This window comes from Amycolatopsis jejuensis (assembly GCF_000717335.1).
Taxonomy (GTDB): Bacteria; Actinomycetota; Actinomycetes; order Mycobacteriales; family Pseudonocardiaceae; genus Amycolatopsis; species Amycolatopsis jejuensis.
In genome coordinates this window covers 1-57,671 of the sequence record NZ_JNYZ01000002.1, presented here as the reverse complement: position 1 = coordinate 57,671, position 57,671 = coordinate 1, and the positions used below count along the sequence as shown (strand labels likewise).

Annotated in this window: 50 protein-coding genes and 1 tRNA gene (1 of these 51 running past the window's edge); 13 read left to right on the top strand and 38 right to left on the bottom strand. The window is 69.9% G+C overall.

The genetic code is table 11. The features are described from left to right. Together OO71_RS01810 and OO71_RS01805 are read right to left on the bottom strand one after the other, a co-directional pair. Window positions 1-881: the 5' end (the start) of a non-ribosomal peptide synthase/polyketide synthase gene (locus OO71_RS01810; RefSeq protein ID WP_033287826.1), read on the bottom strand. The gene continues 21,145 nt to the left of window position 1, outside the view; only the first 881 of its 22,026 coding nucleotides appear in the window; it begins with the start codon at window positions 879-881; the stop codon falls past the left edge of the window. 28 nt (window positions 882-909) lie between these two features. Beyond that, window positions 910-2,244, bottom strand: a complete 1,335-nt coding sequence (locus OO71_RS01805; protein ID WP_033287825.1) for a lysine N(6)-hydroxylase/L-ornithine N(5)-oxygenase family protein — start codon at window positions 2,242-2,244, stop codon at window positions 910-912. Window positions 2,245-2,380: 136 nt separating this feature from the next. On the opposite strand from OO71_RS01805, the gene OO71_RS01800 reads away from it, so the two are divergent. Next, on the top strand, window positions 2,381-3,328 hold the full coding sequence (locus OO71_RS01800) for a methionyl-tRNA formyltransferase (protein ID WP_033288022.1): 948 nt from the start codon (window positions 2,381-2,383) through the stop codon (window positions 3,326-3,328). A gap of 6 nt (window positions 3,329-3,334) precedes the next feature. On the opposite strand, the gene OO71_RS01795 is transcribed toward OO71_RS01800, so the two are convergent. Next, the gene (locus OO71_RS01795; protein ID WP_033287824.1) at window positions 3,335-4,972 is read right to left on the bottom strand and encodes an ABC-F family ATP-binding cassette domain-containing protein; all 1,638 of its coding nucleotides are present in this window, start codon (window positions 4,970-4,972) and stop codon (window positions 3,335-3,337) included. A gap of 109 nt (window positions 4,973-5,081) precedes the next feature. Between OO71_RS01795 and OO71_RS01790 the strand changes: the two genes are divergently transcribed. Both OO71_RS01790 and OO71_RS01785 read left to right on the top strand, forming a co-directional pair. Then, window positions 5,082-5,984, top strand: coding sequence for a PaaX family transcriptional regulator (locus OO71_RS01790; RefSeq protein ID WP_084144660.1), 903 nt, complete (start codon window positions 5,082-5,084; stop codon window positions 5,982-5,984). Next, window positions 5,981-6,751 (top strand): enoyl-CoA hydratase/isomerase family protein, encoded by a 771-nt coding sequence (locus tag OO71_RS01785; RefSeq protein ID WP_033287823.1) that lies wholly within the window; start codon window positions 5,981-5,983, stop codon window positions 6,749-6,751. The genes OO71_RS01790 and OO71_RS01785 overlap by 4 nt, the downstream gene beginning before the upstream one ends. Window positions 6,752-6,754: 3 nt before the next feature. Here OO71_RS01785 and OO71_RS01780 read toward each other — a convergent pair whose 3' ends face one another. Next, window positions 6,755-7,708: a CU044_5270 family protein gene (locus OO71_RS01780; protein ID WP_051790919.1), complete on the bottom strand. Its 954-nt coding sequence runs from the start codon at window positions 7,706-7,708 to the stop codon at window positions 6,755-6,757. Then, window positions 7,701-8,264, bottom strand: a complete 564-nt coding sequence (locus OO71_RS01775; protein ID WP_033287822.1) for an RNA polymerase sigma factor — start codon at window positions 8,262-8,264, stop codon at window positions 7,701-7,703. The genes OO71_RS01780 and OO71_RS01775 overlap by 8 nt, the downstream gene beginning before the upstream one ends. A 188-nt stretch (window positions 8,265-8,452) precedes the next feature. Between OO71_RS01775 and OO71_RS01770 the strand changes: the two genes are divergently transcribed. Further along, window positions 8,453-8,526 (top strand) — tRNA-Pro (locus tag OO71_RS01770). A 438-nt stretch (window positions 8,527-8,964) separates the two neighbouring features. Here the strand turns inward: OO71_RS01770 and OO71_RS01765 are convergent. From OO71_RS01765 to OO71_RS01750, 4 genes are read right to left on the bottom strand one after another with little or no spacing between them, the layout of a single operon-like run. Beyond that, the gene (locus OO71_RS01765) at window positions 8,965-10,431 is read right to left on the bottom strand and encodes an APC family permease (protein ID WP_084144649.1); all 1,467 of its coding nucleotides are present in this window, start codon (window positions 10,429-10,431) and stop codon (window positions 8,965-8,967) included. Window positions 10,432-10,476: 45 nt separating this feature from the next. Beyond that, window positions 10,477-11,109, bottom strand: coding sequence for a 3-oxo-tetronate 4-phosphate decarboxylase (gene otnC, locus OO71_RS01760; protein ID WP_033287821.1), 633 nt, complete (start codon window positions 11,107-11,109; stop codon window positions 10,477-10,479). Then, entirely contained in the window at window positions 11,106-12,293 is a 1,188-nt protein-coding gene (otnK, locus tag OO71_RS01755) for a 3-oxo-tetronate kinase (protein WP_033287820.1), read from the bottom strand. The genes otnC and otnK overlap by 4 nt, the downstream gene beginning before the upstream one ends. Before the next feature lie 40 nt (window positions 12,294-12,333). Beyond that, a complete protein-coding gene (locus OO71_RS01750) occupies window positions 12,334-13,098 on the bottom strand; it encodes an SDR family NAD(P)-dependent oxidoreductase (protein WP_033287819.1) in 765 nt (254 codons plus the stop codon). Window positions 13,099-13,304: 206 nt separating this feature from the next. Here OO71_RS01750 and OO71_RS01745 point away from each other — a divergent pair, with 206 nt between their 5' ends. Both OO71_RS01745 and OO71_RS01740 read left to right on the top strand, forming a co-directional pair. Beyond that, on the top strand, window positions 13,305-14,429 hold the full coding sequence (locus OO71_RS01745; protein ID WP_033287818.1) for an LLM class flavin-dependent oxidoreductase: 1,125 nt from the start codon (window positions 13,305-13,307) through the stop codon (window positions 14,427-14,429). Next, the gene (locus OO71_RS01740) at window positions 14,426-14,785 is read left to right on the top strand and encodes a cupin domain-containing protein (protein WP_033287817.1); all 360 of its coding nucleotides are present in this window, start codon (window positions 14,426-14,428) and stop codon (window positions 14,783-14,785) included. The genes OO71_RS01745 and OO71_RS01740 overlap by 4 nt, the downstream gene beginning before the upstream one ends. Before the next feature lie 57 nt (window positions 14,786-14,842). On the opposite strand, the gene OO71_RS01735 is transcribed toward OO71_RS01740, so the two are convergent. The 10 genes from OO71_RS01735 to OO71_RS01690 form a co-directional block, all read right to left on the bottom strand. Then, window positions 14,843-15,205: a nuclear transport factor 2 family protein gene (locus OO71_RS01735; RefSeq protein WP_033287816.1), complete on the bottom strand. Its 363-nt coding sequence runs from the start codon at window positions 15,203-15,205 to the stop codon at window positions 14,843-14,845. 41 nt (window positions 15,206-15,246) lie between these two features. Next, the gene (locus OO71_RS01730; RefSeq protein WP_033287815.1) at window positions 15,247-16,566 is read right to left on the bottom strand and encodes a flavin monoamine oxidase family protein; all 1,320 of its coding nucleotides are present in this window, start codon (window positions 16,564-16,566) and stop codon (window positions 15,247-15,249) included. A 12-nt stretch (window positions 16,567-16,578) separates the two neighbouring features. Next, complete coding sequence (locus OO71_RS01725; protein WP_033287814.1) at window positions 16,579-17,421, bottom strand: SMP-30/gluconolactonase/LRE family protein; 843 nt, start codon at window positions 17,419-17,421, stop codon at window positions 16,579-16,581. Then, entirely contained in the window at window positions 17,418-18,008 is a 591-nt protein-coding gene (locus tag OO71_RS01720; RefSeq protein WP_033287813.1) for an NADPH-dependent FMN reductase, read from the bottom strand. The genes OO71_RS01725 and OO71_RS01720 overlap by 4 nt, the downstream gene beginning before the upstream one ends. A 58-nt stretch (window positions 18,009-18,066) precedes the next feature. Continuing rightward, window positions 18,067-18,702, bottom strand: coding sequence for an aspartate/glutamate racemase family protein (locus OO71_RS01715; protein ID WP_033287812.1), 636 nt, complete (start codon window positions 18,700-18,702; stop codon window positions 18,067-18,069). 24 nt (window positions 18,703-18,726) lie between these two features. After that, window positions 18,727-19,710 (bottom strand): aldose epimerase family protein, encoded by a 984-nt coding sequence (locus OO71_RS01710; RefSeq protein WP_033287811.1) that lies wholly within the window; start codon window positions 19,708-19,710, stop codon window positions 18,727-18,729. Continuing rightward, complete coding sequence (locus tag OO71_RS01705; RefSeq protein ID WP_033287810.1) at window positions 19,710-20,477, bottom strand: SDR family NAD(P)-dependent oxidoreductase; 768 nt, start codon at window positions 20,475-20,477, stop codon at window positions 19,710-19,712. The genes OO71_RS01710 and OO71_RS01705 overlap by 1 nt, the downstream gene beginning before the upstream one ends. An 85-nt stretch (window positions 20,478-20,562) precedes the next feature. Further along, a complete protein-coding gene (locus tag OO71_RS52845) occupies window positions 20,563-22,107 on the bottom strand; it encodes a PucR family transcriptional regulator (protein WP_033287809.1) in 1,545 nt (514 codons plus the stop codon). Between the two features lie 60 nt (window positions 22,108-22,167). After that, on the bottom strand, window positions 22,168-24,279 hold the full coding sequence (locus tag OO71_RS01695; protein WP_033287808.1) for a N,N-dimethylformamidase beta subunit family domain-containing protein: 2,112 nt from the start codon (window positions 24,277-24,279) through the stop codon (window positions 22,168-22,170). A gap of 59 nt (window positions 24,280-24,338) precedes the next feature. Beyond that, window positions 24,339-25,004, bottom strand: a complete 666-nt coding sequence (locus tag OO71_RS01690) for a TetR/AcrR family transcriptional regulator (protein ID WP_063739992.1) — start codon at window positions 25,002-25,004, stop codon at window positions 24,339-24,341. 74 nt (window positions 25,005-25,078) lie between these two features. Here OO71_RS01690 and OO71_RS01685 point away from each other — a divergent pair, with 74 nt between their 5' ends. Continuing rightward, window positions 25,079-25,519, top strand: coding sequence for an ester cyclase (locus OO71_RS01685; protein WP_033287807.1), 441 nt, complete (start codon window positions 25,079-25,081; stop codon window positions 25,517-25,519). A gap of 4 nt (window positions 25,520-25,523) precedes the next feature. On the opposite strand, the gene OO71_RS46940 is transcribed toward OO71_RS01685, so the two are convergent. The 5 genes from OO71_RS46940 to OO71_RS01660 form a co-directional block, all read right to left on the bottom strand. After that, entirely contained in the window at window positions 25,524-26,432 is a 909-nt protein-coding gene (locus tag OO71_RS46940; RefSeq protein ID WP_051790917.1) for a dihydrodipicolinate synthase family protein, read from the bottom strand. Between the two features lie 90 nt (window positions 26,433-26,522). Then, window positions 26,523-27,953 (bottom strand): ATP-binding cassette domain-containing protein, encoded by a 1,431-nt coding sequence (locus OO71_RS46935; RefSeq protein ID WP_051790916.1) that lies wholly within the window; start codon window positions 27,951-27,953, stop codon window positions 26,523-26,525. A gap of 62 nt (window positions 27,954-28,015) precedes the next feature. Next, on the bottom strand, window positions 28,016-29,392 hold the full coding sequence (locus OO71_RS01670) for an amidase (RefSeq protein ID WP_033287806.1): 1,377 nt from the start codon (window positions 29,390-29,392) through the stop codon (window positions 28,016-28,018). Further along, the gene (locus OO71_RS01665) at window positions 29,376-30,452 is read right to left on the bottom strand and encodes an LLM class flavin-dependent oxidoreductase (protein WP_033287805.1); all 1,077 of its coding nucleotides are present in this window, start codon (window positions 30,450-30,452) and stop codon (window positions 29,376-29,378) included. Before OO71_RS01665 ends, OO71_RS01670 begins: the two co-directional genes overlap by 17 nt. Window positions 30,453-30,693: 241 nt before the next feature. Next, window positions 30,694-32,610 (bottom strand): MFS transporter, encoded by a 1,917-nt coding sequence (locus tag OO71_RS01660; protein WP_033287804.1) that lies wholly within the window; start codon window positions 32,608-32,610, stop codon window positions 30,694-30,696. Between the two features lie 58 nt (window positions 32,611-32,668). Here OO71_RS01660 and OO71_RS01655 point away from each other — a divergent pair, with 58 nt between their 5' ends. Beyond that, window positions 32,669-33,166 (top strand): MarR family winged helix-turn-helix transcriptional regulator, encoded by a 498-nt coding sequence (locus OO71_RS01655; protein WP_033287803.1) that lies wholly within the window; start codon window positions 32,669-32,671, stop codon window positions 33,164-33,166. 68 nt (window positions 33,167-33,234) lie between these two features. Here the strand turns inward: OO71_RS01655 and OO71_RS01650 are convergent, their stop codons facing one another. Beyond that, window positions 33,235-33,813 (bottom strand): VOC family protein, encoded by a 579-nt coding sequence (locus OO71_RS01650; protein ID WP_033287802.1) that lies wholly within the window; start codon window positions 33,811-33,813, stop codon window positions 33,235-33,237. A gap of 190 nt (window positions 33,814-34,003) precedes the next feature. After that, on the bottom strand, window positions 34,004-34,528 hold the full coding sequence (locus tag OO71_RS01645; RefSeq protein ID WP_033287801.1) for a pyridoxamine 5'-phosphate oxidase family protein: 525 nt from the start codon (window positions 34,526-34,528) through the stop codon (window positions 34,004-34,006). Between the two features lie 601 nt (window positions 34,529-35,129). On the opposite strand from OO71_RS01645, the gene OO71_RS01635 reads away from it, so the two are divergent. From OO71_RS01635 to OO71_RS01620, 4 genes are all read left to right on the top strand, one after another. Beyond that, the gene (locus OO71_RS01635; RefSeq protein WP_211260419.1) at window positions 35,130-36,608 is read left to right on the top strand and encodes an MFS transporter; all 1,479 of its coding nucleotides are present in this window, start codon (window positions 35,130-35,132) and stop codon (window positions 36,606-36,608) included. 21 nt (window positions 36,609-36,629) lie between these two features. Further along, window positions 36,630-37,529, top strand: a complete 900-nt coding sequence (locus OO71_RS01630) for an ABC transporter substrate-binding protein (RefSeq protein WP_051790915.1) — start codon at window positions 36,630-36,632, stop codon at window positions 37,527-37,529. Between the two features lie 79 nt (window positions 37,530-37,608). After that, a complete protein-coding gene (locus tag OO71_RS01625) occupies window positions 37,609-38,361 on the top strand; it encodes an aspartate/glutamate racemase family protein (protein WP_051790914.1) in 753 nt (250 codons plus the stop codon). Then, a complete protein-coding gene (locus OO71_RS01620) occupies window positions 38,358-39,602 on the top strand; it encodes an MFS transporter (RefSeq protein ID WP_033287799.1) in 1,245 nt (414 codons plus the stop codon). The genes OO71_RS01625 and OO71_RS01620 overlap by 4 nt, the downstream gene beginning before the upstream one ends. On the opposite strand, the gene OO71_RS01615 is transcribed toward OO71_RS01620, so the two are convergent. Next, the gene (locus tag OO71_RS01615) at window positions 39,511-40,503 is read right to left on the bottom strand and encodes a carbamate kinase (protein ID WP_033287798.1); all 993 of its coding nucleotides are present in this window, start codon (window positions 40,501-40,503) and stop codon (window positions 39,511-39,513) included. The two genes, OO71_RS01620 and OO71_RS01615, sit on opposite strands and share 92 nt — an antisense overlap. 105 nt (window positions 40,504-40,608) lie before the next feature. On the opposite strand from OO71_RS01615, the gene OO71_RS01610 reads away from it, so the two are divergent. Beyond that, entirely contained in the window at window positions 40,609-42,159 is a 1,551-nt protein-coding gene (locus OO71_RS01610; protein WP_051790913.1) for a PucR family transcriptional regulator, read from the top strand. Window positions 42,160-42,170: 11 nt separating this feature from the next. Here OO71_RS01610 and ggt read toward each other — a convergent pair whose 3' ends face one another. The 11 genes from ggt to OO71_RS01555 all read right to left on the bottom strand — a co-directional run bounded on the left by ggt (window position 42,171) and on the right by OO71_RS01555 (window position 56,817). Then, complete coding sequence (gene ggt, locus OO71_RS01605) at window positions 42,171-43,763, bottom strand: gamma-glutamyltransferase (RefSeq protein WP_051790912.1); 1,593 nt, start codon at window positions 43,761-43,763, stop codon at window positions 42,171-42,173. Next, on the bottom strand, window positions 43,763-44,521 hold the full coding sequence (locus tag OO71_RS01600) for an oxamate carbamoyltransferase subunit AllH family protein (protein ID WP_051790911.1): 759 nt from the start codon (window positions 44,519-44,521) through the stop codon (window positions 43,763-43,765). The genes ggt and OO71_RS01600 overlap by 1 nt, the downstream gene beginning before the upstream one ends. A 1-nt stretch (window position 44,522) precedes the next feature. Next, window positions 44,523-45,932: a YlbE family protein gene (locus OO71_RS01595; protein ID WP_051790910.1), complete on the bottom strand. Its 1,410-nt coding sequence runs from the start codon at window positions 45,930-45,932 to the stop codon at window positions 44,523-44,525. Further along, complete coding sequence (fdrA, locus tag OO71_RS01590; RefSeq protein ID WP_033287797.1) at window positions 45,929-47,407, bottom strand: acyl-CoA synthetase FdrA; 1,479 nt, start codon at window positions 47,405-47,407, stop codon at window positions 45,929-45,931. The genes OO71_RS01595 and fdrA overlap by 4 nt, the downstream gene beginning before the upstream one ends. A gap of 98 nt (window positions 47,408-47,505) precedes the next feature. Continuing rightward, on the bottom strand, window positions 47,506-48,765 hold the full coding sequence (locus OO71_RS01585; RefSeq protein WP_051790909.1) for a M20 family metallo-hydrolase: 1,260 nt from the start codon (window positions 48,763-48,765) through the stop codon (window positions 47,506-47,508). Window positions 48,766-48,801: 36 nt separating this feature from the next. Beyond that, window positions 48,802-50,184, bottom strand: coding sequence for a dihydropyrimidinase (gene hydA, locus OO71_RS01580; protein ID WP_033287796.1), 1,383 nt, complete (start codon window positions 50,182-50,184; stop codon window positions 48,802-48,804). Beyond that, a complete protein-coding gene (locus tag OO71_RS01575) occupies window positions 50,181-51,044 on the bottom strand; it encodes an amidohydrolase family protein (RefSeq protein ID WP_051790908.1) in 864 nt (287 codons plus the stop codon). The genes hydA and OO71_RS01575 overlap by 4 nt, the downstream gene beginning before the upstream one ends. Further along, window positions 51,044-52,429 carry a hypothetical protein gene (locus OO71_RS01570; protein ID WP_156096118.1) on the bottom strand — a complete coding sequence of 462 codons (1,386 nt, stop codon included), beginning with the start codon at window positions 52,427-52,429 and terminating at the stop codon, window positions 51,044-51,046. Before OO71_RS01570 ends, OO71_RS01575 begins: the two co-directional genes overlap by 1 nt. Window positions 52,430-52,468: 39 nt before the next feature. Then, window positions 52,469-53,920, bottom strand: coding sequence for an MFS transporter (locus OO71_RS01565; protein ID WP_084144658.1), 1,452 nt, complete (start codon window positions 53,918-53,920; stop codon window positions 52,469-52,471). A 165-nt stretch (window positions 53,921-54,085) separates the two neighbouring features. Next, a complete protein-coding gene (locus OO71_RS01560) occupies window positions 54,086-55,513 on the bottom strand; it encodes an amidase (protein ID WP_051790907.1) in 1,428 nt (475 codons plus the stop codon). Continuing rightward, a complete protein-coding gene (locus OO71_RS01555; protein ID WP_033287794.1) occupies window positions 55,510-56,817 on the bottom strand; it encodes a cytosine permease in 1,308 nt (435 codons plus the stop codon). The genes OO71_RS01560 and OO71_RS01555 overlap by 4 nt, the downstream gene beginning before the upstream one ends. Between the last annotated feature and the right edge of the window lie 854 nt (window positions 56,818-57,671).

Sequence of the window (57,671 nt, the reverse complement as noted above, 5' to 3'; positions counted from 1 at the left end):
GCCACCGTCATCCCCGGCCGCACGGAAACCCGTAATGGCAGCAGATTCGACTGCATCCCAGGAAGATCCCGAACCTCCGGCGATGAGCGCACGGCAACCGGCAAGCCCAGCACCACATCCTCGACGCCGGTCACCCGATGCGCATACGCGGCCAGCGCGGCGAGGACCACCCGCGAGAGACGGGTACCGTGATCGCCGGAAAGTTTGCGCAGAGCCGCGACATCGTAAGGGTGGCTATCCCGGCCGGAACCGGAATAGCCACTCGCGAGACGCACCGGATCCGGCCGCCCCGCCATTTTCTCCCGCCAGTACGCCCGGTCGCGTTCCTGCTCAGCCGACCCGGCATAAACCTGGTCCGCCGCCCGTAGCGGCGCCAAGCCCCAGTCCACTGTGGATTCGGTACCGGCATAACGGGCCGCCGCCCGGCGCGTGATGGCCGCCTGCCCGTGCGCGTCGATGACCAGGTGGTGGTAGATCTGCGCCCACCACACTCGCCCGGTACCGAGGATCAGCAACGCATGCGTGGTCAACGGCCCGCGCGCCAGGTCGACCGGTTCCGTGCGCACGACCTCGATCCACGCCAGCGCCGCCGCCTCCGGATCGGGGTCCCCGGCGAGGTCCAGCACCGGCACGTCGACGACCGGCGGAGCCGGATACTGCCGCGGCACGCCGTCAGCGCCGACCGCAGCGGTGACATGCAGGCTTTCCGCCTCCCGCACCGTCTCCCGCACGGCGGACACCAGCCGGGGCAGCTCCACGTCGCCGCGCACGTCCGCGTACCAGGCAATGCGGTACGCCGGGTCGCCGGGGGCGAGCGAATGCGCGAAGAAGACCCCGGCCTGCGCCGCGGTCAGCGGGAAACCGGGCTCGGCGCCGGTCATCTGCGATCCTCCAAAGCTGGTGGTGGACTCAGCGGGTGCCGGAGACGGCGTACTCCGGCCGGTCGGCAGCCGCGGCCTTCCGGTCCACAATGGACTGCAGAATTTCCCCTACCCGCACCGCGGTGTTGGAAAGCAGCGAGGACGTGATGCCGTGGGTGTGCTCGGTGCCGCCTTGCAGGTACAGACCACCGCGCACCGCCGGGTCGGTGGTGATCCGGTAGTCCCGCTCGACGCGCAGCCGGCCCTCATCGTCGCGGTGACAGCGGGCGGCCAGGTCCCCGAGCAGCGGCGTCGGGTCCGCCGGCAGGTACCCGGTCGCGTAGATCACCGCGTCGGCGTCCAGCACCGCCCGCTCCCCGGTCGCCAGCGATTCGACGGTGGTGCGCACGTGCGTGCCAAGGTCGGCGATCTCGACCGGCCGCGAGACGTTGAACAGCCGCAACCGCTCCTCGCCGAGCACCTTCTCCCGGTAGCGCCTGCGGTACAGCTCGTCGATGAGGTCGAGGTCGACGGCGGAGTAGTTGGTCGCGCCGTGGTACCGCATCAGCCGGTCCTTCACCGGCTCGCTCGCCGCATAGAACGAATCGACCGCTTCCGGGTCGAAAATGCGGTTGGCGAACGCGCTGTCGTCGGCCGGGCTGTAGCCGTAGCGCGCGAAAACGGCGCAGACCTCGGCGCGCGGGAACTCGTCGTGCAGCAAGGCGGCGACCTCGGCCGCGCTCTGCCCCGCGCCGACCACCACGAACCGCCGCGCGTCCGAATCCCGCAGCCCCTCGACCCGGTGCAGCAGCTCGCTGTTGTGCCAGATCCGCTCGCCCGGCACGACACCGTCCGGCAGTTTCGCGCGCAATCCGGTGCCCAGCACGAGATTCCGCGCCCGCAGCTCGGTGAGCTCGCCGCCGAGCTCCGCGCGCACGTCGAAGTACGCCACCTCGTCCCCGTCGAGCACCGGCTCCACCGAGACGACCTCGCTGCCGTAGGACACCAGGTCGTCGACCTTCGCCGCGGCCCACTCGAAGTAGTCGTGGAACTCCACGCGCAGCGGGAACAGGTTCTTGTGGTTGATGAAATCGACCAGCCTGCCCTGTTCGTGCAGGTAGCTGAGGAAGCTGAACCCGCTCGCCGGGTTCCGCATGGTCACCAGGTCCTTCAGGAACGACACCTGCATGGTCGCGGTGTCGATCAGCATCCCGCGGTGCCAGCCGAACCGCGGCTGGCGCTCCAGGAAGTGCGCGGTGACGGGCGCCGCCCTGCCGGTGTTGTGCTCGGCGAGGGCGATCGCGAGTGCGAGGTTGGACGGCCCGAACCCGACCCCGACCACGTCGTACACCGGTACTCGGTTCCCGGCCCCTGCTCGTGACATGAAAGTCCCCTAGCGCGGCACTGCCGCATCGCGATTACCGACCGCTTGCACTCAGGAAACCCTAACCTAACTTAGGCCAGGCTCAACTAGTACCGTGTGGGTGATGTTCGTCCCGACCACGAAAGGTGCACTTCCGATGCGCGTGGCCCTGTTCGGCTACCAGACCTGGGGTCACCGCACCCTGAAGGCCCTCATCGACGCGGGACACGACGTCCGGCTGGTCGTGACGCACCCGCCGAGCGACCACGCGTACGAGCGGATCTGGGGCGATTCGGTCGCCGATCTGGCCCGTGACCACGGCATTCGTGCGCTCCTGCGTACTCGCCCGGACGACGCCGAACTGCTCGCCGAGCTGAAGGCGGCCGAGCTGGACCTGATCGTCGCGAACAACTGGCGCACCTGGCTGCCGCCGGAGATTTTCGCCCTCCCCCGGCACGGCACGCTCAATGTGCACGATTCGTTGTTACCCGCGTATGCCGGTTTTTCTCCCATCATCTGGGCACTGATCAACGGCGAGCCCGAGGTCGGCGTCACCGCGCACCTGATGAACGCCGAACTCGACGCCGGGGACATCGTCGCCCAGCGCGCGGTCCCGGTCGGCCCGAAGGACACCGCGACCGACCTGTTCCACCGCACCGTCGACCTCATCGCACCGCTCACCACCGAGGCCATCCGGCTGATCGAAACGGGCAACGTCGTCCCGATCCCCCAGGACCGGACGAAGGCGAGCTTCTTCCACAAACGTGCGCCGCGCGACAGTCTCATCGACTGGACCTGGCCGGCCGAGGACATCGAGCGCCTGGTCCGCGCGCAGTCCGACCCGTACCCGAACGCGTTCGCCTACCACCGGGGTGCGCAGCTGCGGATCGTGCGCGCGTCGGTGTCGGCCGGGCACTACGGCGGCACGCCGGGCCGGATCTTCATCCGCGAAGGCGACGGCGTGGTGATCGTGGCCGGACCTGCGGCGCGCCGGGGCCAGTCGCCGGGCCTGCTGGTGGAGCGGGTCCGGACCGCGGACGGCACGGAACTCGCGGCGGCGGACTACTTCACGACGATGGGCGGCTATCTCACCGACCGGCGCTGACCCGGGTCAGTGCTCGGTGACCTTGCCGCCGTCCACCTCGAGGTGGCGGGTCACCGAGACCGCGTCCAGCATCCGGCGGTCGTGGGTGACCAGCAGCAACGTGCCCGGGTAACTGTCCAAAGCGGACTCCAGCTGCTCGATGGCGGCCAGGTCGAGGTGGTTGGTCGGCTCGTCGAGCACGAGCAGGTTCACCCCGCGGGCCTGCAGCAACGCCAGCGCCGCGCGGGTGCGTTCGCCGGGCGACAGCGTCTCGGCCGGGCGCAGCACGTGCGCTGCCTTCAGGCCGAACTTCGCCAGCAGCGTACGGACCTCCGCGTCCTGCAGCGACGGGACCTCGCGGGCGAACGCGTCGGCGAGCGGCGCGTCGCCGAGGAACAGCCGTCGAGCCTGGTCGACCTCACCGACGACGACTCCCGGACCCAGCGCCGCGTTGCCCTCGTCGAGCGGCAACCGGCCGAGCAGCGCGGCCAGCAGCGTGGACTTGCCCGCGCCGTTGGCGCCGGTGATCGCCACCTTGTCCGCCCAGTCGACCTGCAGATCCACCGGTCCGAGCGTGAACTCGCCGCGGCGCACGACCGCTCCCCGCAACGTCGCGACCACCGCACCCGCGCGCGGAGCGGCGGCGATCTCCATCCGCAGCTCCCACTCCTTGCGCGGTTCCTCGACCACGTCCAGCCGCTCGATCAACCGCTCGGTCTGGCGAGCCTTCGCGGCCTGTTTTTCGGTCGACTCACTGCGGAACTTGCGTCCCGCCTTGTCGTTGTCGGTGGCTTTGCGGCGCGCGTTCTTGACGCCCTTTTCCATCCACGCGCGCTGCATCCCCGCGCGGGCTTCCAGCGACGAGCGGGTGTTCGCGTATTCCTCGTACTCCTCCCGTGCGTGCCGCCGCGCGACTGCTCGTTCGTCCAAATAGGACTCGTACCCGCCGCCGTAGGTTCGGACCTGGCCCTGGGCCAGATCCAGCTCCACCACGCGGTCGACGGTGCGGGCGAGGAACTCGCGATCGTGGCTCACCAGCACGGTTCCCGCGCGCAGGCCGGTGACGAACCGCTCGAGCCGGGCGAGCCCGTCGAGGTCGAGGTCGTTGGTGGGCTCGTCGAGCAGGAAGATGTCGTACCGGCTCAGCAGCAGCGACGCCAGCCCGGCGCGCGCGGCCTGCCCGCCGGAGAGCGAGGCCATCGGCTGGTCGAGGTCGACGGCAAGGCCGAGGTCCGCGGCGACCTCGCCGGAGCGGTCGTCGAGGTCGGCGCCGCCGAGCGCGAGCCAGCGGTCGAGGGCGGTGGCGTAAGCATCGTCGGCGCCATCGGCACCTGCGGACAGGGCTTCGGTGGCGGCGTCGAGCACGGTCTGGGCAGTCGCGACGCCGGTGCGCCGAGCGAGGAACGCGCGGACCGACTCACCCGGACGGCGCTCGGGCTCCTGCGGGAGGTGCCCGACCGTGGCCGTGGGCGGGTTCAGCCGGACCTCGCCGGACTCCGGGCGGGTGAGCCCGGCCAGCGTGCGCAGCAGGGTGGACTTGCCGGCGCCGTTGACGCCGACCAGGCCGAGCACCTCGCCAGGTGCGACGACGAGATCGAGACCGGAGAAGAGGACGCGGTCACCGTGGCCTGCGGCCAGGTCCTTCGCGACGAGTGTGGCGCTCATGTCGGGCCCGAGTGTACGGGGCGCGCTTTTGCCCGCGTGCCGTGTGTCGTGACGGTCACGGGGAGTGGGTACCCTGGGCGGGTTGCCGGGTCCAATGGAGGTGAAAGCAATGGCGGAACCCGCCCCGGTCGCCCTCGGCCACCGGGCGAAACCGCGGGAGCCCCGCGCGCCCCGGCCCACCGTCAGCAGGCGCCGGGAGGTCAGCCACGCGAGCGCGCGGTCGCTGCTCATGACCGTGCTGGGCGAGTACGTCCTGCCCCGCGACCATCCGGTGTGGACGTCCCTGCTCGTCGAATCGCTCGGCATGCTCGAGATCGAGGAGAAGTCGGCCCGGCAGGCGCTGGCGCGGTCGTCGGCGGAGGGCTGGCTGGTGTCCGAACGCGTCGGCCGCCGGGTCCGCTGGTCGCTCACCCCACCGGGGCGGCGGCTGCTCACCGAAGGTGCCGAGCGGATCTACGCGTTCGGCCGCGACGCACGCGGGTGGGAAGGCCGCTGGCTGATGCTGATCGTGTCGGTCCCGGAAGCGAAGCGCGACCTGCGGCACCGGCTGCGCACGCGGCTCACCTGGGCCGGGTTCGGTTCGCCGGTCGCCGGCGTGTGGGTGAGCCCGGACCCGAGCCGCGAGCTGGAAGCCCAGCAGATCGTCGCCGAGCTCGGCCTCGACGCACAAGCGATGTCGTTCACCTCGGCGTACGGCGAAATCGGTGACCAGGAGGGCATGGTCGAGCGGTCGTGGGACCTGTCCGAGCTCACCGACCGGTACGAGGACTTCATCGACCGGTTCACCGGTCTGGCGCCTTCAGGCGGGCAGGCGGTGCTGCGCGCGCAGACCGAACTGGTGCACGAATGGCGGCGGTTCCCGTTCCTCGACCCGCAGCTGCCCGGCGAGCTGCTGCCCGCCGGATGGAGCGGCGCGAAGGCGGCGGAACTGTTCCACCGCAAACATGTCGAGTGGCGACCGGCTGCGCAGGCGTACTGGGACGAGCTCACTGCCGCGGAGGACCGCGCGTGACGCGGTTGGAACGCGACGGCGGCCTCGCCGTGCTCACCATCGACGAGCCGCCGCTGAACCTGTACACCTTGGCCCTGCAGGAAACCCTGCTCGACGCTCTCGGCTCGCTCGAAGCGGAACCCGCGCGGGCGTTGCTGATCCGCGCCTCGGGGCGGGTGATGAGCGGCGGGGTGGATGTCGCGTTGTTCGAAGCGCAGGATTCGGCGGCCGAGGCCCGGGTGCTGTTCGATTCGATGCTCGCGGTGTCGGAACGCCTTGCCGCGCTGCCGTTTCCGACCGTTTTCGCCGCGCACGGCCTGTGCCTCACGTGGGCGTTCGAGCTGGCCCTGGCCTGCGATCTCCTGCTGGCCGCGTCGGCGGCGAAGTTCGGCTTGGTGGAGAAGGTGGTCGGGCTGACGCCGACCATGGGCGGTACGCAGCGGTTGGCCGCACGGGCGGGCGTTGCGCGCGCCAAGGAGTTCGTGTTTTCCGGCGCCCTGTACGACGCTGCCGCGCTCGAGCGGTGGAACGTCGTCAACCACGTCCTCCCGGACGACGGTTTCGCCGCCGCCGCCCGGGAATTCGCCGCCGACCTCGCCTCCGGGCCGACCCGGGCCCACGCCGCGACGAAGCAGGTACTGGCGCATTTCTCCCGCGGTGGGGTCGCGGCGGCGGACGCTGCCGTCACCGGCATCGCAGCTCGGTTGTACGAGACGGAGGATCTGCGTCGCGGGGTTCGGTCCTTCTTGGCTGACGGGCCTGGGAAGGCTGCGTTCACCGGCCGCTGACGTTCATGCGGGGAGTTGACCGGGCCGGTCGACGATCCCGTAACCGACCACGGCTGCTTCGTTTGTGCCGAGGTAGGCGTGGGACATCGGGTCGAATACCAGCGTCGCCCCTTCCCAGCGCACGCCGACCCCTGGCCGCCCTGCCGCGTCCGTCGTGTTCTCGACGGCCTGCAACCCCGGTACCCTGGCCACCGCGTCGAAGACCGCCGCCCTGGTCTGCGGCCGGACGTAGGTTTCCCCGACGATCCGGTCGACGTCCGCCATCGCTCCGGCGCCCAGGTACTCGTACATGGCGCCGGTGGTGTCGGGGAGGTCGGTCCGGTATGCGGGCGATTTCCGGCAGGGCTTGGTTTCGGGCAGTTTCTCGCCGGCGCGGTGGTACTTCCCATCGACGCATCCGGGCACCGGCATCCCCTTGCCGTCCTGCCGGACGTACCCGTCGTGCTCCCCGTCCGCCGACCGCCACTCCTCCTTTGTGCCGTCCGGGGTTTGCGTTTTGACGTAGAGGAACTGATCCGGCCTCGGCGGGTGGTCCGGCCCACGGAGAGCCGCAGCGGCCGCGTCGTGCAGCACCCGGACGGGGTCGGCGGCGGCGGGTTGGGGGCCGCCGAGGGGGGCGATCGTGACAGCCGCGGCGACGGCGGCGGCGATCCCTGCTGTGGCGGCGATCCGCGCCTTTGTGCTTCGCTTCGCCGTGTTGGGTCCTGTTTGGTTTGCTGTCGTTTGGGTTGCTGTCGTTTGGGCTGCTGTCGTTTGGGCTGCTGTCGTTTGGGCTGCTGTCGTTTGGGCTGCTGTCGTTCGTGTTGCTTCGGCTCGGGTTGCGGTGGTGGTCCGGGCGGCCATCCCCTGTTCCTCCCGCGCCGCGACCAGCAGCTTCTCCCGCACCGGCGCCAGGTCGTCGAGCGACGGAAGCGGCACGTGCGCAGTCCGCGCGCGGAGCATCTGCAACTCATCCATGAACGGAAACCTCCTCGGAATCAGAGCCGAGCGCAGCCCGCAACTTGCGGCGGGCGCGATTCAGCCGGGAACGGACAGTGCCGACCGGAATGTCCAGCGCCTCGGCGACTTCCTCGTACGACAGCCCTTCGGTGGCAGTCAGCAGCACGACGTCCCGATCCCCCTCGGCAAGCGCCGCGAGCGCCGCCCCGAGCTCCGGCCCGCGAGCCTGAGCCGAAACCCGCGCGGCGACGTGCTCGTCGTGCGCCTCCGCCGCCGCCTGCGGCCCGACCGCCCGCAACAGCCGGTACTCACGAACCTCCCCCCGCCGACACCCGGCGACGACGTTGGTCGCGATGCCGTAGAGCCACGGCCGGGCGTCCGGGCGGGCCAGGTCGTACCGATCCCGCCTTCGAAAGGCCGCGAGAAACGTCTCGGCCAGCGCGTCATCGGCAAGATCCCGCCCGAGCCGCCGGGCAAGGTAGCGGTGCAGGAGACGCGCATGCCGGTCGAAGATCACCGCGAACACCTCCGGCTCCCCCACCGACCGCCCGATCACGCCGGCGTCGTCCTCCATCGGCCCCCCTGGTCTTTTCCGGTGTGCCCCTGTCCACCCTGTTCTCCGCACTCTGCCGGGTTTGAGTTCACGGCGCAGGGTTTACCCAGGTCAGGAGGTAAGGGGCCCCTCGTTGCGGGGCGGATCGGGGGACCCGCTAGAGTACTGACATCGCACTCCACGGGGGCTTCCCCGGGGAGTGCCGGGTCCGGGCTGTGGCGCAGTTTGGTAGCGCACTTGACTGGGGGTCAAGGGGTCGCAGGTTCAAATCCTGTCAGCCCGACCGGATCGGCCACGTCCACGCAGGTGGACGTGGCTTTTTGGCGCCCGCTGGGGCGGCACGTTGCCGGGCCGGGCACGTCCGGCCACCATGTACCTGGCCCAGCGGCTACCCCGAAAGCCACCGGACAGAGAGCGTCTCGCCGGGCGGGCAGGGCTCGGAGAAGATCAGAAGAGGGCGTCACGTCCGTGAGTGGTCTGCCGCCATCCGCTTACCGCGGGAGCAAGAAAAACGGGAGTGGCGTACACGCCACTCCCGTGAAGCCTGGCCGGGACTCGAACTGAACTGCTCACACATCCTGTTCACCCGGCTGAACAGCGGGATCGGTTCCGCCGGAAAGTGAACTCGTGTTGCCCGGTGGCGGGGGCGCTGCACAAGCCACCGATCCCTCGGCAAATACTACCGGTGGAACCCGTCAAGCAACGAGCTCCACAGCACCAGTCATCCCTCCGAGGGGACAAGATCATCCCGGCCGATCCGGGCGTACACCTCCGGCCGCTTTCGCCGGTAGATCGACGCCATCACCATTCCGGTGGCGACGATCCCGTAGATCAGCAGCAGCAGAATCACCGAAAGAATCCCGGTCGCGCCCGTGATCACTTCGAAGTTCGCTGTCGCCAGGTACAACGCGACACACAGGATCACGAAAACCACGCCGCAAGCCACGACCGGCTTGGCGATTGCTCCGGGGGCGTTTCGGTTCCGGACCAGATACACGAGGATCGCCAGCGCTACCAAGGCGAGCAGCAACAGCATGGTGTACGTGTAAATGCCCGACAGGCGGCCGTAAACAATGCTGTCCGGGACCTGGGCCAGTACCACCAGCACCAGGCCGACCAGGGTAGCACCGCTCATGGCCAGCGAGGCGCGGTGCGGGGAGAGATGTGTGTTGTGCACCCGGCTGAGGGAGTGGTGCAGGATCTTGTCGGCGCTGAGGTTGAAAGCGTAGCGCGTGGCAATGGAATGCGCGGCCAGCGTCGAGGCGAATGCGCTCGTCAGCAGGAGAACTGTGGACGCGGTGTAGGCGAATTGGCCGGTGTATTGCTGTATGCTGCTGGCGGCTGCGGCAGTCGGATCCGCGGTTACTGCAGTCATGACCGCGACTGGGCCGTAAGAGTTGATGAACAGCCACGCAGTTGTGGCGTACATGAGAGCCAGCAATGCTACGACGGTGTACGTCGCGCGGGGAATGGTTCGGGTGGGGTTGCGGACCTCGTCCCGGAAGATGACTGTTGCTTCGAAGCCGCCGTATAGGCCGACGCCGAACATGAAGGCGATGGCTACCGAGCCCGACAAGATATTCGAGGGGTGGAAGGAATCCAAGGAAAGGCCGTCGGCGCCGCCGCGGACAAGCACGGAAACGTCGTACGCGATCATCAGCAGGAGTTCCAGGCCCAAGAACACCGTGAGTACCCGGGCGGAGAAATCGATCTTCAGGTAGCCCAGCACGGCGACGATCGCCCACAGGGCGACGGCGAACACCCACCACGGGATTGAAGGGCCGTGGAAGATGCCGGTGATGATCGACCTCGCGGCGATACCACCCAATGCGTACGTGCTGATGCAGGCGACGTAATAGATGATGATTGCGGCGAAACCGGCGCCAAGGCCGACGATTTTACCCAGGCCGGCGCTGATGAAGGCGTAGAAGCCGCCCGGGTTCGGGAGCCGGCGGGCCATGGTGGTGAGACCGACGGCCACGAGGGCCACCACGATCCCGCCGGTGAGGAAGGCGACCGGGGTGCCGACGCCGTTGCCCAGCGCGACAGCGACAGGGATGAAGCCCAGGAAAGCGACGGCCGGCGCGCTGAAGGCCATCACGGTGAAGACCAGGCTGATCACGCCCATCCTGCCGCCCAGCCGAGGTTCGCTTTGCGTGGCTCTGGTGGAAAGATCGGGAGAGGACATCGTTGTACTCCAACTTCTCGACGGGCGAACAGCACTACAGCAGGGTCAGGGAAAGCGGCGGCGCACCTCCGCCACGGCCTCCTCCCCCAGGTACCCGGGCGAGCGGCCATCCAAGAGCAAGTACAGCCGCGCGGTCTCCTCGATCTCCTCCACCGCATCGACCGCACTCTCGAGCGACGGCGCGGTGGCGAGCGAGCCGTGGTTGCGCATCAGCACTGAGCGCGACCGTTCTGCCGCCCGCGAGACCTCCTCCGACAGTTCGGCGCTGCCCGGCGGCGCGTACTCGACCAGGGGTAGCCGGCCGACGCGCATGACGTAGTACGGCGTGATCGGCGGCAGCGCGTCATCGGAACTGAGGCCCGGCAGGCACGACACGGCAACTGCGGAGGTCGAATGCACGTGTGCCACTGCGGTGCAGGTGGGGTGGCGGCGGTAAAGCGCTTGGTGCAGCACGAGTTCCTTCGACGGCGGATCACCCCCGACATGATTGCCGTCCACAGTGGTCACGGCCAGCCGGTCCGGGTCCAGGCGGCCGAGGCAGGTGTTCGTCGGCGTGATCATGATTTCGTCCTCCGTCCGGACACTGAGGTTCCCCGTCCGGCCCGGGGTCAAGCCGCGGTCGTACAGCGCGGCGCCGAGCTGGACCAGCTGCGCCCGGACGGCATCGCCGAAACTCATCCCGCCACCTCCAGCGCATCACGGAAGAACGACGGCCCACCGAAGTTGCCCGACTTGAAGGCAAGCGCCAGGTCACCGTCGTCGGCGACGATCCACGGGACCCCGACGCTGATGTCCGGGCCGATCCGCGCCGACCGCAGGGCAAGGGCGTCGGCCACCGCGCCGGACGTTTCGCCCCCGGCGACGATCAGCCGCCGGACACCGAGCTCGCGGAGCCCGGACCCGATGCGGCCCATGGTCCTCTCGATCCGGTGCGAAACCTCCGCCGAAGTCGAAGCAGCGCCGGTGGCGATCAGCACCGGGTCCGACGACAGCCGACCAGCGAATTCGAGCGAGCGGTGTACGGCAGTGTCCCCGTCCAGGAGGTCGTCGACCTCCAGGGTCAGCGTCGGTCCGTCGAACGCGCGGACCTGCTCACGAGTCGCGCGCGAAAGGCTTCCGGCGAGAATGGCGGCCGGTCCGGGCGGGGGCAACGGGCGCTGGGCCGGTGGTCGAGGCCCAGGCTGGGCGGCCGCGGCGAAAGCAGCACCGTAAGCCGCACTGCCCGCGGCCAGCCGATCGCCCGCCGTGGCCTTCGCCAGCGCCTCGAGGTCCGAGTCCCGGACGGCGTCCGCGATCACGTGATGGACACCCGCAACTCCCCCGCTGATCTCCTCGATGCGCGCCGCACCCACCGGGCGCGGCGTCTGCTCGGCGAGCACGCGCGGCAGCCGGGAATCGCGCATCGGATTGAGGGGGTGGTCCCGCATCGGGGACTCGCTGAGCAGCACGTCGCCGACGAACAGGTGACCAAAGTAGACAGTCCGGCCGTTCGCCGGGTACGCCGGGCAATGCACGACACGGGGAGCGCCCGTGACGTCAGCGAGCGCGTCGGCGATCGGCCCGATGTTGCCGTCGGGCGTCGAGTCGAAGGTGCTGCAGTACTTGGAGAAAAACTGCTCGACGCCGACGGCGAGCAATGCCTCGGCCGCCTCGCCTACCGCCGCGCGCGCCTCGGCCGCGGGCACGCTGCGGACCTTGAGGGCGACGACAATCGCATCCCCGCCGTCGTCCGGCACCGCGGCGCTGCCGAACGCGAGCCGGGTGTCGAGCCCGCGAGCCGACAGCGCGCTCGCCAGGTCCGTGGCACCGGTGATGTCGTCGGCGATGAAACCGACCGGCCTCCGTGGGCAACCGGCAGACATGCGCACCACTCCATCGTCGTTCGCCGCGCCGGGCGTGGGTTCAGGTCAGGTTGATGCCGCCGTCGACGAGCAGGTCGACGCCGGTCGTGTACGACGACTCGTCCGACGCGAGGAACGCGACGGTCTTGGCGATCTCCGCGGGCCGCGCCATGCGGCGCATCGGGATCTTCGCCACATCACGGGCCACCCGGTCGGGCTCGGTCTTCTCCGCGTACTCGACCTGGGGCGTCCGCACGTAACCCGGCGACACCGAGTTCACGCGGATCCCGTGCCGGCCGAGGTTCATCGCGGCGTTCCGGGTGATGCCCAGTACCGCGGCCTTCGTCGAAACGTAGGCGATGAACCCGTTTTCCGTCCCGCCCCGATGGGCCCAGGACGAGGCGACGTTGATGATGGACCCGGTCCGCTGGGCCGTCATCCCCGGCAGGACGGCCTGGATGCCGAGCAGAATCCCGGTCTGGTTGATCGCGACGACCCGGTTCCACTCGTCGATCCCCACGTCGCCGACAGCCGCCGGGGAGCTGACCCCCGCGTTGTTGACCAGCACGGTGATCGGTCCCCATGCCGGGTCGACGCCCGCGACGACCTCGGCCCAGTCCTTTTCGGACGCGACGTCGAGGTGCCGGTAGACGACTTGCAGCCCCTCGGCGTCGAGCTGCTCGGCCAGCGCCTCCCCCTGCTCGTCGAGTACGTCCGTCGCGATCACGCGGGCGCCTTGCCGAGCGAGCAGATCCGCGTGAGCCGCTCCCTGTCCCTGTGCGGCGCCGGTGACCAGCGCGACCTTGCCTTCCAGCCTGCTAACCATGGCGGAGAGCATTCCGGCCCGCCCGGCGGCACGCCACTGTATGCCGATTTGAACCGGGGACGGCGGCTTGAGCCGGAATCCAGGCGCTTGTGTCCATCGACAACCCGAGGCCGGTTGTTTGAGCCCGGCGGCAATTGCCGGGAGACGCGCTCTGCCCGACCTTGGGGGAGGAATCGCCGGATCATTCAAAGGAATCGAACGAAGCCATGGATCTCGGACTCTTCAGCCCACCGTATGCCCAGGAATACGTCGCCGGACGGCGCTCGCTGCAGGAGGTGATCGAGTGGGACCTCCAGGTCGCGCGATGGGCCGACGAATACGGCCTCGACGAGCTCTTCTTCGCCGAGCACCACACGATCGGGCACGAACCGAGCCCCGCTCCCGACCTGATGATCGCCGCGGCCTCCCGCGAGACCCGGCGGATCCGGCTCGGCGCCGCGGCCCACCTGCTGCCCTACCACCACCCGGTCGCCCTCGCCGACCGGCTGATGTACCTCGACCACATGACGGGCGGGCGTTACATCGCGGGCTTCGCCCCCGGCTCGTTCCCGACCGACGGCCAGCTCTTCGGCACCGGGCAGGACAACGCGAAGATGATGGACGAGGCCATCGACATCATCGAGGCCGTCTGGACCCGGCCGGGACCGTTCCGCATCGAGGGCGAGTTCTGGACCGTGGACATGCCCGCGCACTCCGACCAGTGGAACGGGCCGCACCTCAAGCCGTTCCAGCGGCCCCGGCCCGAGGTCGTGATGACCGGTGTCCAGCCCACCTCGCCCACGTTCGCCGACGCCGCCCGGCGCGGTTTCTCGCCGATGAGCCAGCAGGTCGCCGTGGCGGCGCTGCGTCAGCAGTGGGAGACCTACTCCGAGGCTGCGGTCGGGGCCGGCCACACCCCCGACCGGGCGAACTGGCGCGTCATGCGTGACGTCTTCGTCGCCGACACCGACGAGGAGGCCCGCCGGTTGTTCCTCGAGGGCCCGGCCGGGCGGACCTGGGACGAGCTCGTGCTGCCGACGTTCCGCGTCGTCCGCGACCGCGGCGGCAAGCCGTACGCGCTCGGCGAGCTGCTCCTGGAGCCCGGCATGACCATCGACGAGCTGACGCTGGAGTGGATGGTCGATCACTTCTTCCTCGTCGGTTCGCCCGACACGGTCGTCGAGAAGATCGCGCAGTTCGACGAGGATCTCGGTGGCATCGGCGCGATCCTGTCGTTCACCTTCGACTTCAGCCGCGACCCCGAGCCCTACCGGCGGCACCTCGAGCTCCTCGGCCGCGAGGTCGGCCCGCGGATCGCCAAGCTGGGCGCCCGCGCGGTGGCCACCGCATGACCGAGATCGTCTCCGACGCCCACCCCGAGACTCTGGAGCTGACCGTCCTCGGCCCGCGGACCCCGGCACTCGCCGGGGCCCCGGTCGAGGCGTTTCGCGTGCTGCACAAGGATTCCGGCGGGCGCAGCGGCGTATGGGAGTGCACTCCGGGGAGATTCGCCTCCGCCCGCAACGGCGATACGGAGCTGATGTACTTCCTCGCCGGGGCAGGCACGATCACCACCGACGACGGCCAGGTCCACGACATCGGCCCGGGCGTCGTACTGGTCGCCCCGGACGGCTGGCGCGGGACCTGGGACATCCGCGAGACGGTGCGCAAGGTCTACACGATCTGGACCACGGCGCGCGACCAGTAGCAACGACAGAGAGGGTGGCGTCCGGAAACGGACGCCACCCTGGGTTCGGCACCGGCCTCAGTCGGGCATCGGCGCTTCCTCGTAGGAGCGCACCGTCTTGAACTTCCCGTCCTCGATCTCGACGACATTCACGCCCTGCAACGCAAAACGGTTGCCCTGCGGATCCTTCAGGCGCGCGCGGAACTCGATGACCGCCCTCGTGTCACCGTCGCCCCATTCGCCCAGGATGTCGACCTCGAGTTCGGGGAACGACCGGTAGAAGTCCTCGGTCAGCCGCCGGATCGCGGCGTGGCCCTGATTGGCAGGCTGGCCGGACGCGTGGAACGTGGCGTCGGGGAGGAAGTGGCTCAGCAGGCCGTCGAGGTCGTGGCGGCATTCGGCGTCCCAAGCGGACGCCTGGAGGTCGCGAGCAAGGCTCACCGGGAATTTCCTTTCGTAGTGGGGTTTCGTAGTGGGGTTTCTCAGCGCTCGGCGAGGATGGCCGACAGCCGGGTCGCGGCGATGGCGCCGGTGCGGACCGCGCCTTCCATCCATCCGCGGAACGCGTGGGCGATGTCGGACCCGGCGAAGACGAGACGGCCCTCGGTGGCCTCCAGCGCGGAGGCGTACTTCGACAGCAGACCGGCGGGCGCCGCGCACCATGTTCCCTTGGCATACGGGTCGGCGAGCCAGTCGTGGCCGTCGACCTTCAGGACACTCGCCTCCGGGAGGTACCGCCGCAGCGCCGCTTCCAGGTCCTCGCGGTCCAGGATGTCGAGCGGGCGTTCCTGCGTCGAGAAGCCGACGACGAGGTCGCCGCCGAGGCCGGTCTCGGCGGCCGGGTAGTCGGTGAAGAAGACGTCGATCGGCGCCTCGTGGCAGCCGACCCCGAGCACCTTCGGCGGCAGATCGGTGACCAGCGCCCACAACTTCTTGGCAGCGCCGGACTGCCCGATCGCCGCACCCGCGGCCTTCTCCGGGGACAGCGCGGGCTCGAATGCGATGTCGGTCAAGCAGTTCAGCGGCAGAGCGATCACCGCGCCACGCGCACGAAGTACCTCGCCGTTGTGTGTGCGCACCTCGACGTGGTCGGCCGACTGCGTCACCGCCGCCACCGGCGACGAAAGCCGCAGCTCGGCGCCGGAATCGTCCAGCATCCGTTGCAATAGATCGATCGTTCCGGCGGCGAAGCGGTGCGTCGGGGTGTGCCCGAGCGCGAGGACGTCGCCGTTCAGGTTCGGGATCCACGACATCAGGTGCAGCGCGGAGATCTGTGCCTCGGCGCAGCCGGTGTTCTCCCGGATCCATCCGCCGATGAGCCCGCGGAGCGGCGTGGACAGGCCGAACCGGTCGAGGTAGTCGTGAAGTGGCACGTCGAGGTCGGCGACGTCCTGCTGGTCCAACGGCAATTCCGGGTCGATCCGCTCCACCTGGACGAGAACTTCCTTGACCAGCTGGTCGAGTGCGGCCCGGTCGTCGTCGGTGATCGGGCAGGCGGCGTGGCGGAGGATCCCGTCGAGCAGGGAGACGTGGTGCTCCGGATGCGGGCTCTGCGACAGCGCCACGCCGTAGCGCTCGGCCTCCGCCATGAGTTCCGTGTTGCCGTCCGGATCGACCCAGTTGCCGCCCAGCTCGATGGAGAAACCGGTGTCGGCGAAGGGCCGGTACCAGGCGCGTCCGCCGATCCGGTCCCGCGCCTCGACGATCAGCACCCGCTTGCCGTCCGCCGCGAGGTCACGCGCGGCCGTCAGCCCTGCGAAACCGGCGCCGAGCACCAGCACGTCGTAGGTGTCCCCGTTCATCTGCAAGTCCTTTCAGTCCAGGCCGGCGGGCAAGTTCAGCGGCGCCCCGCGGACCCCGGGCGCACAAGCATTCACGGCCAGCGTGCCCAGCGAGGCGAGCGCCAGGAGGTCGAGTTCGGGCCCGGCGAAAGCCAGGTTCGTCGGCGTCGGGGCGTAGACCCCCGACCAGTCGTCGACGACGATGCCGAGCGTGCCGTCCGGAGCGAGCCGGTACACCCGGTTGGGCTGCCAGCAGCCGATCCACAGGCCGCCGTCGGCATCGAACGCAAGCCCGTCCGGCACCACCCGGTCGAGGGTGACGACCGGCTCCGGCTCGCCGCCGGAGAGCGGAACCCGCACGATCCGCGGCCACGTCGACTCGACGATGTACAGCCAATCTCCTTGCAGCGCAACGCCGTTCGCGAAGTGCAGCCCGTCGATTACCCGCTCGGTCGCACCGTCGGGGTCGATCCGCACAATCCCACCGGTGGCCCGGTCCCACTCCCCCGAGTCCGAGACCCACAGCCGCCCGTCGCCGTCGAAGACCGGGTAATTCGGGTACCCGATCGCAGCGCCGTACTGCCTGATGTGACCGTCTGGTGCGATTTTCTGGATACAGCCGTTCCCGACGTCGCAGACGTACGCCGCACCAGCACCGTCGAGGGCGAGGCCGAGCATCGAGCCCCCGGGCACTGTGCAGACCGTCTCGAAGGTGCCGCCTTCGAGACCGAACCGGTAGAGCTGGCCGCCCTCGCCGCCTGCGTACAGCATCTGCTCAGCGGGGGACCAACACACGCCTTCGGGGTGCTGCAATCCTTCGACCACAGTGCGCAGCCCCGGTCCGATCACCGACGCAGGGATGCCGGTCGAGGTCACGAGGCGTGCTCCAGCTCGGCTGCTCGCTGCCAGCGGGCGAATCCGACGACCTGGTCGACGAGCACGCCGATCTGCGGCGCAGCGGCGGCGATCGGATCCACCTCGCCGCCCGGGGTCGAGTTGATCGTGACGCCGAGCGGGGTCGGCCAGCCGCGCAGCGCGTGCGCGGTGGACCGCAAAGCCGCGAGCGTGGTCGCCGTCGCCTGCCAACCCGCTGCGCACACGATGCAGCCGATCGCGCGGCCGTCGAGGTACGGGCGTTCGTCCTCGCGCAGCTCCTCCAGATGGTCCAGCGCGTTCTTGAGCAGGCCCGACGGCCCGCCGTGGAACCCCGGGCTGGCCACGATCACCCCGTCCGCCCGCCGGACGAGGTCCACCAGACGCGCGGCCCGCGGATCGAGCGCCCCGCGTTCGGGCGCGTACACCGGCAGTTCGAGGTCGCCGGCCGCCAGCAGATGGGTCTCCGCTCCGGCGCGCTCGGCCAGGTCCAGCGCAGCGCGCAGCGCCCGCTCCGACGACGAGCCCGGACGGGTCGTGCCGCCCATTCCGACGATTCGCGGCTTCCAGTCGAGTTCCACGTCCATCATGCTCAAGGACTCCCCTGCCCTTCACCAGTAGTGCCCGGCACCAATCCGGGCCGGGCGCTTATCGCTCGGTACAAGCAAGCTGCTCCATCGCGAGCCGCGGGCTCGACAGCACCCGGGTCCCGTCCGATAACTGCGCCATCGAAGCCTGCGCGAGCACGACGACGTCGACCTCGGCGGCGAGGCGGTCGAGTTCCTCGGCGACGATCGCATCGTGGCGCGCGCGGTCGCCGCGATCCAGCGCGGCGAACGCGCCGTCGCAGAGCCGCGAGACGACCTCGACCGCACGGCCGGACTCGCGCGCGGCGGCCTCGACCAGGTCGGTGGTCGGCACGAGCGTCGTCGGCAAGGTGGCCAGCACGCCGATGGTCGAGCCGAGCGTGACGGCGCGTTCGGCCATCGCACGGTCGACCCGCAGGACCGGAATCCCGGCCTCCGGCGCAATCTCGTCCACCGCGGCGCCCACCGACGAGCAGGTCACGAGCACAGTGTCGACCCCGAAGTCGGCGAGCATCGCGACATGGCCACGCAGGCGGTCACGGGTCAGGTCGTCGACCGCACCGTCGCGGATCGTCCGTTTGAGGAGGAGTTCGTCGGCGATGACGGTCGTCTCGACCCCGGGAAGCAGTTCACCGGCGAGTTCGGCGAACGTCGGCGCGAGCTTGGCGACGGTGTGGATCAAGCCCAGTCGTTGCACGAGATCTCCTTTCGTGGGGCGGTTTCACGGCCTGACCGAGCCATCGGCCTGCAGGCTCGACACGGATTCGACGCCGCCGTAGACGACCGCCGAGAGCGACGTTTCAAGGGCCTCGCCCGGCGCGAGCACCCGGGCCCGGCCGAGGGCGGTAGCGTCGGCCAGCGAGCTCGGATATCCGGTCCACGGCTCGACAATCGCGTGGTACGCCCCGCGCCATCCGCCGTACGAAGCCCACAGCCAGACCACCGGGAAGACCTCACGGTCGAAGGTCAGGCCGAAACCCCGCCGGGCGGCGGTATCCGTGCACGCCAGCCAGCCGTCGTCGAGTTCGGTCAGGTAGTGCAGGGTGAAATCGAGTGCTTCGGGGCCGAGGGCGCGGCACAGGTCGCGGTCGCCGAACAGGGGCCAGCGGTAGCGATCGCCGACCCGGCCGAGCACCCCACCACCGTCCTCGGCGACCTCGGCCTGCCGGGCCGGGACGTCGAAGCGGTGGGCCGGGGAGATGGCCTGTACCGGGTGCAGACCCCAGTTGAAATCGAAGGGGCGCAAGCCGATGTTCTCGATCCGGTAGTCGACGGTGAACGCCGAAACCCCCGCCTCCACCGTCAGCCGGCGTTGCCAGCGGGCCGTGGTGATGGGCGTCAGGATCGAGAAGACCAGGACGACGCGCTGGGCCGAGCACTCTTCGACGTGCCATTCCGCGCGCTGGGTCCACAACTCGCCCATGTACGGGATCGCGTCGCCGTAGCGGGTCGCCGAGGCCTCGCCACCGGGGAACGCCTCGTCCCAGCCGCCTGCCCAGTGGTCGTCGAAGTTCGAGCCCAGTGGCGCCGTATGCGGGGCGACCCGCGGCGCGTGCCAGAGGACATTGTGGTCGCGGGCCTTGTCGACGATCCGGTGGATCTTCGCTCCCACGTCCGGCAGGATCTCGAGCGCCACGTGCTCGTTCTCCACCCGCAGGCACTCCAGCCCGTGGTAGCGCCAGTGTGGATCGAAACGGACGCCCATCAGTAGCACTCGGCCAGCAGTCCGCCGTCGACGACCAGCGCCTCACCTGTGATGAAGCAGGCGTCGTCCGACGCGAGGAACAGCACCGCACGCGCGATCTCGCGCGGCTGACCGATCCGGCCGAGCGGATACTCACCCTCGGCCTGCGCGCGCAAGGCAGCCGGGTCGTCCGCCGCGGCGAAGTACGCCTCGACCAGCGGGGTCTGGATGTCGCCCGGACACACGGCGTTGCACCTGATCTTCTCGCGCCCGTACTTCACCGCCGCCGACTTGGTCAACGCGACTACCCCGCCTTTCGCCGCACCGTAAGCAGCGAGCATGGGGTCTCCGGCGAGGGCGAGCACAGACGCGACGTTGACGATCGCACCGCCACCCGCGCCGCGCATCACCCGGATCGCGTGCTTGCACCCGAAGAACGGGCCTTTCAGGTTGACGGCGAGCACCCGGTCGAGCTGTTCCTCGGTCGTGTCGGCCAGCTCCTGCTCGACCTGGATCGCGGCGTTGTTGACCATGACGTCGAGCCGGCCGAACCGCTGTACCGCATCGTCGACGAGCGCCTCGACCTCGGCCTCCTTGGAGACGTCCGTGTGCCGGTACACGCCGATCCCATCCATCACCGGCTCTCCGGCCTCGTCGTTCACATCGCAGCCGAGGACCTGCGCACCCTCCGCGGCGAACTCCCGCGCGAGCGCGCTCCCGAGACCGGACGCCACCCCCGTGACGATCACGTTGCGGCCGTCGAATGCCCTCTTCACTTGGGTCGTCATCCGTCGCAGTCTGCCAATCCGGCCCGGTCACTGCCCACTGTGCGCCGATATGACCCGGAGGTCACGAATTATGCGCACAACCAGGCTACGTGGCCTGCGAGAGCGCCAGCGCCCGCAGCGCGAACCACAGCTCGCTGACATCGCCGGTGGACCGCATCGAGCGGCCTGTCAGCTCCTGGATCCGGGTGATCCGGTAGTTGACGGTCTGCGTGTGGATGAAGAGCAGTTCGCTGGCCCGGCTCGGCGAACGATCGCATTCCAGGTACGCCTCGAGAGTCTTGACCAGCTCGGTGCCCTGCACCCGGTCGTACTCGATGAGCGGACCCAGCACGCGGTCGGCCGCCATCTTGGACTCGGCGAGGGTGCGCGGGAGGAAGGACGGGCTGCTGTCGCCGTAGAGCGCGAGCGCCGCGCCGTCCGGGCTGACAGTCTCCAGCGCCCACCTCGCCTGCCGGACAGCATCGCCGAGGTTGCTGGCGCCCGCGAACGGATCACTCAGCCCGGCACGCCACTGTTCCAGCGTGGTGCGCTCTTCGAGGTCTGCCTGCGGGAGGTCACCGGCGCGGACCACCGCAATGGCGACCTGGCCGATTTCGCCGAGCAGGAAAGGAATTCCGCGGATGAGCATCCGGCGCGCGAGCCGGTCGACCGCGGCCTGGTCGCCGTCGATGGCGAGCGCGCGCAGGTCGCCTTCCAGATGGCGGCCGTGGAAAAGCGCGTTGAGGACTGCCGGTTCGAGCCGGGCATTCAGTGCGTCGTTCAGCAAGCCCGCGCCCGACCGCCGGTAGCGCTCGACCGCGGTGTCGACGCGGCCGATCTCCAGCGCACAAGCAGCGGCAACCTGCTGCAGAACCGCCAGCCGGGGCCGGGAATCGGCCAGCGGGAAGGCGACGAGGCAGGCGGATCGCTCGCTGGGGATCGGCATGGTCAGCGCCGTCTCGTCGCCGACGACCAGGTTCATCACGAACGGCGCACGGCCGGAAGCGCGGCCGACCTCGGCGTCGTAGGCGGCCTTCCACGCCTTCCCCGGGAGGTCGCCGCCGCGGATCAGCGCCTCCCACCTGTCCGGGTCGACGATGTGCAGCCGGCAGTGCACGACGCGGCTGAGCCGGTCGACGAACTCGGTCCCCGCGACCGTTTCCCGCAGGCTCGCCATCACCTCGCCGTTGACCCGGGCGATCTGGGTGAACGACTGGTCCTCGCCGCGGGCGTTCGCGGCGGCGACGAACCGCACGTACTGCGCGAACGCGACCGGATGCGCACCGTCGATCACCGGGAACCCGACCCGGTCGGCGGCCGCGAGCATTTCGGCGGAGAGGTGCGGACGGCGCTCGTCCTCGCCGATGACGAGGCCGCTCAGCCCCGCCTCGGCCAGCTGCTCCACGAACCGCGCCTGCGCGGCCGGCTCCTCCGGGACGATGTAGCCGCAGGTCAGCACGAGGTCGCCGGGTTCGAGCCAGTTCCACGGGTCGAAGGCGTCGCTGACGTGCGCCCAGGACACCCGGCGGTCGGCTCCGGCCTCCCCGGCGAGCAGCGTCGCCTGAAGATGCCGGAGCTCGACGAGATCCCGGACAGTGACACTGCCCGGCACGGCGGTGGTACGAAGCTGGCGGCCGTCGATCCCTGTCACTGCACGATGATAGCCCGCGAAAGCACAAGGGCTCCTGTTTTGGAGCACAGACTGCTGTGTTCAGACTGTATTGGAGGACAAACCAGCGGGGCGGCTCAGCGCGCGATCGAACACGTTCCGCAACAACCGCTGCACCACCGGGTCCACCCGGATCGCCCCGTTGAACGTCATCGAGGACGCGCTGAACACGAAGGCGCCGCCGGGCAATTCCTTGCACACCATCGCCGCGCCGGAGCGCGACGTCGGGTTCGTGCCCTGCGCGATGACCCCTTCCGGTGCCACCTCGCCGTCCAAGCCCTGAAGGGTGTCGAATTCCCAAGCGCTCGCCGCGCCATTGCGGCCGTGTGCGCCGAATTCGTCGCCTGCCGAAAGGCCGGTCCCGGCCAGGAACGGGTGGTCGCGCAGGACTCGGTACGGCGCGAACGTCATCCAGCCCTCGTATTCGAAGTTCACCCCCAGCAGCTGCGATTCCGGCAGCTGGTAGTGGTCGAGGAAGAGGTCGCGGCTGCCGTCGGCGGCGCGGAAGGTCAGCGTGGTGCCGCCGGCGTCGAACTCCGCGCGCTCGTAGATCTGGTTGCCGCCGGTGCCGATCAGGCAGCCACCGGCGGCCAGGTAGTTCGCCAGATTCGTGCGCATGGCCATCGAGAAGTACTCCGGGTGCGAGCCGAGCACGACGGCGTTGTACGACGACAGCCAGCCGCCGGTGTGCAGGTCGTGGTCGGTGTAGCAGTCGAACCCGATCTGCTCGGCGGCGAGCCAGCGCAGCAATTCCAGGTCACTGAACAGCTCCAGGTCGTACTGCCCCTTCGGTGCGATCAGCCAGTTGTAGCTGGGGCGCAGGAAGGAAATCGTGCGCCGGACCCCGGCCTGGCCCTCGGAGTACTGGTCATGGCCGCTCCAGCCGTTGTAGGCGTGGTAGGTGTTGGTCGGCAGCACAACGGCGATCTTCTGCGCGGGCGCGGCCGGTCGCACCACGAACGGGACGTGCTGCACTCGAGCGAATCGCCCGGTGAAGCGCGCGGCGTACACCCCGGATGGCCAGTCTGCCGGGATGTCCGCGGCGTAGCGCTCGGCCCAGCCGCATCCGGCGGAGCGGTAGTTCGCGGGCAGCATTTGGAGGCCGCCGGTGACGGTGGTCGAGCCGGTGACGGGAGTGTCGCCACCGGGTGCGACGCGCACGAGCTGCGCGGTGACCGAGGTGAACGCCGTCGACAGCGCGATCGACACCCGGCCACCTGCGGGCACGCTCTGCTGCTGCGGGTACCCCTGCAGCCCGGCGCTGCGTTCGACAGTGAAACCCAGCCCGACCACCTTGCCGGTCGCATTGTTGATCCAGCGGGCGCCGCCGTCGGTGTCGACGGTCTGCGAGTTCGTGAGCCGCAGTGCGACGAGGTCGCCGTCATCGCCGGGGACGGTCGAATGGTCGATCCGGATGAGGTAGACGGCGCCGGTGCCGCAGCCCGCGAACAGGTCGCGGCGGAACAGCTCGAACCAGTCGTTGTCGCCGATCGCGATGGGCTGGCCGTTGTTCGCCCAGCCGGCGCCGTCGCGGTACCGGAACCAGGTGAGCCCGCCGGTGCCGCTGACCGCGTAGATCACGTTTCCGGTGTCGGCGAACAGATACCGCGCGACGTTGAATCCGCTGCCGAGTGGCTGCGGGGTTTCGAACGTGCCATTGATCCGGCGCGAGCGGTACAGGATTCCGTCGGCGTCGACGCACCAGATGACGCCGCCGGGACCGCCGAAAATCCGCGGGAAAGCGTCGAAACCGGTCCCGACGACGACCCCGGTCGCGTTGTTCGCCCAGGTGCCCGCGCCAGTGTCCATATTGGACACGATCCGCTGGTAGTACAGCACGGTCCCGTCCCCGCGCACGCCGTAGAGGACGCCGTTCCCGTCGCCGAGGACCGTGACGAAATCCTGCCAGCCGGACCCGATCGCCAGCCCGGTCCCCGAGTTCGCCCAGTCGAACGCGGCGGTGGGCCAGCCGCGATGCCGGTACCAGTAAAGCAATCCGTCGGATTGGACGCCGTAGATCACGCCGTCGCCGCCACCGACCAGCCGGCTCCACCGCTGGTGCTGATCGAAGGCGGCAGCGGCTTCCTCCGGCTGCACCTGCGTTTCGGGCAGGTCGATGATCGGCAGTGCTTCGCGTCCGCTCAGGATTCCCATGTTCTCCCCCTAGGTTTCCGGTCGTCTGGAGTGGTGACGCGGGCCGGTGCTTCCGGGGTTTACCCGGCCGGGCGAGCATCACCCGAAGAGCCGAAGGCCGACAGCGTCGCGGCCAGCTGGGTGGTCAGCCATCTTTCGTAGGCGGCCGAGGTCCAGCCGCTGCGCCGGACCAGCCGGTCGTAGACCTCGGGTGCGGTGAGGGTCCACACGGCGTCGACGGCGGCGTCGAATCTCCTCGGCGGCAGATGGCCGTGTCCGGACAGGCCGCGCAGGCTGTTGGTGTTGCCCTGGCGCCGTTCGCCGTCGATGGTCGCGACGAAGTTTTCCAGGACCGGGTCGCCGCCGGGGCCGTGCGCCAGCAGAACGCCGAGCAGCGGGCCGACGCGGTCGGAGATCACCCGGACCCACGCGGCGTACGCGGCCGCATAGGAAGGCACGTCGGTCGCTTCGGTGACGCGGCGGAACTCGGGCCGCTGGCTCATCGGGACGGTGTCCTCGTCACCGGCGAGCATCGTGTCGTACGCCGCCTTGATGACCTCGGCCTTGCCGCCGACGGAGTTGTACACCGTCTGCGGGCTGACCCCGGCCGCCTCGGCGAGCCCGGTGATCGTCATGCCCGCATAGCCGGACCCGCCGAGCAGCAGGTCACGCGCGGCGCCGACGATGCGCGCGCGGGTGGCCCTGGCCTGCTCGGCCCGCTGCGGGGCGCTGTAGTGCCTTGCCACTGCCCTCTCATTCCGTTAGATTCAGATTCCACTGGATTCGAGTTCCAGCGAACCTCCCGGAATGGAGCATAGCCGTGAGCAACCCCGCCCGCACCTCCGCCCTCGCCGTCTTCGACGCCATCAACACCGGTGAGCTCTCGGTCCTCGACGACCTGGTCACCAGCGATTTCGTCGACCACGGGTCCCCCTTCCCGCTGCCGCCCGGCCCGGCGGGCTACCGCCAGATCCTCACCTTCGTGCACCACGTGCTGGCCGTCCGCTACACCCTCGACGACGTCTTCGACACCGAAGACCGCGTCGTCATCCGCGCGACCGCCGCCGGCATCGGCGTCGACGCGATCCACGGCCCGGGAGCCGCGGGCAAGCCGTACCGGATGACGACCACGCACATCTACCGCACGGAAGGTCCGCTGCTCGCCGAGCATTGGGGCGTCCGGGACGAACTGGCCGCCCGCATCCAGCTCGGGTCGCTGCCTGCCCCCGACCCGGCCGCCTTCGCCCCGCAAAGCGCCTGACCCGTCACTCCGACAGTTCCGCCTCGTATTTCGCGACGAACTGCGCCAGTTTCTCGCGCACCTCGGCGGACACCGAGTTCGACGGGCCACGGACCTGCGTCGGGAAACCGCGGACGAGCGAAAGAAGGTGCTTGAGCATCGAGGGCTGGGTGTCGGCGGCCGATTCGGTCAGCGCCGCCCAGTCGTCGAGCAACGGGCTGCCGATGATCGACCGGCCGGGCGTCGCCATCATGTCCGCGACCGCCCGGACGCTCACCCCCGCGGCGAAATTCGCCACTGCCGACGTCACGATGTCGGCGCCCGACGCGATGTACTCGGCGGCCGGGAGCTCGCCGACCGTCCACCAGCTCACCCGGTCGCCCCAGCGTTCGGCGCGCAGCTCGAACTCGATCGGCGACGACACCTCGTCCTTGATCGCCCGGAACAACGGCACGTTCACCAGCCGTTCCAGATGGAAGTCCGTCATCGGGCAGAAACTGCTGCTGTAGATCACCACCGGCAGGCCCGATTCCCCGGTCACCCGCAGTACGTGCTCGCACATGCTGGCCGGATCCGGGCACACGTAATACGGCGGGTTGATCACCAGACCCGCCACTCCGGCATCCCGTGCCCCGCGGGCGATCTCGACCGCTTCCCGCGTGGCATGCCCGACGCCCAGGAATACCGGGACCCGTCCGTTCACCGTTGCCGTCGCGCGTTCGGCCATTTCCCGCGTTTCTTTCGCGCTGACGGCGTAGAATTCCCCGAGACCACCGAGCAGAGCGACCGAAACCCGGTTCGAGGCAACGTATTCGACCTGCCGTTCGAGTGCGGACAGTTCGAGATGGTCCCCCTGGAACGGCGTCGGAAGAAACGCGACGACCCCGGATCCGGTGCCGATCGCGTGGCCGCCCCACTCATCCGTTGCGGACATGTGCGTGTCTCCTCGCAAAGTTCGGGTATTTTCCGGAGATTACGGGGATCTCCGGATCGGGCGAAGTGGCCGTTGCGCCATTCACAACCGTTACGGCTGCTGCAATTCGGCGAGTCGCGTGGTGATGCGCAAGGACGCCTGCATTCCGGACCTGCCGATCGCGTCGACGCGCGGGATCACGCTTTCCGCCCGTCCGGCCAGCCCGATGGCAGCCTCGACGTGCCCGGTCACCCCGCGCACCGGCACCGCGATCGTCACCACGCCGCCGCCCAGCTCGACTTCCGAAATCGCATAGCCGCGGGCCCGGTCGGCCGCCAGCCGCCGGTGGAACCGTGCGAGATCCGTCGAGCCGCCGCCACGCTGGGCCTGCGCAATGATTTCGTCGACTTCTTCGTTCACCGTGCCGAACAGCAGCGCGCGGCCGGTCGCGGTGCGGTGGATCGGGTAGACCAAGCCGATGTTGTTGAACCGGCGCATGGTTTCCGGCGAATCCTCGGCCCACACGGTGACCACGCGGACCCCGTGCCGGACCACCAGGAAAGCCCGTTCCTTCACCTGCCGCACCAGCGCGTGCAGGACCGGCGCACCGGCCCGCAGCAGCGCCTGGTCCACCGCACGCATGCCGATCCGGTACATCTCCCAGCCGAGGTTGTACTTGCGCGTTTCGGCGTCCCGCTCGACCAGGCCCATTTCGGCCAGCACGCGCAGGGTCCGCGACACCTGGCTCTTGTCCTCGTCCATGAGCCGGGCCAGCTCGTTCGTGCCGAGCCGCTGGCCGCCTTCCAGCAGGGCCAGGATCGTCAGGCCGCGCCGCAGCGTCGATGCGTCCACCGCCTCGGAAATCGAATGCGTCACCAGGATCACCGTGCGGGCCTGCCGCATCCAGAGATCCTGCAGTTGCAGATTCATCTTGTCGCGGGTGAATGCGTCGAGTGCGCCGAACGGTTCGTCCATCAACAGGATGTCCGGCTCGGTGCTCAATGCGCGGGCAATGGCCACGCGCTGGCGCATACCGCCGGAAAGCTGCCGCGGCAGTGCATTCTCGAAAGCTTCGAGCCCGACCATGGCACACAGTTCGCGCGCCCGTTTGACCGCAGCCGCTTTCGGCACCCGCTGCATGGTCAAGGGCAGAGTGATGTTGCGGAGTACCGAACGCCACGGAAAAAGATTGGCTTCCTGGAAGACCATCCCGATATTCGCGGCCGACGGCACTTCACCGGACCGCTGCGCTGCGCCGTCCCAGACCGATTTCCCGCCGATGGTCACCGTACCGGTGGACGGCGGCAGCAGACCCGCGATGATCCGGAGCAAGGTGGTCTTTCCGCACCCGGAAGGGCCGAGAAAGGTGACGAATTCCCCGCTGCCGATCTCCAGGTCGGTAGCCGTGAGTGCCTGGACTTGCGTATCCCCCGTCCCGTACGTTTTCCCGACACCGCGCAATTCGATCGACGTACCGGCGGAATGCGCCGGGGGAATGGCGCGCACCTCGGCGTCCTGGTCGCGCGTTTCCACGTGGGCCATCCGACCTCCACAGATATCCGTGCGTTTTTGGTGCGCTGCCTGCGTCGTGGAGCCGGATCGTCTCACGACGGTCCGGCGAAATCCCGGGTTCGTTGCTGCATCTCCAACGGTCCGCCGAACGCCACCGCGGCCTCGACGATCTCCGCGAACTCCAGGCATTTCCGGTCGCGAAGCTGCGGTGACAGGATCTGCACTCCGGCCGGGAGCCCGCCGGACAACCCGCACGGCACCGACGCCGCGGGCCAGCCGGTCAGGTTGGCCAGCAGCAGGTCCGGCCAGCGGCCACCCGGCCGGGTTCGGCAAGGCTGCCCGTTCACGGTGGGTTTGCCGTCGGTGACGGGCCAGGCGACCACCGGCATCGCCGGGGTGAGGACGTGGTCGTACTGCTCGAACAACCGGGCGGTCCGGTCGTACAGGTCCGCTCGCATTTCCGTGGCCTCGAACAGATCGGCCGCGGTCACGGCGCTGCCCGCGTCGATGATGGCTTGCAGCGTGTCGTCGAACAGGTCCGGGCGCTTCCGGCTGAGCTCGCTGAAACGGCGGTGGAAACCCGCCGCGGTGACCAGGCGGTTGCTGTCGACGGGGTCGGGCCACGGCTGGTGGTCGAGCCGGACGATCCGCATCCCGGCCGCTTCCAGCAGGTCCAGCGCCGTGTCGATCGTCGCCTTCACTGCGCTGTCCACCGGCGCTCCGAACAGGCTTTCGGTGTACGCGACCGGCCCGGTGCCGGACCGCTCGGGCGGCACGAGCGCCCGGCTGAGCGGGTCACCAGGATCGCCGCCGAGCACCGCCTCGAAGACCACCCGCACGTCGTCGACCCGCCGGCCGACGAAACCGTGGTGTGCCTTGGCGGTCCAGTAATCGCCGGTCGGAAGCCGCGGTACGACGCCGAATGTGGGCTTGAAACCGACCACCCCGCACAGCGCCGCGGGAATACGGGCCGATCCGGCCGCGTCCGTCGCGTGCGCGACCGGGGCGATCCCCGCCGCGACGAGAGCCGCCGCGCCACCGCTCGAACCGCCGGGTGTCCGCGTGCGGTCCCACGGGTTCAGGGTGGGCGGTCCGAGCAGGTTGTCCGTGGTGTCCTTGTGGCCGAAGGCAGGCGTATTGGTCTTGGCGTAGACGAGCGCACCGGCCTGTTTGAGACGCTGGGCGAGCGAGCCGTCACGGCGAGGTCCGTCGTTCGGCACGGGTGAGCCGTACGTGGTCGGCAGGTGCTCGGTGGGTTCCAGATCCTTTACGGCGACGGGCAATCCGCTGAGCGGGCCCGGCTGTCCCGGCTGGTTCAGGTCGCAGCTGCGGAACACGTGCAGCGGGTCACCGGCGATGCGCCGGTCCAGGTCGTCGACGATTTCCGCGCGGGACACCGTTCGGGACCGGACGGCGCCGATCAGCTCCCGGGCGCTGAGGTCCAGCGGGGCGCTACCGGCCGGCCGCAACTCCGGCCACCTCCGCGAGCAGCGCCGGTTTCACCTCGGTGCCGAGCAACCGGATCGATTCGAGCAGTTCCTCGTGCCGCCCGTAATCGTGGTGGACGACCAGTTCACCGGCCCCCATCCGATGCAGGCGGACCAGGTTCTCGAGCACGTCGTCCGGGCTGCCGAACGCCGCCGGCGCCCCGAGGGCGATGGAATCGAAGTTGTCGACGAATTGCGCCGACGATTCGATCCCGTCCGTCGAGCCGTAGGTTTTCAGGTGGACCTCGTGCCGCTGTTTGATCGCGCGATTCGCGTATTCGACGACCCCGAATTCAACCTGCCGGCGCGCCACTTCGAAGGACGCGGCGAGATGTCCCGGCACGTGCGCGCAGATCGTCCGGTTGGGCGCGGCACCGGCGATGGTCTCGCCGGTTTCCCAGGCCGCGCGGTAGGCGTCGATCCGGTCCTGGACGTTCTCCCACGAGAACCCGTTCGTGGTGATCATCAGGCCGACCCGCATGCTCCCGGCGAGCCGGGCAGCTCCGACGCTGGTCGCGGCGAGCGCCAGCGGCGGATGCGGGCGCTGGCACGACGGCGGATTCACGCGTACGGAGGGGAAGGAATAGAACTTCCCGTGGTGCTCGAAATGCTCACTGGTCCACGCTTTCACGATGATTTCGAGCGATTCGCGCGTACGGTCGTTCGTTTCGGCAAGCGGTACCTGGAAAGCCTGCGCGGTCAGCGGAGTGTTGCCCCGGCCGACCGCGAAGTCCAGCCGCCCGCCCGAAAGGATGTCGATCGTGCCCCACCGCTCGGCAAGGTTGAGCGGGTGATGCAGCGGCGGGATGACGGCGCCGGGCTGCAGCCGGATCCGGGACGTCGTCGCGGCGAGCGCGCTGAAGAAGACCTCCATGGCGCCGGTCGCGTTGGTCGGGAACTTGAAATGCTGTTCCGACATCCCGAAAAGGTCGAGGCCGGCCTCGTCGGCCGCCTGCCCTTCCCGCACGACCTCCCTGACCCGGTCGTACACGGTGCTGTCGTTGCGGATGTAGCCCTGTGTGGCGGCCCCTACTCGAAGCATCGCACCCTCTCGATCACTCGCCCGAAGTCCAGTGGCCGCATCATGACCCGGGCCCGGCGGCGGGGACCATCCACCGGAGCTGTATCCGCAACACGAGCTTCGAAGCGAGGCAGCGGCGTGAGCTCAGGACGGCCAGTTGCGCCGCTGGTACACCACCGTGCGGCACTTGAACCGCCAGCCCGCCGGGGTCACGGTGCACAAAAGTCAGCCGGAACCTTCTCCCGGCGTGCACTTGCCTCGCTCAGCGGCTCCCGGAAGCCAGCCGCAGCAACGGATCGAAACGCGCCGGGCCCCCGGGGGTCAGCTGGACCGGGCCCGCGACCGGCGCGTAACCCGTCACGACCACCGTGTACTCCCCCGGCGGCAGGTCATCCACGCAGTAGCGGCCGGACTCGTCCGTGACGGTGACCCGCTGGACCTCGCCCGCGGTGTCCAGCACGGTGACCTGCGCGCCGGAAAACGGGCCGCGTGACCCACGGACCGTGCCAGTCAAGCGGACCGCGCGCGGCAGCTCGACGTCCTCGCGCACCGGCCCGGAGCCGATCGTCACGTGCCGCGCCACCGGTTCCCGTCCGGGTGCCTGGATCAGCAGGAGGTAGGTACCGGCGGGGCCGGGCAACGCGAATCGGCCGCCCGAGGTGGTGGTGCGCCGGACTTCGTGGGTTTCCAACGACGTCGAGGTCACCGATGCTTCTTCGCCCGGCGCCAGACCGTGCACCGCGCCCGACAGCGCAGGGACGCGGGGTTTGCGAGACAGGAGCACGTCGACGACGCCGATGAGCAGTGCGAGCGTGACCAGCGCGGTCGAGCCGAGCAGGCCGAGTGCGGTCGCGGCCTGGTAGTCCCCGTGCGAGCGGCCGAGGTGGCCGAAGTACAGCGAACCTCCCAGCGCGGTACCGACTGCCGAGCCGATCCGCTGTCCCGTCTGCAGCACCCCCGCCGCGGTGCCGCCCTCGGCCGGGGAGACTTCTTCCAGCGCGAGCGTCTGGTTCGGGGAAATCACCAGCCCGCTGCCGAAACCGGCGACGAACAGCGGCGCGGCGAGAATGAGCGCCGTGTTGGCGCCCGCGTCGTCCCACACGAGCCACGCTGTCGCGCCAAGGCCGAGCGCGACCAGCAGGTTGCCGGCCACGACCATCGAGCGGCCGAAGCGGTGCACGAACCGCCCGCCGAGCGCAGGCGAAATCGCCGAGCCGAGCGCGAACGCCAGCATCGCCGCGCCCGACTGCAGCGCCGAATAGCCTAGGCCCTGCTGGAAAAACAGGGTCAGCACCAGGAAGATCCCAGTGAACCCGGCGAAGTACACGAGCCCGAGGGTCGAGCCCATCGCGTAGCTCCGGACGGTGAGCAGCTTCAGGTTCACCAGCGGCTGTTTGCCGCGGCGGCCGAGCCACCGCTCCCACGCCACGAACACCACCACCAGCCCGGCCGCGACGCCCATCAGCCACCAGCGCGGCGACGCGGCCTGTTCCTCTTCCTCCACCAGCGGCAGCATCACCAGCACCACGGCGCCGCCGAGCAGCACCGTGCCCAGCAGGTCCGGGGCCCGTTTGCGGCCGCTGCGCACGTCGCGCGGGAGGAACCGCAGGCCGAACAGGATCGCGAGGACGCCGATCGGCAGGTTCACGAAGAACACGTAACGCCAGCCCTCGTCGACGCCGAAGGCCTGGATCAGGAGACCGCCGAGCACCGGCCCGACCGCCGTCGACAGCCCGACCACCGCGCCGTACGCGCCGAACGCCTTGCCCCGCTCACGTCCGGAGAACAGCTGCTGCATCATGCCGATGACCTGCGGGTTGAGCATCCCGCCCGCGATGCCCTGGCACAACCGTGCGGCGACGAGCCAGGTCGCATTCGGGGCGGCGCCGCACAACGCGCTCGTCACGACGAACAACGCCAGGCCCAGCAGGAACATCCGGCGGCGCCCGTATTCGTCGCCCAGCCGTCCCGACGGCACGAGCGCGAGGCCGAACGTGAGCGCGTACCCGGAAACCACCCAGGACACGTCAGCCGGGGTCGCGCCGATGCCGTGTTCCATCGAGGGCAGCGCGACGTTGACGATGCTGACGTCGAGCAGGGTCATGAACCCCGCGATCAGGCACACCCACAACGCGCGCCAGCGCTGCGGGTCCGCGGCGGGCGGGGAGGAAGCGGGCACGGGCAGTCCTGGAGATTCGAGACCGGTAAGATAATGACCGGTGTTAAGATACTCCACCATGTCCACCGAGCGGGACCACGTCGACGGCGTGATGGCCCAGATCCCCGGTCTGACCGAGCACGAACAAGTCACCAAGGCGGTCAGCCTGCGGTTGCTCCGCGCGACCCGGCTGCTCGAAACCGAGCTGCGACGCGAGCTCGGGGCGTACGGCATCGGGCTGTGGGAGGTCGAGGTGCTGAGCGAGCTCAAGCGCGCCGGGGCGCCGTACCGGGTGTCGGCGGGTCAGCTGGTGGCGAGCATGCGCCTGACGTCCGGCGGGATCACCAAGCGCGTCGCCGGGCTGGAGCGCAAGGGCTGGGTCCGCCGCGACATCGACCCCGCCGACCGGCGCCAGATCCTGGTCAGCCTGACCGACGAGGGCCTGCGCCGGGCCGAGGAGGTCTTCGGGACGAAGACGGAAACGGAGACGCGCCTGCTGTCCGCCCTCTCCCCTGCCGCACAAGGCAAACTGAACGACAACCTCCGGCGGCTGCTGCTGGATTGGGAACGCCGGTGACGAGGTAGGGCGGATACGGCCGCCTGGCCCCGTTCCGGACGACCTGCGATCCCGCGCCTGGACGCGGCTCAGACCCCCTTGATCCGTTCGACGAGCTCGTCGCGATACTCCCGCACCGCCTGGAACTCCGGTTCGTCGCCGGTCGCCCGTTTCAACGCGCCTTCCAGGATCTTCAGCCCCTGGCGTTCGTCGCCGCGCGCATCCGCCTGCCTCGCTGCATTCTCCAGCGCTTTCGCGAGCTTGGTCTGCGCCTCGGGTTCCTTGGCGGCCTGGTGGATCCGGATCCAATTGCCGCCCGGATCGACGACGGTGAACCCGGTGTACCGGTCGTTGCGCAGCCGCGGCCGGGTCATCCGCGGGATACCGGAGAGGAGCAGTTTCCCGTGCACGGACCGCATCCCCGCCGCGAACGCCTCGAACAGCGCGCTGGTGTCCGCCACGACGACCAAGCACGTGCTGTACGACTGCGCCGGATCGTAGCCGTCCATCCCGAAGAAGTGCAGGTTGAGGTCTTCCCGCCGCACCGCGACGTGCGGGTTCGGCCGGGTCTGCCGATAGGTGATCTCGAAGCCGAGCATCTGATAGAACGACGCGATCTCGTCGATGGAGGGACAGGGCAGGAGCGGAATGGTCAGTTCGTTCGCCACCGCCCGAACCTAAGCCCGGATCCGCTGAAACGACACGGAGCTCTTTGCTCATGCGAACAGCAGGGCAGCCCCCGGTGCCCGGCGAAGTCGTGTCGAACGGTGTGCCGGGGCGGTGATGATGCGGGGCGGACACGGCTGCCTCGGCGATCATTGCGGGTCCTTACCCCTGCTTGATCGCCGCGAGTTGCCCTCAATCCGCCGCGAAGTCCCACCGGGTTGCGCCATGCGGTTCCGCCGAGCCGACCCCCACCGCACTGCGCAGCGTGAGCCGGTACAGGTGCCAAGGCGGCGGACCAGCACTCGGCGCGCTGAACGGCGCCGTGAGTGCGTCGCCCTCGACCGTCGCCGGCCAGCCGCCGCTACGGTAAACCGCAGCGACTTCGGCCAGGGTGGCCGCGTCTGTCACGCGGTGGGCCTCCCCTTCGAGGACCAGGTCCAGGCCGCGGAGGCGGACCGACACGCTGCACGCCGGGTTGGCCGCCAGGTTCCGTGACCTGCGCGTACCCGGTCCGCCGACGAAATACAGCGCGTCGTTCACCCACACGGCGCCCACGCCGGCCGAGTGCGGGCGGCCGTCCGGGCGGACCGTCGACACGAAAAACGTCAGGTCGGCGGTCGGAGTGTCTTCGATCAGGACAGTGCGGGCACGGCTCCACGGGAGCGGTGCGTTGCCGTAACCGTCCAGGTTTTTGGTGGCGATCGGATTCTCAGTCATACCGGTACGTCGAACGAGGACCGACCGGATCGACACGCCTCGGCCGGGAAATCTGTACCGCGTCGAGCGTGTCCGGATCGTGCTCCAGCGCGGCGCGGGCGTGGTGCGCGGTCCACCACGGCGGTCCGGACGTCGACCTTGTCCCGCGACGAACACTACGGCGTCGGCTGCCGGGTCGGCCTGGCGTGCGCCGAACTCAGCGCGGCGAAGGCCGCCGTCCCACCCGCCGGGGCCGGCGGCAGGGTCATCCCCTCGCGGAAACTGTTCGGCTGCAAGACTTCCTGGTACGTACACGTGCTCGAAGCCGGCCAATACCGCCGGGTCCGCCGTACACACACCACGGAGGTGCAGGACCGGTTCCGTCGTTCAGTCCGCGGTGTCCCGTCGGCAAACCGTGCCGGTGCCGGGCCGGTGACCTTGGGCAGTTCTTGCCGGTGCCCGGCCGTTCCACGCGGCCCTACCATCAGCTGACCCACCGCCCGAGAGCCCAGCCTGTCGGGTGTTCCGCACCGGGCCACGACCCGTCCCGGCCCTGCGCTCCCCGGCGGGGAGCCAGGTGCACCTTCGGTTTCAGCGAGCCTCCGGAAGGGAGGAACTCGGCATGACCACTCCCCATCCCGCGGCGGCCTCCGGCGACGCACGTCCCGGCAAGGACCCGGCGTCACTGGCCCCGGACCGGCCACCGGGCACACACCGGTCACTCGTGGACGCGATGGACCGGATCGGCATCACCCGGGCACACAAGGCAGTGATCGCGCTCATCCTGGCCGGGCAGCTCTTCGACACGTTCCAGCAGGACACGAGCGGCGCGATCGGCCCCTACCTCTCCACCACCTTCGGCATCTCCACCTCCGAGCTGGCGCTCATCAACACCATGACGATGCTCGGCGGGCTCGTCGGCCGGATGCTCGCGGGCTACGTCGCCGACCGGTACGGACGCCGGTTCGCGCTCAGCTACAACCTCCTCATCTACACCCTCGGCGGCCTCATCAGCGCGTTCGCCCCGCACTACCTGGTGCTGCTGATCAGCCGGTTCATCGTCGGCATCGGCACCGGCGGCGAGCTCACCGTCGGCCTCGCGATGATCAGCGAAATGGTGCCGACCCGGCGGAGGGGCACCGCGGTCGCGTCGGTGAACTTCGTGTCGAGCGGCGTCGGCAACGTGTTCGCCTTCGCGTTGTTCCTGCTGGTGCTGGGTCCGCTCAACGGCCCGCTCGGCGGCGACACCCACTCGTGGCGCTGGCTGTACGTCTTCCTGGCCGTCCCGGCGCTGATGATCGTCGTGTTCCGCCGTTACCTGCCGGAATCGCCGCGGTTCCTCGTCGCGACCAACCGGGTGCACGAGGCCAACCAGGTGCTCACGCGGCTGGCCGCGGGACGGCTGCGGTACCGGCCGACCGGCGACGAGGTCACCCCGTATCTCGACGCGTCCGAGTCCTTCGCCGAGCGCGAAAAGTGGTCGCCGCTCGAGGTCTTCCGCGGCGCACCCGGCCGGCGCACCGTGATGATGGGGATCGCCTCGTGGGTCGCGATCGGCGCGTTCCTCATGCTGCTCGTCCTGCTGCCGACGCTCTTGGTGTCCAAGGGTTTCTCGGTGTCCAGCAGCCTGCTGTACACCTTGCTGATCAACATCGGCAGCCTGCTCGGCTCGGGTGCGGCGATGCTCGTCGCGTCGCGGTGGCCGCGGAAGGTCAGCGCGCTCGTCGGCGGGCTCGGCGCGTGTGTTTCGGCCATCCTGTTCGGCGCGATCGCCGACGGGCCTGCGCTGATCCTGGTGCTGGGCTTCGTGTTCCAGTTCTTCAACCTGTTCGTGAACACGGTGCTGATGAGCTGGTCGCCCGAGCTGTACCCGACCCGCATCCGCGCACTCGGGACGTCCACGGTGAACGCCATCGGCAACGTCGGCGGCGCGGTGATGCCCATCGCAGCCGCGTTCATCTTCGACCGGTCCGGGTCGGCCGGCGTGTTCGTGCTCATCGGCGTGATGTACGCGCTGCTGATCATCGCGTCGCGGTTCATCCCCGAAACCCTCGGCCGCACGCTCGAAGAAGTGACCGAACAACCCGCGCCCCAGCACTGAAACCCACGGGAGGACATCTTCATGGACCTGATCCGGATCTCCACCACCGCGCACATCCTCAACTTCCTGCCCGAGTACGTCGCCGCCGACCGCGGACTCTTCGCCGCCCGCGACCTCGAAGTGCGCATCACCGTCCGCGACCCGTGGGACGGCGTGCTCGACGACCTCGCGGACGGTTCGGCCGACCTCGTGCTCAGCGGGATGTTCGTCCCGGCCATGTATGCCGGGCGGGGCCGGGACCTCGTGGTCGTCGGGCAGCTCAACGGGCGGCTGCCGTCCGGGCTGGTGACGCGCGAACCGGTCCCGGACTTCCGGTGGAGCTGGCTCACCGGGCGCACCCTCCTCGCGCCCGGCGCGACCGGCGCGGGTCCCAACGAGTTCGCCATCGGGCTCATGCGGGAGGCGGGCGTCGACCCGGCCGGTACCCGGTTCGTCCGCGACTTCCCGAAGAGCGTGATGACCGAGCTCTTCACCGCGGGGCTCGGGGACGCGCTGCTGATCGACCTCGCCACCGCGACCGGCCTGCAGGACGCCGGCACCGGCACCGTCTCGTGCGACCTCGCGCAGAGCGGCGGCGCGATGCCCAACAGCGTGTACTACCTCAACCGGGACACCCTCGACGGCCGGCGCGACGTCATCGAGCGGTTCCTGGCCGCGCTCAGCGAAGGCATGGCGCAGACGACCGGATCCGCGCCCGCCGAACTCGACGACGTCCTGACCCGGCACTGGCCGGACACGCATCCGGACGTCCTCCACGACGGGGTCGCCCGGATGATCGAAAGCGGGCTGTGGTCCGGGGTCCGCGTGGAGCGCGAGGCGTGCGACCGGTGGGTCCGGATGCTGCACCAGGCCGGTCTGGTGCAGGAGCCGGTGCCGTTCGACGACCTCGTCGACACGAAGGCACTCGACGCGATCGAGTAGCCGCCCCGCTTGCGGGTGCTCCGCCGTTCCTGGCGGAGCACCCGCTTTCCCTGGTACCGCCGCGAAAACGGGAGTTCCGATGCGTATCAAGTACCTGGTTCCGTATGCGATGGGAGAGGCCGGGATCGCGAACCGGGCACTCCAGATCCCCGAAGCCGCCCTGAAACCCGATACGCACGTCGACTGCGTCGCGGTCCGCAATCATCCGCAGGGGCCCGGTTCGCCGTATGGCCGGAGCCTGTCCGAGATGTACGTGACCGAGGCCGGGCTGCGCGCCGAGGAGGAGGGGTACGACGCACTCGTCGTCGACACCACCTCGGACGCCGGGGTGGAGACGCTGCGGTCGAGGTTGCGCATTCCCGTTGTCGGGCCCGGGCTGGTCGCCTACCTGCTCGGAATGCTCCTTGGCCGCCGGTTTTCCGTCTTGACCTGCTTGGAGCGCGACCGTCCGGCATATGAACGGACCCTCGTCCGCTACGGCGTCGAGCGGTGGTGTGCGTCCATCCGGCCGACCGGGGTCACGCCGGACCCGGAAACGTTGTTCGGCACCGAGATCGAAGCTCCCGCGGAGAAAGTGCTGGCGGCGGCGAAGGAAGCGATCACGCGCGACGGCGCGGACGTCGTCCTCCTCGGGTCGACGACCATGCACCAGGTGGCCGGTCTCGTCGCCGCGCGGCTGGAGGCGCCGGTCGTCAATCCCGGGCCGGTGTCGCTGAAGCTGGCCGAATCGCTCGTCGAACTCCGGCTGAGCCATTCGAAGATCGCGTTCCCGTCGCCGCTCGTGCCGCAGGATGGCGCGTGGTTTTCGCTGCCGCCGCTCGAGGATCGGTGAACGCGCGCCACAGCGCAGTCGCCGTCTTGATGACCGCCGGGGTGGTGGCGGCCATGCAGGTCGGCAAGGCGTCGTCGGCGTTGCCGTTCGTTGCGCGTGACCTGCAGTTGACGCTCGCGCAGTCCTCGTGGGTCGTCGCGATGTTCAGTGTGCTGGGTGCCGCGGTGGGCGTCGTCGTCGGCCGGATCGCCGACTCGTTCGGCCGACGGCGGGTCGTACTGGCCGGGCTCGCGCTGGTGTCGGTCGCGTCGGCCGCTGGAGCCTTCGCCCCGGACGGCGCGGTGCTGCTCGCCACCCGCGCGGCCGAAGGCGCGGGGTTCCTGCTGGTTTCGGTCGCGACGCCGGGCCTGGTCACCCACGCGGTCGCACCGCCGGCGCGGAGCCTGATCCTCGGGTCGTGGCCAGCGGCGATGCCGGTCGGCTCCTCGGTGATGCTGGTGATCGGCCCGACGATCAGCACCGGCGTCGGGTGGCGCTGGCTGTGGCTGCTCTGCTCGGCGCTCACGATGTGCTGCGTCCTTGCGGTGGCCCTCGTGGTACGCCCGGACGGGCCGCGCTCCCCCATGCCGACCAGTGTGTTCGCCGGGATCAGCCGCTGCTTCCGGTCACCCGGTCTCGGCGCGCTCGCAGTCGCCGGGGCCGCGTACTCCGCGCAGTTCATCGGCTTGCTCGCGCTGCTTCCGGCGTTGCTGGACCGGCTCGGAATTCCCGCCGAAGCCGCGGGATGGCTGACCGCGGGCGCGTTTCTGGCCAACATCCCCGGTTCCGTGCTCGGCGGGGTGCTGCAGCGCAACGGCCGATCGCGCGGGTTCGTGGTGATCGTGGCGAGTGTGCTGATGACCGGTGCCGCGGCGATCGCGTCGGCGGACGGGCCACCCGGCCTGGTGCGGTACGGCGCGATCCTGGTGTTCTCGGCTGCGGGCGGTCTCATCCCGTCGATCGTGACCGCTGGAGTTCCCCGGTATGTGCCCGATCCGGCCGACCTCAGCACTGCCATGGGTTTCGCGTCCCAGGGCATCACGATCGGGCAGCTGGCCGGACCACCACTCGTCGCCTCGGCGGTCGCTGGTGGGCATCCCCCGGCTCTGGTACTCGGTGCAGCGGCCGCGATTGCCGCCGGGGCCGGGGTGGTGTTGCGCCGGCTGGAGGTCACCGGGCGGTCAGGTCCACCTCCCGCGCGGTACGCACGCGGGTCCCCGTCTCGCCGCGCAACGCGTCCTCCAGGCGATCCGGTGAGGTGATCAGCACCTCCCGGGGTGCGGAAACCCCTGTGGCGCTGAGGAATTGCACCGCAGCTTCCATCTTCGGCCCCATGCTCCCGGGCGGGAACTGACCATCGGCGAGGTAGCGGCGGACGGCGGCGACGTCGACCTCGCCGAGGGACCGCTCGTCCGGCCTGCCGAAGTTCACCGACACCTGGGGGACGCCGGTGGTGATGGCCAGCAGGTCCGCATCCAGGTCGTCGGCCAGCACTGCGGACGCGAAGTCCTTGTCGATCACCGCTTCGATTCCGCGGTAGCGGCCGTCGGGTTCCTCGACCACCGGGATCCCGCCGCCACCGGCGGCAATCACCACGAATCCCGCGTCGAGGAGGGCGGCGGCTGCGGGTTCCTCCACGATCCGGCGCGGACGGGGTGACGGGACGACCCGGCGCCACCCGCGGCCGGAATCCTCCACCACCGTCCAGCCGTTGCGGACGGCGAGTTCCCGCGCCTGCGCTTCGGGGTACGCGATCCCGATCGGCTTGCTGGGCTTCGAAAACGCCGGGTCCGCCGGGTCGACGACGGTGTGCGTCACCAGCGCGGCAACGCGGTCCGGCAGGCCCCGCGCCCGCAGTTCCCCGGCCAGTGCCGAGGCCAGGATGTACCCGAGGCTGCCCTGCGAATCGGCCACGCACATGTCCAGCGCGAGCCGCGGCAGGTCCGGCGCGATGGCCGCGACCAGATCCGACCGGCGCTGGATGTAGCCGACCTGCGGTCCGTTGCCGTGGGTGAGCACCACGCGCCGCCCTGCCCGCACCAAACCGGCGAGCGGGACCGCGATCCGGCGGGCGGCGGCGAACTGCTCTCCGATGGTCGCCGGCCCGCTGCCGCGCACCAGTGCATTTCCGCCGACCGCGACGACAATCGTGGAAGTTTTCATATCTTCCGACGGTAGGGACATTTTCGCGGAGCGTCACCGGCGCCGCCCGCCGGAACACTCAAGGTTTCGTTGACAACTTCTGACACCGGAAGGGATAATCGGAGCTTGACCACTTCGGCAGGAACGGCCCGGACTCCGTTCGGGATCACGCTCGACGCGGCATTGCGATTGCCGTGTCTCAGCGGTGCGCGCGTCGCGGCGGGAAAAACCGGAAGCGGGCGCCGAATCCGCGTCGTCAACATCATGGAAGTGCCGGATATCGTCCGCTGGATGCGCGGCGGGGAACTGCTGCTCACCACGGCCTATCCGGTGCGCGAGGATTTCTCGGCGCTCACCCGGCTGATCCCGCAGCTCGCCGACCGGGGACTCACCGCACTCGGGATCAAGATCGGGCCGTATCTCGACGCCCTTCCGCGGGAAATGCTCACCGCGGCCGACCGGCTCGGATTCCCGATCGTCGAAATCCCGCCGGATCTGATCTTCAACGACATTCTTTCCGAAGTCCTCGGCACCATTCTCAACCGCCAGGCCATCGAGCTCGAACGGGCGCACACGATCCACGAGCGGCTCACCGCGATCGCCCTTGCCGGCGGGTCGCACCAGGAGCTGCTCGAGGCGCTCGCCGACCTGATCCACCTTCCGGCCGCCATCGTCGACGACCACGCGCACGTGGTCGCCGAGGCCGGTGCTCCCCCGCTCGGCTCCCGCGAGCCCGACCTCACGCGCCCGATCAAGGTCGGCACCAGCCTGCACGGCGAGGTCGTCGCCTGGACCACCGGTGAACCCCTTCCGCACCAGCTCATGGCCATGGAACAGGCGGCGACGATCGCCGCGATGGCCATCGCCCAGGAGCGCGCCGTGGTCAGCCGCGAGCAGCGGCACCGCACGCTGCTGCTGATGGAACTCGTGTCCGGCCGCGCGCTCGACCGCGCCGAAATGACCCGGCGGGCCGACGCGATGGGCTGGAACCTCGACGGCCCGCGCGCGGCGGTGCTGGTCGACATCCGGTCCGCCGCCGGCCCCCTGCGGGTGGCCGATCAGCCGGTGGAAAACCGTCTCGTCCGGATTGCCAAGGAAGTGGCCGGGGAGAATTCCATCGTATGGGCGCTGCGGTCCGGGCTCGCCATGCTCACCACTCCGGACCGCACTTTTGCCGACCTGTGCCAGAAACTGCACGACCGGATCGCCCGGGTGCAATCCGGGCTGCACGTCATGGTCGCCACCGGCCGCCCGTACACCGATTTCTCCGATTTCCAGAAAAGCTACCGGGAAGCCGTCGAAGCACTCACCCTCGGCCGCGAAATCTACGGCGACGATTTCGTGCTCGGACACGATGTGCTCGGCATTTACCGGATGCTCTACCAGGTGCCGGTGCCGGAACTGGAACGCAACGTCGCCGAAGAACTCGGCCCGCTGCTCGATTACGATCACCGCCGCAGCGGATCACTCGTGAAAACCCTCGAATGCTATTTCCGCTGCAACCGCAACCGGGTCGCCACCGCGGGCGCGTTGAACGTGCATTACAACACGCTCCGCTACCGGCTGGACCAGGTCGAGCGGCTCACCGGCGGAATCGACCGGAATCCGACCAGCCGGCTGCAGCTGGAAATGGCAGTGCACGCTTATCGGGTACTGGCCGCGAAGGCCAAAGCCTGACCCTCGCCGCGTCACCAGCCCAGCGCGAGGCCCTCCCCACGGGGGTCGGCGCCACCGGCGAGCACGTCGTCGTTCACCCGGATGGCCTGGGCGTGCCCCATCACGTCGTCGAAGGCGGCCACCGTGCGCACCGGATGCCCCTGCGCAGCAAGGGTTTCCCCCACCGGCAACCGGGATTCGAGCCGCAGGTCGCGGCGTTGCTCACCCCAGGTGCGGCCGTAGAGCCAGCGCGGCGCGTCGATCGCGGACTGCACGTCGCGGCCGAAGTCGACCACCCGCGTCACCAGAGCCGTCGACGTCTGCGGCTGCCCTTCGCCGCCCATCGTGCCGTACACCAGAAACGGCTTGCCACCACGGAAAACCATGCCCGGCATCAGCGTGTGGAACGGCCGTTTGCCCGGTTCCAGCCGGTTCGGCTGCATGTCGTCCAGGGAGAAACTCGAACCCCGGTTCTGCAGCAGCACCCCGCTCCTCCCGGCGGTGACCGCGGACCCGAACTCATGGTACAGGCTCTGGATCACCGACACCGCGTTCCCGTCGCCGTCCACCACCACCGTGCACGTCGTGTCCTGCCCGATCCGCGCCGGAACCCCGTGCGGCGGACGGGCGACCGCACCGATCCGCCCGCCGAGATCGGCCGCGAACTCCTTCGACAGCAGGTCCCCGACGGGAAACTCGCCGAACTCCGGATCGGCGCAATACCGGTCCCGCTCGGTGAAGGCCAGCTTCGTGGCTTCGACGACCAGGTGGACGTACTCCGCACCGCGGTCGTCCAGGTCCGCGAGCGGGAAGTTCTCCAGGATGTTCAGCACCATCAAATGCGCGAGGCCTTGCGAGTTCGGCGGGTGCTGGTAGCACTGGTGGCCCCGATAGGTCGTGCTGATCGGTTCGCTCCACACCGACCGGTGTGCAGCCAGGTCGGCAGCCGTCAGGAGCCCACCGGCTCGCTGGACCGCGGCCGCGATCTCCGCCGCGACCGCACCCTCGTAAAACCCATTCCGGCCCTGGTCCGCGACCGTCTGCAGGGTGTCCGCCAGCAACGGCAGGCGCAGCAGGTCTCCGGGGCGCGGGATGCGGCCGTCGGGCAGCATGGTGCGCTCGGTGAGCGGGTCGGCGCCAAGCACCTGCGCGGCGCCCGCGGTGTACCGGGACTGTCCGGCGCTGACCGGGTATCCGTTGCGCGCGTAGTCGATCGCCGGGCTCAGCAGCCGGGCGAGGGGCAAGCGCCCGTGGTCGGCATGTGCGGTGCACCAGCTGTCCACGGCGCCCGGCACGGTGACCACCGACAGCGGTCCGCGCGCCGGGATTTCCCGCAGGCCGGCGGAGCGGAAGAGCTCCCGGTTCGCCCCGGCAACCGCGCGGCCGCTCCCGTTGAGCGCCCGTACCCGGTCGGCGTTCCGGTCGTAAACGAGCCAGAATGCGTCGCCGCCCGGACCGGTCATGTGCGGGTAGACCACGCCGAGGGTCGCGTTCACGGCGATGGCCGCGTCGACCGCGGAGCCGCCGTCACGCAGGACGGCCAGCCCGGCCGCGGACGCGAGGTAATGCGGCGAGCTCACCATCCCGTTGCGGGCCAAGGTGACCGGGCGGGTCGTCCATTCCATCAGCGGTTCCCTTTCGTCGCTGTCAATGCGAGTGCCACACCTCGCGCGAGGTCGCCACCGGAGTGGTGGCCGACCGCGAGCAACGCGCCCAGCTGCGGCGCGCGGCCGGGGCTGCCGAGTGCAGTGACGACGTCGGCGAGCTGCGGGATGCATCGTCCGGCGGCGGCGTGCCGGAGCAGGTCGGCCGAGATCGCCGACGTCCGCCGCGCGGCCAAGGCGGTGACGTCTCCGGCCGGTACGCCGAGGCTGCGCCGGGTGACGAGAAACCCGGCGAGGACGTCGTCACCCGACGGCGTCAGCCCCGGTCCGAGGCCGAGCAGCCGCTCAGCCGCTGCGCGGAGGTCGCCGGTAGCCAGTGCGGCGACCGGTTCTTCGAGGTACCGCGGAAGCGCACCGGCTTCCCGCGAGACCGCCGCCTGAAATCCGGGCGCCCGGCGGCGCGCCAGGTCCGGGTCGGCCATCACCGGTTGCCCCGGCGGCCACACCGACTCCCAGCCGAGCACCACATCGCCGGCCCGCACCGCACCGGCCCCCACCGTCGCCTTCGCGCCGACCTGCAGCCGGGCGATCAGCTCCCCCGCTCGCAGTACCAATCCATTCGGGACCCGCACCGCGTCCGGCGCCAGCAACGCGAGCATCTCGGACCCGGCGTCGAGGTAAGCCGCCAGCCTCCCGGCCCCCGCGACCCGCGCCGCGCGCACCGGCCCGGTGAGCAGCGGCAGCATCGCCGCACTCACCGAACCGCCACGCGCAGGCATGTCAACTCTCACCGGGGAACGCGCGGAGGGCGGCGAGGAAGCAGTCGACCGGCATGTGCGTGATCCCGGCGCCGATCTGCCCGATACCGGGGGTCCGGTGCGCGATGCCGGTGGTGATCGCAGGCCGGATGCCGGAGTCGAGGACCGCGCGGACGTCGATCCCGACCGGGCTCCCGGCGAACTCCAAAGCGGGCAGCTGGACGTCCCGATGCCGCCCGACGGTGATGGCTCCCATGTCCACACTCGTGCGAACCGCGTCCTGAGTGGTCCCGCCGACGAACCCGACGATCGCCGGAGCCGCGGCAAGCGCGAACCCGCCGAGGCCGTACACCTCGGCAATCGCACTGTCGCCGATGTCCGGATTCGCGTCGCCGGGGCCGTAGCCGGGGAAGTACAGCCCGTCGACCGGCGGCGCGGGCGCGGTGAACCATTCCTGGCCGAGGCCGCTCACCCGCAGCCCGACCTCGACGCCGTTGCGCGCGTACGCAGTGACCACAGTGGACCGATCGACCCCGTGCCCGGCGGTCATGGCGAGTTTGCCTGCAGCCATGGAGAAATTGAGGAACCAGTAGTCGTTGCCCGCGAGGAATTCGAGAGCCTCGATGCCGCCGAGGTCAGTCTGCCGGGCGAGTGGCGCCGCAAGCTGACGGGTGAGCAGCGCGCTCGCGGCGTTGTTGCGGCTGTGGCACTCGTCGCCCATCTGGACGGCTTGCGCGATCACCGTCTTGAGGTTGATCGGCTCGGCCAGCGACCGCACCGCGGCCTGCAGGCTGGGCCCGAGGCGGTCGCTCATCCAGCGCAACCGGTGGAGCACGTCGTCGCCGAGCGCGCCGTACCGCAGGCACCGGCCGCGGCCCTCGTTGAGGTTCGAATACGCCCGGAGCCCGGTGACTGCGTCCTCGACCACGATCAGTGGCTGTGACGCCGAGATGATCCCGGCCATCGGCCCGACCATCGCGAAGTCGTGGCAGGGCGCGAACTCGATCTTCCCTGTGGCAGCAAGCAGTTCCGCCCGCTCGGGCGTGTCCGCCCACCCTTCGAGCAGGGCCGCCCCGAGCACGGCCGCCCGCATCGGCCCGCACATCCGCTCCCAGCCGATCGGCGGCCCGGCGTGCAGCAACAGCCGCTGCTCCGCCAGCGAGGGCAGCACCTCCGCCGCCGGCCGAACGTCCACCCATCTCGGCTGCACCGCCAGGACCCGCTCGAGCACCCGCCGGTTGGCGTCGTCGATCGCCGGGTCCCCCACCAGACTGGCAAGCTTCCACCCCAGCGCGGCATCTCCGGCCGCCGGAGGCCGCCAGTCGAGCTCGGTGACCTCGGCTCCAGCGGCCTGGGCCGGTGCGGAGAACTCCGCGAGGCCGACGTTCACCACCGTGAGCCTGGGTGCCCGCAGGAGATCACCGACGCTCACGAAGCCGCCCCCATGGCCGCCTCCGTCAGATGCTCCCCGGCTAGCTGCGCGGCCTCCGTGCTGCTCCGCGCCACCATCGCACCCGCATCCGTCAGTTTCCGTTGCTGCTCGGCCAGCCCCTGCGGGTCACCCGCGGTACCGACCACGAACGCGACCACCTGCGGCGTCATCGCCGCGATGGCCGGGGCCAGCGCGCCCGCCGGGTCGGGACCGGCCCCGTGGCCGAGCACGACGTCCAGCAGGACCACCGCGGTCTCCGGATCGGCCGCCGCCGCACGAAGGAAGTCCAAGCGGCTCGTCGGGTCGATCATCGGATGGGGGCGGCCGACGGTGAACGCGTCGTCGCCGAGGTCGAGGATCAGGTGCGAATCCGGCAGTACCGGCGGCGTCCCCGGCAGGTACCGCTCGACCGCCGAGGCGACCTCCCCCAGCACCGGTCCCAGGATCGCCCTCGCCTCGCAGGCGAAAGTCCCGCCCGCGAACAGCGCCCGCAGCAAGCGGCGGTTCGCCGGGCGCACGACGTCGCGGCGCAGAGCTGCCGGCGGCGTCACCCCCAGCGCCAGCCGCAAGGCAGCCCCGGCAGCTTCGTCCAAAGTGGACACGACGGTCACCCCCGCCACCGAAGCCGCACCACCGAGGAACGTCGCCACCACCGGCTTCCCCAGCCCGGAAGCCCGCCGCAGCACCAGGTCGGCCACCGAAGGCGCCGGGGGCTTCGAGATCAGCACGATCACGTCCGTGCCCGGGTCGGCCGCCAACGCGTCCAGAGCGTCCAAAGTGGACAGTCCACCGACGTCCGCCGACAGATCCCGTCCCCCGACTCCCAGGACCTGGCTGACCCCGGCACCCCAGGCGTCCAGCAAGGTGGACACCTGCTGCAACCCGGTCCCGGAAGCGCTGACCAGCCCGATCCGGCCCGGCCGCACCACGTTGGCGAACGCCAGCGGGACCCCGTTCAGGATGGCAGTCCCGCAGTCCGGGCCCATCACCAGCAGCCCTCGTTCGTGGGCGTACCGCTTGAGCCGGACCTCGTCGCGCACGTCCACGTTGTCGCTGAACAAGAACACGTGCAGACCCAGCCGCAGTGCTTTGAGTGCCTCGGCTGCGGCATACCGACCGGGAGTGGAAATCACTGCCAGGTCGGCGGTATCCGCCACCGCGGCAAGGGTGCGCGGCGCCGGCAGGTCCCCCGGCACCACGGCGGGCCGGTCTTCCAGCAGCTCGCCCGCCGCGGCGAGTACCGAGTCCACCAGGTCGTCGTCGCAGTCCACCGCGACGATCAGGTCGTTCGGACCCGCCGCGCCCGCCTCCGCGGCGAGCAACCCCGCGTCGGCGAGCACCTGCCGGTTCGGCTCGGTCGCCATCAGCAGGCTCGCGGCACGTACCCCGGGGCGCGCGCCGAGCGTGGCCGCGGTCCGCATGAGAACGACCGAGTCGAAATACGAATTCGGGAAAACGATGTTCCGGGCCGTCATCTGCCCCACTATGGCCGGGACCGCACCCGGCGTCATCGGCAGCAATTGCCAATCGTCACCGCGGAGATCCCGGCGCACCCTGCCAGCCGCTGCGCAGTTCACGGGCGGGCGTCGAGCGAGCACATCGTGGCGGCCAGCAGCCGCACGCCGTGCACGATGTCGCCGAGACCGGTCGCTTCCTCCGGGCAGTGGCTCCGGCCGCCCTTCGACGGCACGAAGATCATCCCCATCGGGCACCACCGCGCCATGTGCACCGCGTCGTGCGTCGCCCCGCTCGGCACGGCTTCCCAGGCTATCCCCGCCGCGCCGGCTTCCTCCGCGATCACGTCCTGGATCGGCTTCGACGCCTGCACCACCTCGTTGTCGGTGATCCAGTCGAGGGAAACATCGACCCCGCGGGCTTGCGCGGCGGCGATGATGTCACCGGCCAGCCGTTCCCGCGCCGTACCGAGCCATCCGGTGTCGACGCTGCGCATTTCCGCGCGCAGCTCGATCAGCTCCGGGACCACGTTGGGCGCGGCCCGCACGTTCGCGGCCTCGCTGGCCGTCGCGACGCCGTGCACCGGCGCCCCGCATCCGGTGCGCTCCACCGCGAGCACCGCCTCCGCAGCAGCCACGAGTGCATCGCGCCGGTCCCCCATCGGCCGGGTCCCCGCGTGATCCGCCTGGCCGCGGAACGTCGCGAGGAGCCGCTCGATCCCGGCAATCGCCGTGACCACCCCGATCGCCGCCCCGCGCTGTTCCAGCACCGGCCCCTGCTCGACGTGCAGTTCCACGTACCCGTGCACCGGCCGCCGCCGCAGCCAGTCCTCGCCGAGCGCCGCCGACGGATCGATCCCGAACGCGGCGAACTGCCCGCCGAGCGCTGCTCCGGTGCCGTCCTGCCGGTCGAGGTCGGCGCGGGTGAGCTCCCCGGCCAGCGCGCGGCTGCCCAGGCAGCTCAGCCGCCAGTCGTTGGACTCCTCACCCAGGAAATCGACCACCACCAGGTCGCGATCGAGCTGCCTGCCGGACTCCCGCAGCAGCCGCGCGACCTCGATCGCGCCCAGCACGCCGACGATGCCGTCGAACCGGCCGCCGCCCTGCACGGTGTCCGTGTGCGACCCGGTGATCAGCGCCGGAGCCGCCGGGGACCGTCCCGGCAGCACCCCGACGAGGTTCCCCGCACCGTCCCGGCGGACCTCGAGGCCCGCGTCGCGCATCCGCGCCGTGACCCACTCGCGCGCCAGCCGGTACGGCTCGCTGAACACCCGTCGGGTCCAGCCGAGGTGGTCCGGTTCGCGAATCTCCGCCAGCTCGTGCAGATCCCGCGAAATCCGCTCCCGCACCGGCTCGAGCCGGGCGATTCCCTGTGTCATGATGCCCCTCCGTTCCCGCGCCCCGGCCGGGACGCGCTAAAGCGCAGCGCGCTCGACGAACCGGCCGCGCCCGGCCGAACCGACGAAGACGCCGTCACGGCAGATCAGCTCGCCGCGCGAATAGACCGCCTTCACCGCACCCGGGACGGTCCAGCCCTCGTACGGCGTGTAGTCCATCCGCTGGCGCTGCGTCGCGGCCGAAATCGTGGTGGACCCCTGCGGATCGAGCACGACGATGTCGGCGTCGAAACCCGGCGCGAGCTGGCCTTTCCCGGTGAGGCCGAACTGCCGGGCCGGGGTGGTCGCGGTGAGATCGACGAACTTGGTCAGCGAGATCCGCCCGCGGGCGACCCCTTCGCCGTACAGCACGAGCATCCGGTGCTCGACGCCCGGACCGCCGTTGGGGACGAGCCGGAAGTCGTGCTCGCCGAGCCGCCGCTTCTCCTCCAGGCAGAACGGGCAGTGGTCGGAGCTGACGACGCCCAGCGACCCGGCCCGCAGGCCGCGCCACAGCGCGTCGCGGTGTTCCTGCGTGCGCAGCGGCGGCGTGAGCACCACCTTCGCGGGTTCGAAACCCGGCCGGTCGTAGAACTCGCGGCCGAGCGTGAGGTAGTGCGTGCAGGTTTCCCCGGCGATCGCCCAGTCCCGCGACTGCGCTTCGGCCACCGCTTCCACCGCGCCCTCGGTGGAGAGATGCACGAAGTACAGCGGCGCGTCGGCCATCCGCGCGATGCGGATCGCCCGGCGCACCGCCTCCACCTCGGTGGACGGCGGCCGCGCGACCTCGTGGTACTCCGGTCCGGTCTTGCCAGCGGCCACCAGATCGGCCGCGAGCCGGTCGATCACGTCGCCGTTCTCGGCGTGCACGCACACCTGGCCGCCGGTGTGCCGCGCCTGGCGCAGCACGTCGAACATCTGGCCGTCGTCCAGCATCAAGGTGCCGCGGTAGGCCATGAACACCTTGAAGCTGCTGACCCCGGACTGCACGATCTCGCCGAACTCGCCCACCGCACCCGGGTACAGGTCGGTGATGCACATGTGGAACCCGTAGTCGACGACTGCCTTGCCGCGGGCCTTGGCGTGATGCGCTTCCAGCGATTCGAGCAGGCCGTTCCCCTTGGGCTGCATGGCGAAATCGACCACCGTGGTGGTACCGCCGACAGCCGCGGCAATGGTCGCGGACTCGAAGTCGTCGGCCGTGACGGTGCCCATCATCGGGGAGTCGATGTGCGTGTGCACGTCCACCCCGCCGGGCACCAGCAGCATGCCGCCGACGTCCACCCGTTCCACGCCGTCGAGCGGCAGGTCGCCGAATTCCCCTACCGCCGCGATCTTGCCGTCCTTGACCAGGACGTCACCGCGCACTGTGGTGGTGCTGGACACCACCGTGCCGCCGCTGAGCACGCTGTAGCCGGTCATGCGATCGCCTCCCGGGTCCGGTTCTCCGGTGTGCTGCGGACGTCCGGGAACCCGAAGACCCGCTCCGCGTTACCCCGCAGCAGCAGGTAGAGCACGTCGTCGGCGAAGCCCAGCTCGGCGACTCCGGCGAGCGAATCCGCCTGGTCGAGTGCGGGTTTGTTGGTGCCCCACAACACCTTCGTACGGCCTTCCCCGGCGATGAACCGGGTCAGCTCGGCGGGCCAGAGCCGCGGGTGGACGGCGTCCGCTCCGATGTGGACGTTCGCGTGTTTTGCCGACACCGCAACCAGTTCGCGTTCCCACGGGTATCCCGTGTGGATGGCCACGATCCGCAGATCGGGAAAGTCGACGGCAATCCGGTCGAGGGTTTCCGGCCGCCCGACGTTGCGCAGGTTGCGCTGCAGTGCCTCGCCGATCTGGATCTCGATCGGCACGCCGAGCTCCACGCATTTGGCGTAGAACGGGTAGTACTTCCGGTCGTCCGGCGCGAGCCCGAACCAGTGCGGATAGCTGTGCGCGCCAAGGAACCCGTACTCGGTCACCGCGCGTTCCAGCTTCCGCACGCCCTCGGTGATGTCGCGGGGATCGATGCCGCACGCACCGTACAGGCGGCCGGGCCAGCCGGCGATGAAGTCGCGCGTGTACTCCGCGGGCACCTCCCAGGTGCCACCCGCCTGCGAGCAGACGATGGCCTTGTCCACCCCGGCGTCGTCCATGGCGGCCACGAGCTGGTCCGACGTGAAGAGCTTGTCCCAGATCCCGAGCCCGGTCTGCACCTCCATCAGGCCGGGCGTGCGCTCGTAGATCGGCCGCGTGTCGGGGGTGAACGGGAAGACGATGACGTCGATCGGCGCGGTCATCAGGCACCCGCCCCGCGGAGGCGGCGCACGGCCGTGCCCACCGCTTCGAGGTTCGGCATCGTCATCTCCGCGTAGTTGCGCGACGCCGTGATTCCGGCCGCGCCGCCGTCGACGGCTGCCTCGACGGCTGCCTCGACGTCCTCCGGAGTCGTTGCCGGGCAGCCCTTTTCGCGGATGTCGACGCCGATCGCCGCGTACACCGGCAGGTCACCGGCCAGGCTGTTGCGCACGATCTCGACCCCGGTGCGCACGTAGTCCGCCGGCAGGCCGTCGCCCATCGCCGGGAACTTGACGTCGAGGTCGAGGCCGACCATGCGCATCAGCCAGCTGCAGGCTTCCTCCGGTGTCGCGCCGGTGAGCGGGCCCTGGCTGAGCTTGGTCGCGAAGTCCTGGATCCGGTGGCCTTCGGCGAGGTGGTACAGGATCGGCCGCAGGAAGTCCGCGGACCTCGTCCAGTCCCAGGCATTCCACTCGGTGCGCAGGAGCGGGTCGATGAAGTAGTAGTGCCAGAGGCCGAGCCCGAACGGCCGGTCCGGCGCCAGCCACTTGGCCAGTCCGTACATCTCGCGGTGCAGGCCGAGGTACGCGCGGGTCCAGCTGCGTTCCCAGGCCAGCACCTCCGGGTACTGGAGCAGGCCGTCGATCATCCGCAGCGCGAACCCGTCGCGTTCGGTGCTCGAATCCACCTGGCCCCACATGGTTTCGAGCACCGCGCGGTACGCGGTGGCGGTGCGGTCGAGGTCGATCCCGTCCGCGGCCGCGACTTCCTTGCAGTACGGGCAGAAGCACCCGACGGACTCCCCCATCAGCGCGCGATGCAGCGGGCCCCAGCGCTCGACGCCCCAGGCGAACCCGTCGAAATCGTGCGTGGCGTAGAAGTCGGTGAGCAGCGAGCGTTTCCACAGCCGGTAGTCCGGGTTGTTGACGCACGGCAGCTGCCCGACGCGGCCCCACGGGTCGATCTCGAGGAGCCGCGAGAAGCCGGGGACGTGCGTCTGCGTGCCGCCGGTGCTGGTGGTCTCCAGCATGTAGCCGTACAGGTCGAGGCCGCGGCTGCGGGCGCCCGGGCCGACCGCGTCGAGCACGTCCAGCCCGTCGAACAGCGAACCGGACGCGCGGAAGCCGGACACCGGCAGGCCGCGGTAGTACTCGTCGTGCGTGGTGACGAAGGTACCGCCGCTGTTGCCGTGCGGCCCGCGGACGCCGTGCCCGGAATACTCCGCCGGGCGCTCCATGAGCTCCGGGTTGAAGGTGTGCACGGTGACCACTGCCGCGGTCGCCGCCGCTTTCTCCTGCGCCGCGTCGAGGACCACGTCGACACCCTCGTCGGCAAGGCTCACCGGGTTGATCTGCATCCCCACGAACCACTTTCCTTGATCCTGCACAGTCCGTTCTCCTCCTGCCCGGCCGAGCCGGGCCGTTCGTCAGGCCGCCCGGTGGGCGGCGTCCTCGTTCAGCGGCCTGCCGTGCGTTTCCGGCGCGAATACGGCCAGGCAGGTCATCACGCCGTACATCACCGCGACCATCCCGAAGAGCCCGGCTTTGCCGAGCCCGGTGAACACCCCGCCCGCGATCGGGACGAGAATCGCGCCCGCGCTGAGATTCACGGCCAGCAGCACCGAGGTACCGAAAGCGCGAATCCGCGTGGGGAACAGTTCCGGCGACCACGCCCAGATGGTGGTGTTGAGCGTGAGCACGAAGAACTGGAAAGCGAAACCGGCGAGAATGATGGCGACCGATCCGCGGGCGAGCCCGAATCCGATCGCCGCGATGCACGCGATGATACCACCCGGAATCGCGACCATCCGGCGGCGGACGCGATATCCGAGATATGATGCGGCAATCGCGCCGAGCAATCCGCCGAAATTGATCACCATGGTGAACAGCAGGCTGTTCGCGATGTCGTACCCCTCGTCGGAAAGGACCGTCGGCAGCAGGCTGAGCACGATGTTCTGCGCACCGAAGGTCATCCACGCCGCAATTCCCACGGTGAGCGTTCCGCGCAGCAGCCGCCGGGAGAAGATTTCCCGGAACCGGACCTTCTCCCGTTCCGGAACTGCCGAAGCACCCTCGGAAAGATACGGCGTGACCGGGATGTCCCTGGCCCGCAGGTTCCCGTTCGCCAGCCGCGACAGGACGAGGTTCGCCTCCTGCACCCGGCCTTTCGACAGCAGGTAGCGCGGGCTTTCCGGCAGGTACCGCCGGTAGTACAGGATCAGGATGCCGGGGATCACCAGCAGCCCGTAGAACCATCGCCAGCTGGTCGCCGTCCCGCCGAAGAACTCGCCGAACACCCCGAGCACCAGCGCACCGAAACCGTACGCGGTCGGGTTGCCGAGCCCGCCCGCGCCCACGTTGTACATCGCCACCGAGCTCGCGCGGAACTTCGTCGGCGAAACCTCGGCGAGCAGCGTGATCCCGATGGCGAGCTCCCCGCCGAGGCCGATGCCCACCACCACGCGGCCGATCATCAGCACCGCGAGATTCGGGGCCAGCGCGCACACCAGCGCGCCGAGCGAATACAGCGCGAGGTTGGCGACGATCACGTACCGCCGGCCTTTGACGTCGCCGAGCATTCCCGCGACAATTCCGCCGACGACCATGGCGAACAGCGTCGCCGTGACGAGCAATCCGATCTGCGTGGTCGAAATGTGCCATGCCTGCTGCAGATTCGGCCCGACCGCGCCGATGCTGTCCTGTTCCCACACGTCGAAGAACCCGCCGGCGAGAACGAGGAACAGAATTGTCTTGTGGGCGCGGGTGACGCCCATCGAATCGAGTGCGCCGGTGAGTGCGGTCCAGCCTTTTTCCCCGTCGGCCGGACGGGTCGTTCCCGCTGCACCGGCGGTGCCGGATACGGGTTCCGTGGGGTCCATTTCCGAGGTCTCCTCGCCGCTGTTCCCGTCGGTCCGATGTCGCGGAATGCGCACATTCCGCGACATCCTGCAGAAACTATGCGTCGTGCGGTGAATCTGTCACCGGCAGCCGATGCCAGCAAATGCGACCGGCGCTTGGCGGGAAGTGCCGGTGGATCGGAGGGGTCAGTGCCCGGTCAGGGGCCAGGACCCGCGCCAGTCGGCGGCGTCCTGGAATGCGGCCGCGGCGCCGAGCACCGAGGCGTCGGCGAGGTGCCGCCCGGCGATCTGCAGGCCGACCGGACGCCCGTCGGAAGTCCGTCCGGCGGGTACCGAAATCGCGGGCTGACCGGTGAGGTTGAACGGCAAGGTGAACGACGTCCACGCGAACTGGCTCACCGCGACGCCGTCCACTACCTCCGGCCCGCGGACGTCGAGCGGGAACGGCGGGACGGTCAGCGTGGGGGTGACGAGGAATTCCCAGTCCCGCATGAACCGTGCCATCGCGTTGGCGAAGGCCTTGCGGCCGACGATCGCGTCGGTGAGTTGTTCGGCCGTCCACGAACGGCCGATCACGTCGTGCACGTCCGGGCCGAGTGCGCTCGCGTCGAGGCCGCGCAGGCCGGTGAGGTCGGTGTCCAGCGCGACGGTGCCCCAGAACGCTTCGAACGGATCGGCCCAGCCCGGTGAGGTCTCCTCGAAGGTGGCGCCGAGCGCGTCGGCGAGGGTGCGGGCGGCCTTGCCTGCGATGGCCCGCACCTCCGGATCCACTGCCACGTAACCGAAATCCGGGCAATAGGCGATGCGCGGGCCCGTTGTGCGGTACTCCGGCGCGGAAGTCCAGCGGACGTCGTCGCACGGGATGCTGTGCCGGTCACGCGGGTCCGGGCCGGCTATCACGGACATCAGGAACGCCGCGTCCTCGACGCTGCGCGCAAGCGGTCCGATGTGTTCGATCGACTCCCAGCCGGAGAAGCCCGGATATCGTTCGTCGCGGCAGCCCGGGTACAGCGGAACCCGTCCCATGGAGGGTTTGAAGCCCACGATTCCGCAGTGCGCGGCCGGAGCGCGGACCGATCCCCCGCCGTCACTGCCCAGCGCGAACGGACTGGCCCCGGCAGCGACCGCGGCCGCGGAACCGGCGCTGGACCCGCCCGGAGTCAGGTCCGGATTCCACGGGTTCCGGGTGGTGGGGTGCAGCGGATTGTCGCTGAGCGCCGTGAAACCGAACTCCGACACGTTCGTCTTGCCCACCACGATCGCCCCGGCCGCGCGGACGCGCTCGACCACCACGTCGTCCTCGCCGGGAAGGAAATCCCGGTACGGCTTCGAACCGCCGGTGGTGCGGAGGCCGCGGGTGAAAAGCAGGTCCTTCACCGCGATCGGCACGCCGGCCATCGGTCCTGGGCCGGTACCGGCGGCCAGCAGCCCCTCCTGACGGCGCGCTTCGGCCAGCGCGGCATCCGCGTCGACCTCGGTGAATGCGTGGATCACCGGGTCGACGGCCTCGATGCGGTGCAGCGCAGCGGTGACCAGCTCGGTCGGGGAAACGTCCTGCCGCGCGACGAGCCTCGCCTGCTCGACCGCGGACAGCTGCCACAGCTCGGCGGTCATCGCGCTTCCTCCATTGTGGACAGTTCGGCGGGTACGCGGGCAGTGGTGACTGCCGCCAGCCCGGCGTACGCAAGAGCCGCGGCGACCATGCCGACCACGGTTTCCCCGGCTTCGGGCGCGAGATAGTGCACCAATCCGGCCGCGATTGCGCCGATCGCGTACGCCGCAAAGGCAATCGCCGAGCTGACCGTTTCGCGGCGCTTCGCCGCCCAGAGGGTTGCGATGATCATCACGGCACCGATCGGCGGGACGAAGACACCCAGCAAATTCAGCCAGTCGACGAAGTGGCTCCAGACGCCCGCCACCGCGGCGACTGTCGCGACGGCGCCGAGCACAAGACACAGCGTGCGCATCTTGCGCCCCACGAGGTTGCTCCAGCCGAGCGCGCCGTTGTACAGGCAGTGCGCACACACCGAACCGAGGCTGACCAGCACGAACACCAGCGCGAGAATCGTGACGAGCGCGCCGTGGCCGTGCGCCATCACGGGCACGAAGTTGCCGCCGGTCACCGCCGGGTTGCCGATCACCCCGCACGAAACGACGACCGCCCCCGCGACGAACGCACAGATGTTGGCGAAGGGGAACGCGGTGGCCGTGGCGAGCAGCGCGTGGCGGCCGTTCTTGGACCAGCGGGTGAAGTCAGCGGTCATGGTGCCGGAGTCGGCAAAGGTGGCGATGACCAGCGTCGCCCCCGCGCCGAGGCTCATGGTGCCGCCGCCAGCGCCGGGGTAGTTCCAGATGTCCGTGCCGCTGACCCCGCGCATGGCCAGCGCGAGCGTGACGCACACGGCAACGACGAACAACGGCGCGGCGAGCATGCCGAGCACGGAGAGGCTACGCACGCCGAGCACGGTGATCCCGACGAACACGAGACACGCCACGAGCGTGACGAGCCGTTCGTTCCAGCCGAAGGTCTCGTGGATCGTAGAGCCGGTGGCGCCGCTGTTGAAGGCGAACCAGCCGATGACGACGGTAGCCAGGAACCCGGCGACGATCCGGTACCCGACCCGCCCGAACACCCGCTCGGCGAGCATGGCGAAGTTCCAGCCGGTCTTGCCCGCGAGGTAGCTGAGCGCACCGACGTAGACGAACAGCACGACGCTGCCGATGAGAATCGCCAGCAGGGCTTGCCGGAACCCCATCATCGCAGCGAGCACCCCACCGAAAATGCCCGGCACCAGATTCAGCGGAAACCCGAACCACACGGCCGCAACCGACAGCAGCGACTTCCGCTGCGCCTCCGGCACAGGCTCCCGCTCGAACTCCTCCTCCAGCGAAAACCCGGCTTCCGTACCCTTGCCCACGACGGCCTCCAGTCCTCCGCCCCGACGGCGGCAACTTACCCCTCACCACACTGAGATGGGAGGTGCGCTAACGATTGCGCAATCGTTAGCAGGCTAGGTCTGAGGACCGAGCACGTCAAGGGGCAAGGGGAGGGGTGAAGTGGGCTGGCCACAGCTGGGTGACCAGGGCTGGGCGGCCAGGGCTTGGGCTTGGGCTTGGGCTTGGGCTGACCAGGACTGGGCGGCCAGGGCTCGTGGGCTGGCCGGAGCCGAACTGAACCGGCTGGACCGGGTCGAGCAGAGGCTGGCTGGGCCGCACTGGGCGGGGCTCCCCTGGCCAGGACTGGGCTGGACCAGGCGGGACTGGACGGGGCAGGGCTCGGCTGGGCTCGGCTGGGCGGGCAGGCAGGCAGGACTGGCCAGGACTGGGCTGAACCAGGCAGGGCTGGGCAGGGCAGGGCTGGGCTGGCAGGACTCGGCTGGCCTGACCGGCCGGGAGGGGCCAACCGGGCTGAGCTGGACGGGCCAGGGCCGAGCGGGGCGGGGCGTGGCTGACCGGGGCGGGCCGGGATAGGACGGGCTGACCCAGCACGAGCGGCGCGGGCGACGGAACATGACAGACCGGGCCAGACAGCGCCGACCAGGGATGCAAGAGCCGAGGCCGGACACCAACCGGAGATCAGCGAGACGAGGCCGGCCACCCAACCAAGAACCAGCGGCCGAGGCCGGACACCCAACCGAGAATCAGTCCGTGAAGGTTCCCTTCACGGACTCCAACCTGGATCCACCGGTGTTTGTGGTGTTGTAGGCCGTGTCTGGACGGGCAGATGCCCTCTGGCCTGGGATGATTGTTCTTGCGACAGAGCAATTGTCAC

Coding starts and splice junctions, on each gene's coding strand:
- OO71_RS01740 (WP_033287817.1), top strand. CDS start 14,426: ATGACCGAGATCGTCTCCGACGCCCACCCCGAGACTCTGGAGCTGACC.
- OO71_RS01745 (WP_033287818.1), top strand. CDS start 13,305: ATGGATCTCGGACTCTTCAGCCCACCGTATGCCCAGGAATACGTCGCC.
- OO71_RS01575 (WP_051790908.1), bottom strand. CDS start 51,044: ATGACCGCGCCGATCGACGTCATCGTCTTCCCGTTCACCCCCGACACG.
- OO71_RS01795 (WP_033287824.1), bottom strand. CDS start 4,972: ATGAGCGCCACACTCGTCGCGAAGGACCTGGCCGCAGGCCACGGTGAC.
- OO71_RS01710 (WP_033287811.1), bottom strand. CDS start 19,710: ATGGGCGTCCGTTTCGATCCACACTGGCGCTACCACGGGCTGGAGTGC.
- OO71_RS01750 (WP_033287819.1), bottom strand. CDS start 13,098: ATGGTTAGCAGGCTGGAAGGCAAGGTCGCGCTGGTCACCGGCGCCGCA.
- ggt (WP_051790912.1), bottom strand. CDS start 43,763: ATGGAATGGACGACCCGCCCGGTCACCTTGGCCCGCAACGGGATGGTG.
- OO71_RS46940 (WP_051790917.1), bottom strand. CDS start 26,432: ATGTCCGCAACGGATGAGTGGGGCGGCCACGCGATCGGCACCGGATCC.
- OO71_RS01790 (WP_084144660.1), top strand. CDS start 5,082: ATGGCGGAACCCGCCCCGGTCGCCCTCGGCCACCGGGCGAAACCGCGG.
- fdrA (WP_033287797.1), bottom strand. CDS start 47,407: ATGACGGCCCGGAACATCGTTTTCCCGAATTCGTATTTCGACTCGGTC.
- OO71_RS01705 (WP_033287810.1), bottom strand. CDS start 20,477: ATGACGACCCAAGTGAAGAGGGCATTCGACGGCCGCAACGTGATCGTC.
- OO71_RS01805 (WP_033287825.1), bottom strand. CDS start 2,244: ATGTCACGAGCAGGGGCCGGGAACCGAGTACCGGTGTACGACGTGGTC.
- OO71_RS01665 (WP_033287805.1), bottom strand. CDS start 30,452: ATGCTTCGAGTAGGGGCCGCCACACAGGGCTACATCCGCAACGACAGC.
- OO71_RS01565 (WP_084144658.1), bottom strand. CDS start 53,920: ATGGACCCCACGGAACCCGTATCCGGCACCGCCGGTGCAGCGGGAACG.
- OO71_RS01695 (WP_033287808.1), bottom strand. CDS start 24,279: ATGGGAATCCTGAGCGGACGCGAAGCACTGCCGATCATCGACCTGCCC.
- OO71_RS01730 (WP_033287815.1), bottom strand. CDS start 16,566: ATGAACGGGGACACCTACGACGTGCTGGTGCTCGGCGCCGGTTTCGCA.
- OO71_RS01585 (WP_051790909.1), bottom strand. CDS start 48,765: ATGACACAGGGAATCGCCCGGCTCGAGCCGGTGCGGGAGCGGATTTCG.
- OO71_RS46935 (WP_051790916.1), bottom strand. CDS start 27,953: ATGGCCCACGTGGAAACGCGCGACCAGGACGCCGAGGTGCGCGCCATT.
- otnK (WP_033287820.1), bottom strand. CDS start 12,293: ATGTCTGCCGGTTGCCCACGGAGGCCGGTCGGTTTCATCGCCGACGAC.
- OO71_RS01600 (WP_051790911.1), bottom strand. CDS start 44,521: ATGCCTGCGCGTGGCGGTTCGGTGAGTGCGGCGATGCTGCCGCTGCTC.
- OO71_RS01655 (WP_033287803.1), top strand. CDS start 32,669: ATGTCCACCGAGCGGGACCACGTCGACGGCGTGATGGCCCAGATCCCC.
- otnC (WP_033287821.1), bottom strand. CDS start 11,109: ATGAGTTTCGGCGATGCCGTCCGGGCGCAGCTGGTCCAGCTCGGCGCC.
- OO71_RS01560 (WP_051790907.1), bottom strand. CDS start 55,513: ATGACCGCCGAGCTGTGGCAGCTGTCCGCGGTCGAGCAGGCGAGGCTC.
- OO71_RS01625 (WP_051790914.1), top strand. CDS start 37,609: ATGCGTATCAAGTACCTGGTTCCGTATGCGATGGGAGAGGCCGGGATC.
- OO71_RS01615 (WP_033287798.1), bottom strand. CDS start 40,503: ATGAAAACTTCCACGATTGTCGTCGCGGTCGGCGGAAATGCACTGGTG.
- OO71_RS01645 (WP_033287801.1), bottom strand. CDS start 34,528: ATGACTGAGAATCCGATCGCCACCAAAAACCTGGACGGTTACGGCAAC.
- OO71_RS01720 (WP_033287813.1), bottom strand. CDS start 18,008: ATGATGGACGTGGAACTCGACTGGAAGCCGCGAATCGTCGGAATGGGC.
- OO71_RS01630 (WP_051790915.1), top strand. CDS start 36,630: ATGGACCTGATCCGGATCTCCACCACCGCGCACATCCTCAACTTCCTG.
- OO71_RS01775 (WP_033287822.1), bottom strand. CDS start 8,264: ATGGAGGACGACGCCGGCGTGATCGGGCGGTCGGTGGGGGAGCCGGAG.
- OO71_RS01635 (WP_211260419.1), top strand. CDS start 35,130: ATGACCACTCCCCATCCCGCGGCGGCCTCCGGCGACGCACGTCCCGGC.
- OO71_RS01800 (WP_033288022.1), top strand. CDS start 2,381: ATGCGCGTGGCCCTGTTCGGCTACCAGACCTGGGGTCACCGCACCCTG.
- OO71_RS01780 (WP_051790919.1), bottom strand. CDS start 7,708: ATGGATGAGTTGCAGATGCTCCGCGCGCGGACTGCGCACGTGCCGCTT.
- OO71_RS01765 (WP_084144649.1), bottom strand. CDS start 10,431: ATGTCCTCTCCCGATCTTTCCACCAGAGCCACGCAAAGCGAACCTCGG.
- hydA (WP_033287796.1), bottom strand. CDS start 50,184: ATGACCGGCTACAGCGTGCTCAGCGGCGGCACGGTGGTGTCCAGCACC.